A 56,294-nucleotide genomic window follows, 5' to 3' on the forward strand; every position below is an offset into this window, starting at 1 on the left:
CGGGGAACTCGGAGGGCATGTCGGGGTCGTCGGGGTCGGCCTCGCGGGCCGCGGCGGCGCGGGCGACGTACTCGACGACCTGGGCCTCGCGCAGCCGCTCGTTCGCCTCGCGGGCGGCGGCCGTGGCGGCGGCGGGCCAGACCCGGTCGATGGCGGCGTTCACCGCCGCGCCGACGAGCACGGCGAAGGCCGACACGCCGATCCAGAGGAGGACGGCGACGGCGGCGGCCAGGGAGCCGTAGATCGTCGCGCCCTCGATGGTGTTGGTGAGGTAGATGCGGAGCAGGAAGCTGCCCAGTACCCACATGGCCAGGGCGATCAGGGCGCCCGGCACGTCCTCGATCCAGGGGGAGCGGACGGGGACCGACACGTGGTAGAGGGTCGTCAGGAAGGCGACCGACAGGACGATGACCACCGGCCAGTACAGGACCTGGACCAGCGTCGCCGACCACGGCACGATCCGCACCACGGCGTCCGGCCCCGCCACCATCAGCGGCAGCGCCACCGAGCCGATCAGCAGGGCCACGATGAACAGCAGGAACGACATCATCCGCGTCTTGACGATGCCCCGGACGCCGTCGAGCCCGTACATGACGGTGATGGTGTCGATGAAGACGTTGACCGCGCGGGAGCCGGACCACAGCGCGAACAGGAAGCCTATGGAGATGACGTCGGGCCGGCCGCCCTTCATCACGTCGTGCAGGATCGGCTGGGCGATCTCCCGGACGCCCTTTTCGGAAAGCACGGTGCGGGAGGCGTCGAGGAGGTTGCTCTCCAGGCTCTTGATGGTGTCGGCGCCGGTCCAGGCGTCGACGTAGGCGAGCAGGCCGATGAGGCTGAGCAGCAGTGGGGGCACGGACAGCAGCGTGAAGAACGCCGCCTCGGCCGCGAGGCCAAGGATGCGGTACTCCATGCAGGAATGGGCGGTGTCCTTGAGCAACAGCCAGGCGGTCCTGCGCTTGGAGACGTTCCGGTAGAGGGCTCTGGCTCGATGGAGCCGACCGGCCGGCGTGTCGGGGGTTTCACTTGCTGGCTGCACGAACCAACCGTATCCGCCGCGGAGGACCGTCCTCACCTTCCGGGGCAGGTGATGGGCGTCCGGCGCGCCCGCGCGGAGCGCTGTGCCACTCTGGAGGCCGCGCATCGGCTCCGACCCGGGTAGGTTCGCAGTCATGGCAGGCAACCCCACCCACATCGTGACGAACCAGCCGCCCCCGCTGACCGGATACGACGTGTTCGGCGCCGACCGGGCCCTGGTGGAGGCGGTCGAGCGCCACACCGACCCCGCCGTGCTGGACGAGGTGCGCGCGGAGCTGTCCACGCTGGGCCTCGCCTCGGGTTCGGCGCAGCTGCAGGAGTGGGGGACGCAGGCGAACGACTTTCCGCCCCGGCTGCGCACGCACGACCGGTACGGCCACCGGATCGACGAGGTCGAGTTCCACCCGGCCTGGCACCGGCTGCTCGGCAAGGGCGTGTCGGCCGGGCTGACCGGAGCGTGGAACCGGCCGGCCGGGCATGTGCGCCGGGCGGCCGGGTTCCTGGTCTGGACGCAGGTGGAGGCGGGCAACTGCTGTCCGCTGTCGATGACCCACGCGGCCGTACCCGCGCTGCGCACCGACCCGGCGCTCGCCGCCGAGTGGGAGCCCCGGCTGACGTCCACCGTCTACGACCGGGCGCTGCGGCCCGCCGCACAGAAGCCCGGCGCCCTTTTTGGCATGGGCATGACCGAGAAGCAGGGCGGCAGCGACGTACGGGCGAACACCACCGAGGCCCGCCCGCTCGCCGAGGACGGCACCTACGCGCTGACCGGGCACAAGTGGTTCTGCTCGGCGCCCATGTCCGACGCCTTCCTGGTCCTGGCGCAGGCCCCGGACGGCCTGACCTGTTTCCTGGTGCCGCGCGTCCTCGCCGACGGCAGCCGCAACGTCTTCCTCATCCAGCGTCTGAAGGACAAACTGGGCAACCGGTCCAACGCCTCCGCCGAGGTCGAGTTCGACGGCACCTGGGCGCGCCGGGTCGGCGAGGAGGGGCGCGGGGTGCGCACCATCATCGGGATGGTCGCCGCGACCCGCCTGGACTGCGCGCTCGGCTCGGCGGGACTGATGCGGCAGGCGGTGACCCAGGCGATCCACCACTGCGCCCACCGGGAGGCCTTCGGCGGGAAGCTGATCGACAAGCCGCTGATGCGCAACGTCCTCGCCGACCTCGCGCTGGAGTCCGAGGCGGCGACCGCGCTCACGCTCCGGCTCGCGGCGGCCTACGACGACGACAGCGAGCAGGAGCGGGCCTTCCTGCGGCTGGCGGTGCCGGCCGCCAAGTACTGGATCACCAAGCGGTGCGCGCCGGTGGCGGTCGAGGCCTCCGAGTGCCTGGGCGGCAACGGGTACGTCGAGGAGTCGGGGCTGCCCCGGCTGGTGCGCGAGTCCCCGCTGAACTCCATCTGGGAGGGCGCCGGGAACGTCCAGGCCCTCGACGTGCTGCGGGCACTGCAGCGTGAGCCCGCCGCGCTGGACGCCTGTCTCACGGAGCTCGGCCGCGCCCACGGCGCCGACCACCGCCTCGACCGGGCCGTGAAGGACCTGTTCACCGAACTGGCCGACCTGGACAACATCGAGGGCCGGGCCCGCCGCCTGGTGGAACGCCTGGCCCTGGCCCTCCAGGGCTCCCTTCTGGTCCGCCACGCCCCACCCGAGGTGGCCGACGCCTTCTGCGCCTCCCGGCTGGGCACCGACCGAGGCGCATCCTTCGGCACCCTCCCGACGGGCCTGGACCTGAAGTCGGTGGTGAACCGAGCACGCCCTGTGCTCTGAAACGCAGGGGACGACGACTTCCTCAGGGGTGCGGGGCCCTGCTGAATCTGCGGCTCCGCCGCGGGGCGCGACAAGCCACGACGCCCCCTCAGCCGCCGACGCACCGCAAGTGGCAACCCCGGAAGTGCGTCGGCCGAACCCCCGGCGGGCCCGGCAGGGGTGATGCTGCGCCGACACGGCACCACCCCCGCCTCTTCGGCCCCGTTGAAGGCCGCGAACACCGCCCGCAGGGCGGCGCCGGGGGCAATTCTCGGCCACTCTCCGGCGGTTCACCAGGGTTGCAGAGGGTTGCAACTTGTTGGTGAGGGTGCGCGGAGTATGTGCCTCCGGCCTATCCATGACGGCAGTATGTGAGGCACAGTCGGACCGGAAACCCCCGCCCGGACTGCTTGACAAAGAATGTTCGACGCACCTTCCGGGAGGACCCCCGTGGTGAACCCGCCGATGAACGTGGCGCGCCTGGCCGCCGTGGACGCGGCGCAGGCGGCGCGGCTGCTGAGCCAGCTACGCGAGGCCACGCTCGCCGGACAGCGTGCGCGCATCGCGCCCCGGCCCGTGATCGGGCAGTCCTGGGGGCGGATGCTGCGCAGCGGCGTCGACCCCGACCACGACTTCCGGTCGGGGCTGCTCTCCTTCGACGAGGTGCGGCGAAGGCGCGAGGAGTCGCGGCTGCGGCACGTCCTGCCGGTGCTGCGCGAGGGTCTGCTTTCGGTCGCGGACGTTGCCGAGCACATCATGGTCATCGCGGACGCGGACGGGCGTGTGCTGTGGCGGGAGGGGTCCCCCTCGGTGCTCCGCAAGGCCGACCTCCTCGGCTTCGAACTGGGCGCGGACTGGCGGGAAGACGTCGTCGGCACCAACGGCGTCGGCACCCCCGCGGTCGTACGACGGCCCGTGCAGGTGTTCGCCGCCGAGCACTTCGTGCGTTCGCACGCCTCCTGGACGTGTACGGGCGCCCCGATCACCGACCCGAGGAACGGCAGCCTGCTCGGCGTGGTCGACATCAGCGGTCCGCTGGAGACCATGCATCCGGCGACCCTCGCCTGGGTGGACTCGGTGGCCAAGCTCGCCGAGGCGCGGCTGCGCGAGCTCCACCTGGACTCGCTGGAGCGGTTGCGCGCGGTGGCGGCGCCGGTGCTGGCCCGGCTGTCCGGGCGGGCGCTGGCCGTGGACCGGGACGGCTGGGCGGCGGCGGTGACGGGGATGCCGTACGTGCGGCGCGTCACGCTGCCCAAGTCCCTTGTGCCGGGCCGCCGGTGGCTGCCCGCGATCGGCTTCTGCGCCGTGGAACCGCTGGCCGACGGCTGGCTGCTGCGGGCCCTCGAGGAGCCGGCGCCGTCCGCGGCCACCGGGATCGTGCTCGACCTCGGGCGGGCGGGCCGCTGTTCGCTGACGGTGACCGGCTCGGCCGGTTCCTGGTCCTGTGAACTGAGTCCCCGGCATGCCGAGTTGCTGTATCTGCTGAGCGAGCACCGCTCCGGCCGGAGCGCGGCGGGCCTCGCCGAGGACGTGTTCGGCGATCCCTCGCGCACGGTCACCGTGCGGGCGGAGATGTCGCGGATCCGACGGTATCTGGGGGCTCTTCTACGGCATCGGCCGTATCGTTTCTGCGAGGACGCGGAGGTCACGCTCCTGCTGCCCGACGACCCCCGTGACCTGCTCCCCCAGTCGACGGCGCCGGCGGTGGCCCGCATGCGGAGCGCGCGCCCGTGAGGTGCTGCCCGCATATGCCACGTCGTATGCCCCTTCTTGATATGTCCCCCGAATTGGCCCGGCGCGCCTCCCACTGCCGTAGCATCCCTTGTGGGCCTCCCCATCTGCTCCTTGGTCAACGTACGGATCACCAGGCGCAGTTGGCCCACTCGGCCGGCGAGTGAGCCGAAGGGGCGACTGGAGCGCCCCGGAGGCGAGGGAGCCCGATAGAGGGGACGACATGAGACATCGCGGCAGACACCGCCGGCGCAGGCGCGGTGCGGCCCTGCGCGCGGTCCTGGCCGGAACAGGGCTGGCGCTCACCGCGGCGGCCACCCTGATCACCGCCTCACAGGCCACGGTCACCGAGAACCCGGGCGCGCTGGCGCCGCTCACCTCCCGGGCGCAGACCGCCCCGATGCGGCTCCAGGAGCGGCTGACCCCCGCCCGCACGCTGAACCGGCTCTCCGCCGAGATGGGCCGGCCGGTCGGCGTCAGCGCCGTGCTGAGCGGCGCCGGCCACCGGCTGCGCGAGGCCCACGACTGCTCCTCCGGCGACCGCGCGACCCTGCCCGTCGCCCCGGCCGCCACCCGCGCCTACTGCTGGGACCGGGCCGATGCGGCCGGTGCCTGGCGCCCCGCCGCGGTGACCACCTCCGGGGACGCCGACGACGACGGCATCTGGGGCGCCCACCGGGTGATCCTCACCGGCTGGACCCACCGCACCGACACCGGCCCGGCCGCCCAGCGCGGCCTCGCGAGGGTCGCCTTCGTCGACGCCGACGACCCCGCCCGCCTCACCTACCGCTCGGCGCTGCTGGTGGTGCCCGTCGACGGCGGCCGGAACTACCGGGGCCTGGTCTCCGGCATCTCCGGCATGGTCTGGTACCAGGACAAGCTGCTGGTCACCACCATGACCGGCAGCGCCGACGCCCTCTACGTCTACGACCTCGACCGCATCGAGCGCACCACCGTGGCCGCGCCCGCGATCGGCCGGGTACCCGGCGGCTGGTCCGCCGCCGGCTACCGGTACGTGCTGCCCGCGGTCGGCTCCTACCGTTTCACCGCCGGCCGCTGCGAGCGCTCCGGCCCGCCCTGCCCCGGCGCGCTCGCGCTGGACCGCGGCACGGTCCCCGACTCCCTGGTCGCCGGTGAGTGGAGCGCCCCCGGCGGCGAGAGGCACGCCCGGCTGTGGCGGTACGCCTTCAGTACGGACCCGGCGCGCGGCGGGCTGCTCGCCACCGATGCCGCCGGCCGGGCCCAGGCGGTGGAGGCGTACTGGACCAGGACGGCCGGGATCCGGGGCGTGCTGTCGTACCGGCCGACCGGGGCGGACCGCCCGTCCTGGTATGTGGGACACCTGCCCGGGTCCCGGGACGGACACAGCGGGCTGTGGCGGCAGGACACGAAGGGCGCCGAGGCTGCGCGCTGTGGCTCGGACACCCCGCACCGCTGCTGGGCCGAGTCCCCCGGCTCGCTGTCCTATTGGCCGGAGACGGGCGAGGTGTGGTCGCTCTCCGACCGGATGCTGTTCGCGGTGCCGCTGGCGGAGCTGGACCGCTCATTGCGGTGAGCGGTCCGGGGGTGGGCCCCAGGACGTGACGCCGGCGATCGACAGACCGGCCGGCGGGATGATTCCCTGGCCGGCATGAGCAGCGTCCCCGTCACCACGTGGTCCCTGGAGCAGACGTCCCCCGCCGACCTCCTGCCCGCCGCCGCGCCCGAGGGCGACTTCCGGATCGTCCGCGCCGAGGTCCCCTCCCCCGAGTTCAGCCGCTTCCTCTACGCCTCGGTCGGCGGCGACATCCGCTGGACCGACCGGCTGGGCTGGACGTACGCCGAGTGGCAGGAGCACCTGGAGCGGCCCGGTGTGGAGACCTGGGTGGCCTACGACCGGGGCACCCCGGCCGGGTACGTCGAGCTGGACCCGCAGGACGAGGGCGTCGTCGAGATCGTCTACTTCGGGCTGATCCCCGCCTTCCGCGGGCGCCGCATCGGCGGGCACCTGCTGTCGTACGGCACCCGGCGCGCCTGGGACCTGGCCGAGCGGTGGCCGGACCGGACGCCGACCAAGCGGGTGTGGCTGCACACGTGCAGCAAGGATGGCGAGTTCGCGATGGACAACTACCTGCGGCGCGGCTTCACGCTGTTCGACACCAAGGTCGAGGAGGAGCCGGAGATCGCCACTCCGGGACCGTGGCCCGGCGCGTACCGGGCCTGAACTGCCGCGACAAGCCATCTCGCAGAGTATGTGACCGACGACACCCTTGTCCCACTCTTCGGGACAAGGGTGTCCGCATGATGGACAAAGCTGGACTGTGTCCAGATCGCCATGCCACGCTTCCGCCATGCCTGGAACTGGAATTGCCTTGGTGAGTCGGCGGCACGTCGACCTCGGCCGCATGTCCAGCGCCATCTGTCCGGCGAGCTGATCGCCCCAGCGCCGCCGCACCTCCCCGAACCTGATCCCTGCTGCGCAAGGATGCGCACGCATGCCCGTATGCGCTTATCTGCGCAGGTCAGAGCCGATTCCTCCGGTCCCGAAGGACGTAAAAACCATGGCCGCCACCCCACAGAACCCCGCCGGCTCCGCGCCCCGCCGCAAGGTGAGCCGTCACCGTGGCGAGGGTCAGTGGGCCGTGGGGCATCTGACCCCGCTCAACGGCAACGAGCAGTTCAAGAAGGACGACGACGGTCTCAATGTGCGGACACGCATTGAGACGATCTACTCCAAGCGCGGTTTCGACTCGATCGACCCCAACGACCTGCGCGGCCGGATGCGCTGGTGGGGTCTGTACACCCAGCGCCGCCCCGGGATCGACGGCGGCAAGACCGCGATCCTGGAGCCGGAGGAGCTGGACGACAGCTACTTCATGCTCCGGGTGCGGATCGACGGCGGGCGGCTGACCACCCGCCAGCTGCGGGTCATCGGCGAGATCTCGCAGGAGTTCGCGCGCGGCACCGCCGACATCACCGACCGGCAGAACATCCAGCTGCACTGGATCCGGATCGAGGACGTGCCGGAGATCTGGAACCGCCTCGAAGCCGTCGGGCTGTCCACGACCGAGGCGTGCGGCGACACTCCGCGTGTGATCATCGGCTCGCCGGTCGCCGGCATCGCCGAGGACGAGATCATCGACGGCACGCCCGCGATCGAGGAGATCCAGCGCCGGATCATCGGCAACAAGGACTTCTCCAACCTGCCGCGCAAGTTCAAGTCCGCGATCTCCGGCTCGCCGCTGCTGGACGTGGCGCACGAGATCAACGACGTCGCGTTCGTCGGTGTCGAACACCCCGAGCACGGGCCCGGCTTCGACCTGTGGGTCGGCGGCGGCCTGTCCACCAACCCCAAGATCGGTGTGCGGCTCGGCGCCTGGGTGCCGCTGGACGAGGTCCCGGACGTCTTCGAGGGCGTCATCTCGATCTTCCGTGACTACGGCTACCGCCGCCTGCGCACCCGCGCCCGGCTGAAGTTCCTGGTCGCCGACTGGGGCGCGGAGAAGTTCCGGCAGGTGCTGGAGGACGAGTACCTGAAGCGGGGGCTCGTCGACGGTCCGGCGCCGGCGCAGCCGGTGGAGCGCTGGCGCGACCACGTCGGTGTGCACCGGCAGCAGGACGGCCGCTTCTACGTCGGGTTCGCCCCGCGCGTCGGCCGGGTCGACGGCACGCTCCTCACCAAGATCGCCGAACTGGCGGAGGCGCACGGCTCCGGCCGGGTGCGCACCACCGTCGAGCAGAAGATGCTGGTGCTCGACGTCGAGGAGGCGCAGGTCGAGTCCCTGTCGGCCGGTCTGGAGGCCCTCGACCTCACGGTCAGCCCCTCCCCGTTCCGGCGCGGCACCATGGCCTGCACCGGCATCGAGTTCTGCAAGCTCGCCATCGTCGAGACGAAGGCGCGCGGCATGTCCCTGATCGACGAACTGGAGCGCCGGATCCCGGACTTCGACGAGCCGATCACCATCAACATCAACGGCTGCCCGAACGCCTGCGCCCGTATCCAGGTCGCGGACATCGGCCTCAAGGGCCAGCTGGTCCTCGACGACCAGGGCCGGCAGGTCGAGGGCTTCCAGGTGCACCTGGGCGGTGCGCTCGGCCTGGAGGCGGGCTTCGGCCGCAAGGTCCGCGGTCTGAAGGTGACATCGGAGGAACTGCCCGACTACATCGAGCGGGTCCTCAAGCGCTACCAGGCCGAGCGCGAGGACGGCGAGCGGTTCGCGACCTGGGCTGCCCGGGCTTCTGAGGAGGCTCTGTCGTGAGCGAGCGGGCCGCGCCGTTCTACTGCCCCTACTGCGGCGACGAGGACCTGCGTCCCAGCGAGCAGGGCCACGGTGCCTGGGAATGCGGGTCGTGCAACCGCGCATTCCAGCTGAAGTTCCTGGGGCTGCTGTCCCGGGGGCTGCAGCGAGCCGACAAGGGAGGGGACGACCGGATATGACGACAGCTCAGCAAGAGCGCACGAACGACGAGTTGAAGGCGCTCGCCGAGCAGGCGGGGCGTGACCTGGAGGACGCCTCCGCGCTGGAGATCCTCCAGTGGGCGGCCGACACCTTCGGCGCGAAGTTCTGCGTCACCTCCTCGATGGAGGACGCAGTGGTCGCCCATCTCGCCTCCCGCGTGCGCAAGGGTGTGGACGTCGTCTTCCTCGACACCGGCTACCACTTCCCGGAGACCATCGGCACCCGGGACGCCGTGGAGGCCGTGATGGACGTCAACGTCATCACGCTCACCCCGCGGCAGACGGTCGCCGAGCAGGACGCCGAGTACGGCCCCAAGCTGCACGACCGCGACCCCGACCTGTGCTGCAAGCTGCGCAAGGTCCAGCCCCTGGAGGAAGGCCTCAAGGGCTACCAGGCGTGGGCGACCGGTCTGCGTCGCGACGAGTCCCCGACCCGGGCGAACACCCCGGTGGTCGGCTGGGACGAGAAGCGGCAGAAGGTCAAGATCTCCCCGATCGCCCGCTGGACCCAGGACGACGTGGACGCCTATGTCGTCGAACACGGCGTCCTGACCAACTCGTTGCTGATGGACGGCTACGCCTCCGTCGGCTGCGCCCCCTGCACCCGCCGGGTCCTTGAGGGCGAGGACGCGCGGGCCGGCCGCTGGGCCGGGCGCGCCAAGACCGAGTGCGGGCTGCACGGATGACGACTTCAACCGACAAGCAGGAGAACCACGTGACGACCGGAGCCACCGTCTGGCTCACGGGTCTGCCGAGCGCCGGCAAGACCACCATCGCGTACGAGCTGGCCGGCCGGCTGCGCGAGGAGGGCCACCTCGTCGAGGTGCTCGACGGCGACGAGATCCGCGAGTTCATCTCGGCGGGCCTCGGCTTCAGCCGCGAGGACCGGCACACCAACGTGCAGCGCATCGGCTTCGTCGCCGAACTGCTGGCCCGTAACGGCGTGAAGGCGCTCGTCCCGGTGATCGCGCCCTACGCGGACAGCCGCGACGCGGTCCGGGGGCGGCACGAGGGCAATGGGACGCCGTACCTGGAGATCCATGTGGCGACGCCGGTCGAGGTGTGCTCGGTGCGCGACGTGAAGGGGCTGTATGCCAAGCAGGCCGCGGGCGAGCTGACCGGGCTCACCGGGGTCGACGACCCGTACGAGGAGCCGAAGACGCCCGATCTGCGGATCGAGTCCCAGAACCAGACGGTTCAGGAGTCCGCGGCGTCCGTGCATGCACTGCTGAGCGAGAGGGGACTGGCATGACCACGGTCGCCGAGATCGAGGACGGCACGGACAGCCCGTACGCCCTCTCCCACCTGGACGCGCTGGAGTCCGAGGCGGTGCACATCTTCCGCGAGGTGGCGGGCGAGTTCGAGAACCCGGTGATCCTTTTCTCCGGGGGCAAGGACTCCATCCTCATGCTGCACCTCGCGCTGAAGGCCTTCGCCCCGGCCGCGATCCCGTTCTCGCTGCTCCATGTGGACACGGGACACAACTTCCCCGAGGTGCTGGAGTACCGGGACCGTGTGGTCGCCGCACATGGGCTGCGCCTCCATGTGGCCTCCGTACAGGACTACATCGACCGCGGTGTGCTCAAGGAGCGCCCCGACGGCACCCGTAACCCGCTGCAGACGCTTCCGCTGACGGAGAAGATCCAGAGCGCAAAGTTCGACGCGGTCTTCGGCGGCGGGCGCCGCGACGAGGAGAAGGCCCGCGCCAAGGAGCGCGTGTTCTCCCTGCGCGACGAGTTCTCCCAGTGGGACCCGCGCCGCCAGCGCCCCGAGCTGTGGAACCTGTACAACGGCCGGCACGCGCCCGGTGAGCACGTCCGCGTGTTCCCGCTGTCCAACTGGACCGAGCTGGACGTCTGGCAGTACATCGACCGCGAGGGCATCGAGCTGCCGGAGATCTACTTCGCGCACGAGCGCGAGGTGTTCCAGCGCAGCGGCATGTGGCTGACCGCGGGCGAGTGGGGCGGCCCGAAGGACGGCGAGAGGGTGGAGAAGCGGCTCGTCCGCTACCGGACCGTCGGTGACATGTCCTGCACGGGTGCTGTCGACTCCGACGCGACCACGCTGGACGCCGTGATCGCCGAGATCGCCGCCTCCCGGCTCACCGAGCGCGGCGCCACCCGCGCCGACGACAAGCTCTCCGAGGCCGCGATGGAAGACCGCAAGCGCGAGGGGTACTTCTAAGCATGAGCACGACCACCGCCGAGGCTCTCTCGGCCACCACCCTGCTGCGGTTCGCCACCGCCGGCTCCGTCGACGACGGCAAGTCCACGCTCGTCGGACGGCTGCTGCACGACTCCAAGTCGGTCCTCGCCGACCAGCTGGAGGCCGTGGAGCGCGCGTCGGCCGGCCGCGGCCAGGAGGGCCCGGACCTCGCGCTGCTCACCGACGGTCTGCGGGCCGAGCGCGAGCAGGGCATCACGATCGACGTGGCCTACCGCTACTTCGCCACCCCGCGGCGCCGGTTCATCCTGGCCGACACCCCGGGCCATGTGCAGTACACGCGGAACATGGTCACCGGCGCCTCCACCGCCGAGCTGACGGTGATCCTGGTCGACGCCCGCAACGGTGTCGTCGAGCAGACCCGCCGGCACGCGGCGATCGCCGCCCTGCTGCGCGTGCCGCACGTGGTGCTCGCCGTGAACAAGATGGACCTGGTCGACTACCGCGAGCCGGTGTTCGCGGCGATCGCCGAGGAGTTCACGGCGTACGCCACCGAGCTGGGCGTCCCGGAGGTCACCGCGATCCCGATCTCGGCGCTGGCCGGTGACAACGTGGTGGAGCCGTCCGCGAACATGGACTGGTACGGCGGCCCGACGGTCCTGGAGCACCTGGAGACCGTGCCGGTCACGCACGACCTGGCGCAGTGCCACAACCGGCTGCCCGTGCAGTACGTGATCCGGCCGCAGACCGCCGAGCACCCCGACTACCGCGGTTACGCGGGCCAGATCGCGGCCGGTACCTTCCGGGTCGGCCAGGAGGTCACGATCCTGCCCTCCGGGCGGACCACGAAGATCTCCGCCATCGACCTGCTGGGCAAGCCCGTCGACGTGGCCTGGACGACGCAGTCGGTGACCGTCCTGCTTCAGGACGACATCGACGTCTCGCGCGGCGACCTGATCGTGCCGACCAAGGACGCGCCGGCCACCACGCAGGACGTGGAGGCGACCGTCTGCCACGTCGCCGACCAGCCGCTCACCGTCGGGCACCGGGTGCTGCTCAAGCACGGCACCCGCACGGTGAAGGCGATCGTGAAGGACATCCCCTCCCGCCTCACGCTCGACGACCTGTCCCTGCACCCGCACCCGGGCCGGCTCGTCGCCAACGACATCGGCCGGGTCAAGATCCGCACCGCCGAGCCGCTGCCGGTCGACTCCTACGCCGACTCGCGCCGCACGGGCTCCTTCATCCTGATCGACCCCGCCGACGGCACCACGCTCACCGCGGGCATGGTCGGCGAGTCGTTCGCGTCGCCCGAACCGGTCAAGGACCCGGCCGACGACGACGGTTGGGACTTCTGATCATGAACTTGCCCGATTTCTACTCCATGTTCGCGAAGGAGGGCGGCCGTGTCGGCAGCGGCGCCCTCGGCAGCGGACAGGGCGGAGTCGCGCGATGTGTGCGCTGACGTACGCGCACCGCATGCGCGCCCTCACCCCCCACCGCTGTAAACGAAGACCTGCCGACCTCCCGGCCACGACCTGAGAGTCCGTGACCGCCGGGCCAACGAGAGGAAAGCCTCCCGTGCCTGCCAACCTCCCCCATTCTCGAATTCGCTCGAACGGGGGGACCCCCTTGAAGCTCTTCCGCCGCAGCATAGCCGCGATCACCGCTCTCCCCCTGCTCGCCCTGGCCGCGTGCAGCTACGGCTCCAAGGCCCACCACGACAACACCGCCAAGGTCGCCGCCGGGGCCAAGAAGATCGACGGACTCGACTCCGTCAAGATCGGGTACTTCGGGAACCTGACGCACGCGACCGCGCTGGTCGGCAACCAGAAGGGCTTCTTCCAGAAGGAGCTGGGCGCCACGCGGGCCAAGTACCAGGTCTTCAACGCCGGCCCGTCCGAGATCGAGGCGCTGAACTCGGGCTCCATCGACATCGGCTGGATCGGCCCGTCCCCGTCGATCAACGGCTACACCAAGTCGGACGGCAAGAGCCTGCGCATCATCGGCGGTTCGGCCTCCGGCGGCGTGAAGCTGGTCGTCAACCCGAAGAAGATCACGTCCCTGAAGGACGTCAAGGGCAAGCGGATCGCGACCCCGCAGCTCGGCAACACGCAGGACGTCGCGTTCCTCAACTGGGCGGCGGAACAGGGCTGGCACATCGACGCGCAGAGCGGCAAGGGTGACGTGTCGGTCGTGCGGACCGACAACAAGGTGACCCCGGACGCCTACAAGTCCGGTTCCATCGACGGCGCCTGGGTGCCGGAGCCGACCGCGTCCAAGCTGGTCGCCGCGGGCGGCAAGGTCCTGCTGGACGAGGCCTCGCTGTGGCCGGACAAGAAGTTCGTGATCACGAACATCATCGTGCGGCAGGGCTTCCTCAAGGAACACCCGAAGGCCGTCGAGGCGGTCCTGAAGGCCTCCGTCGAGACCAACAAGTGGATCAACGCCAACCCGGACGAGGCGAAGGCCGCGGCGAACAAGCAGCTGGGCCTCGACTCCGGCAAGGAGCTGCCCGCGAACGTCCTGGACCCGGCATGGAAGTCGATCCAGATCACCGACGACCCGCTGGCCGCGACTCTCGACACCGAGGCGCAGCACGCGGTGAAGGCCGGTCTGCTGGAGCACCCCAAGCTGGACGGCATCTATGACCTCAGCCTCCTGAACAAGGTCCTCAAGGCCGAGGGCGTGCCCGCCGTCAGCGACGCCGGTCTCGGCGTCAAGTAACCCCCGTAGCCGAAGAGTTCCCAGGAGGTGACGACCATGGCCACGACCTTCGCCACGGCCGATCAGGCCATCGGACAGGCGGCACGCATCGAGCGCGTCTCGAAGTCCTTCGCGGGACCGGGCGGGCAGCAGCTCGTCCTGGACGACATCAGCCTCGATGTCGCTCCGGGTGAGTTCGTCACCCTCCTGGGGGCCTCGGGCTGCGGCAAGTCGACCCTGCTGAACCTGGTGGCGGGGCTGGACAAGCCCTCCGCCGGCAGCATCACGACCAACGGGCGTCCGGCTCTTATGTTCCAGGAGCACGCCCTGTTCCCGTGGCTCACCGCGGGCAAGAACATCGAACTCGCCCTGAAGCTGCGGGGAGTTCCGAAGAACGAGCGGCGCGACAAGGCCGAGGAGCTGCTCGACCTCGTACGGCTCAAGGGCTCGTACAGGAAGCGGGTGCACGAGCTGTCCGGCGGTATGCGCCAGCGCGTCGCCATGGCCCGCGCGCTCGCCCAGGACAGCCAGCTGCTCCTGATGGACGAGCCGTTCGCCGCGCTGGACGCGATCACCCGTGACCTGCTGCACGACGAACTGACCCGGATCTGGGCCGAGACGGGCCTGTCGGTGCTGTTCGTCACGCACAACGTGCGCGAGGCGGTGCGGCTCGCGCAGCGGGTCGTGCTGCTGTCCTCCCGGCCGGGCCGGGTGGCCCGCGAGTGGGAGGTGGACATTCCGCAGCCGCGGCGCATCGAGGACGCGCCGGTGGCCGAGCTGTCCCTTGAGATCACCGAAGTACTGCGTGGGGAGATCCGCCGCCATGGCCAGCACTGACACGACGAAGGCCGTCCTTCAGGACGCCGCGAGCGTCGAGGCGGGCCTGGACGCTCTGGAGTCCGGTGCCGTCGCCCGGACCCCGCTGCGGCGGACGCTCGTCGACAAGGTTCTGCCGCCCGTCGTCGCCACCTTGGTGGTACTGGCCGGCTGGCAGGCGCTGATCACGTTCAAGATCGTCGACGATCCGACGAAGCTGCCCTCCCCCGCCGACGTGGCAGGCGAGTTCAAGAACGCCTGGCTGGAAGGCAAACTGTTCGACTACATCTGGACCAGCGTCTCGCGCGGCCTGCTGGGCTTCCTGTTCGCGCTGGCCATCGGCACCCCGCTGGGTCTGCTGGTGGCCCGGGTGAAGTTCGTTCGTGCGGCCATCGGTCCCGTGCTGTCGGGTCTGCAGTCGCTGCCGTCGGTGGCGTGGGTGCCGCCGGCGGTGATCTGGCTGGGCCTGAACAACTCGATGATGTACGCGGTGATCCTGCTCGGTGCCGTGCCCTCCATCGCCAACGGGCTGGTCTCCGGCATCGACCAGGTGCCGCCGCTGTTCCTGCGGGCGGGCCGCACGATGGGGGCCTCGGGTCTGAAGGGCGCCTGGTACATCGTGCTGCCGGCCGCGCTGCCCGGCTATCTGGCGGGCCTGAAGCAGGGCTGGGCCTTCTCCTGGCGTTCGCTGATGGCGGCGGAGATCATCGCGTCCTCGCCGGACCTGGGCGTGGGCCTCGGCGCACTGCTGGAGAACGGCCGCAACGCCAGCTCCATGTCGATGGTGTTCGAGGCGATCTTCCTGATCCTGTTCGTCGGCATCGCCATCGACCTGCTGATCTTCAGCCCACTGGAGCGCTGGGTCCTGCGCAGCCGCGGCCTGCTGGTGAAGAGCTGAGTCCCGTGCACGGCAAGCCGGTTCACCCCGTCCTGATGGTCATCGCCCACGGCAGCCGCGATCCGCGGCATGCGGCGACCGTCCACGCCCTCGTGGAGCGCGTACGGTCGCTGCGGCCGGGGCTGCGCGTGGAGACCGGCTTCCTGGACTTCAACGTGCCGTCCGTGCAAGGCGTGTTGGAGTCGCTGGCGGCGGAGGGCGTACGGGACGTCGTCGCCCTGCCGCTGCTGCTGACGCGGGCGTTCCATGCCAAGGCCGACATCCCCGCCGTACTGCGGGAGGCGCCGGCGCGGCTGCGGATCCGGCAGGCGGACGTGCTCGGCCCGTCCCCGCTGCTGCTGGCGGCGCTGGAACGGCGCCTGTACGAGGCGGGGTTGACGCCCGCCGACAAGTCCTCGACCGGGGTCGTGCTGGCCTCGGCGGGGTCCTCCGACCCGGAGGCGATCGCGGTGATCGCCGATATCGCGCGGGAGTGGTGGCACACCGGTTGGTGCGCCGTGCGGCCTGCGTTCGCCTCCGCTTCCCTTCCGCGCACCGAGGACGCGGTGCGCGAGCTGCGCGCCCTCGGCTGCGAGCGGGTCGCCGTCGCGCCGTATGTGCTGGCCCCGGGCTTCCTGCCGGACCGCATCGCGCGGGGCGCGGCCGAGGCGGACGTCCTCGCGGATGTGCTCGGCCCGGCTTTGGAGGTGGCCCAGGTGCTGCTGGAGCGCTACGACGAGGCGGCGGTGCCGGTCCGGCCGGCGCTCGGCACGCTGAGCGCGCTCGGCGCCTGACGGCAGCGCCCGGCGCCTGCCGGACCGCGTGCGCCCCGCCGGGTCACAGGTCCAGTATGTGCGTGAACTGCTGGACGTAGGCGAGGCTGCCGGTGCCGGCCGAGGCGCTGATGCTGATGGCCTCCAGCGCCAGGCGGATACGGCCGCGGTTGGGCGGCCCGCCGTCCTCGGCGGCCAGTTCCAGCTCGCCCTTGATCGTCTCGCCGTAGCCGGCGAGGCCCGGGTACTCGGCGCGCAGGGTCTGCAAGAGCCGGTCCCCGAGCTCTACGAGGCCTTCCGGATCGAGGCCGCCGTAGCCGCGGTTGCCATAGCCGCCAGGGCCATGGGCGGGCCCGTAGCTGTATGCGCTCATGTCCTGTTTCTCACTCTTGGTCCGAGGGTTGGCCGGGGCCGCAGACGATACCGATGTCGTGGGTACGGACGCGGATGACCAGTGCGGTGTTGTCGTAGGCGGTGGTGCGGGTGAACCGTGTGTCGTGGCCGTGCAGAAGAGGCCGAAAACAGCCACCCATCTGGGTGAACCATGCCCGTTGACCGCGCACTGCTCGCCCCCTCCAGCCGTCCGGTGGGCTTCACCCTAGAGACAACACCCCTGGTTTGTCCTGGGGTTCGAGAGAGGCCCACCGATCCGGGGGACAGCGGGGTTGTTCCGGCCGACCGCGGTCCCGGCGCTCCCCTGTGACGCCGGGGCCGCGGTCGGCTCATGGTTCTGCGCCGTTTCCGGCGCCCGTGTCACACGCAAGGGCAGGCCGGCGCGCCGGAGGGTCGTGAACCGGCCAACCTCCCGGTATCCGCGGGCGGTTCGGTCGAAGGGGTTTCAGCCGAAGCGGTTCAGTCGAAGCGCAGGGCTCCCGTACGGGTGCGCTTGAGTTCGAAGAAGTCGGGGTGGCGGGCCAGCACCCGGAAGCTGTCGAAGAGTTCGGCGGCCTCGGCACCGCGCGGGATGGCGCGCAGGACGGGTCCGAACCACACGGTGCCGTCGACGTGGATCGTGGGCGTGCCGACGTACCCGTCCGAGTCCGGCTCGAACCCGGCCTCGTGGCTGCGGCGGACAGCGTCGTCGTACGACGGGTCGTGGGCGGCGTCCGCCACATCGGCGTCGAGCCCGAGTTCGGCCAGGGCCTCGGCGATCACCACGTCGAAGTCCTTGATGCCCCGGTCGTGGATCCGGGTCCCGAACGCGGTGTACAGCTCGCGCAGCACCTTGTCGCCGTGCCGTTCGGCGGCGGCCACGGCGACCCGCACCGGGCCGATCGAGCGGTCCACCAAGTCCCGGTACCAGTCGGGGAGTTCGTTGCCGATGTTGTGCAGGAACAGGCTCATGGGCCGGAAGCGGAGGTCGAGCGGGCGCTCGCGCTCGACCTCCAGGATCCAGCGGGAGGTGATCCAGGCGAAGGGGCAGGCGGGGTCGAAGAAGAAGTCGACCCGGGTCGGGTGGCCGGTCTCGGAATGCGTCGGGGACTGCGTCGTCATGGGGACGACGGTAGTCCGGGGATGGCGCAAGATCCCGACCCAATCGGCATCTGTCTCACTGGCCCACTTGTGGTGCCCGTTGATGCCCGTCGAGGCCCGTTTGATACCCGTTGATGCCCATCGAGGCCCATTGATGCCCGTCGATGCCCGTTGAAGATCAACAGTTCCGGCGGACCGCCTCATCGGCCATCCGGACCAGCTCCGGAACCGGCAGGGAGCCCGCCGCCCGGCGCTCGCGCGCGAACTGGTTGGCGAGCTGCTGCAGCAGTTCGTTCAGTGGGGCCGGTACGCCGTGCCGCCGCCCGAGCAGGACGATCTCGCCGTTGAGGTAGTCCGCCTCGATGGTGCCGGTGCCCCGGGCGAGGGACTGCCAGGAGGAGCCGCCGCCGCGCGGGGCATCACCGAGCGGCACCAGGGTCACCTTGCCGCCGCGCGCCGCCTGCTGTTCCGCCGCGCTCGCGCGGGCGATCCCGGCGGCGTCGAGCACGGCCTCCCCCTCGGCGCGCACGCGGGCGAGCAGGGCGTGCGCCGCCTCGTCGGCGGCGGGACCGCACACCGCCTCGAAGGCCGTGCCGAGGTTCCAGAGCAGCTTGGCGTACTGCCAGCGGGCGATGTCCGGCACGACCGGCGCCTCGAAGTGGGAGGCCTCCAGGTCGGCGGCGATCCGGCGGGCGGTGTCGTCGGTACCGTGCGGGAGCCGGCCGAGGTGCAGGACCCCGGTGAGCGGGGTGCCGGCGGCGGAGACGACGCCGGGCTCCACGAATGTCGAGGGCAGCCAGACGCAGACGCCGTACACGTGCCGGAAGCGGCGCAGCGCCAGCCGTCCGCTCTCCACGCCGTTCTGCAGGCAGACCAGCGGCAGCCGCTCCCAGGCTCGCGCCCCGGGCGTCTCCGTGTCCGTCTCCGTGCCGCCGCCGTCCGCCACGGGCACATCGGCCCAGGCCTCCAGGGCGGCCACGGTGTCCTGGGTCTTCACGGCCAGCATGAGGACGTCGTCGGCGCGCAGCGTGCCGAGTCCGCCCGGTCCGTCCACCACGGGCAGCCGGTACGTCAGCTCGCCCTCCGGCACCCGCAGCCGCAGCCCGTGCTGGCCGAGCGCGGCCTGGTGCCGGCCGCGCGCGACGAGGACGACCTCGTGCCCGGCCTGGGCCAGCCGCCCGCCCACGGTGGCGCCGACCGCCCCCGCCCCGATGATGATGTAGCGCATAGGACAGAGCCTCGCACACGGATGCGCGACCCGGGCGGCCTGGACCTCACGGAGCTGCCCCGCGACCCGCGCCAACTCACCGAACCGATCCGCGGATTGATCCTGCACCGGAGCCCGTCACTGCGTCGGGGCGGTCAGTTCCACCAGCTTGAGCACGGTGTTCCAGTTCCGGCTGGTGGCGACCAGCCCCTTGGTGATCCGCGGCCGGGCCAGCGCCTCGCCGAGCTTGGAGCGGCCGAGGCCGTCGGGGGCGTAGAGGTACAGGCAGCGGTCGCCGAGGCGGAACTCCTCGGGAAGGTGGGCGGCTTGGTCGAGCTCCGCGAAGCGGTCCGGGGTGACCGGTGCGGAGAAGTAGGTGACGTGCAGCTGCTTGGCCTCCAGTTCGGCGGCCGGGAACGGGCAGTTCTCCGCCACGGCCTTCAAGTAGGCGTGGTCGCGCACGAGCACGCCGACCGTGAAGCCGAACCGGGCCTCGATCGCCTGGGCCAACTCGGCCGCCAGGGACTGCTCGTCGCCCCGGTCGACGGTGAAGACGGCCTGGCCGCTCTGCAGATGGCTGCGTACGGCGTCGAGACCGAGGCCCGCCATGAGCGTGCGCAGGTCGGCCATCGGAAGCTTCTTGCTGCCGCCGACGTTGATTCCGCGCAGCAGCGCCGCATAGGTCGTCATCCGCCCACCATAGAGCGGCCGTCGTGCCCCGTGGGGGCGGGCACGACGGCCGCGGGCCCGTGCGGTGCTCCGGGCTGCGCGAAACTCTGGCCGATCATCCGCCCCGGATCAACCTCTTCACGCACCTGTGACTTGTTCAACAAGTTTTCGTAATCACAAAGTGGATCTCTGTCGGCGGAACGGACACCCGAGGGCACCGACCCTGAGCGTCTTCCCCGAGCCCGCCCCCGACAACCGCAGATAGATGTAAGGGGCCACTGTCATACCCAGCGATGAGAGTTCGGGCCTGTACTTCACCGGGCAGCACGACGTGAAGTACTTATCCGGCCCATACAGTCGTACCGGAGTGAGTTAGAGGTGGCGGCAGGGGGCCGTCACCGCACACGAGGGGGCACACCCGACATGGGGAACGGAGAGGTGCGGGCGCGTGGTCTGGCGGCCCGCGCCGGCGGCTGGAGCGCCCGGCACCGCTGGGCCGCCGTCGGCATCTGGGTCTTGTTCGTCGTCCTGGCCATGGGGTTCGGCCAGGCGGCCGGCCGGGTCGACGTCGACGAGGCCGACCAGCTCAAGGGCGAGACGCACACCGCCGCGAAGATTCTCGACGACGCGGGGTTCAAGGAGCCGGCCGCGGAGACCGTGCTCGTCCAGTCCAAGGACGGGTCCACGTCGGCCACGAGCGGCGAGTTCCGGACCGCCGTCGGCGAGATCGTCAAGGCCGTCGACGCCACCGGCAAGGTCACCGCGGTGACGTCGCCGTACGACGCGCACACCATCTCCCGGGACGGGCGCAGCGCGCTGGTGCAGTTCGACATCCGCGGTGACGTCAAGACGGCCGCCGACCGGGTCGGGCCGGTGCTGGACGCGGTCTCCGGTGTGCAGAAGAAGCACAACTCGCTGCGGATCGAGGAGATCGGCGGCGCCAGCATGGCCAAGCAGTACAAGGACGCCTTCGGCAACGACTTCCAGAAGGCCGAGTACTCGGCGGTGCCGGTGGCTCTCGGCATCCTGCTGATCGCGTTCGGCGCGCTGGTGGCCGCGCTGCTGCCGGTGGCCCTCGCGATCACCGCGATCATGGCGACGATGGGTCTGATGGGCATCGTCAGCCATCTGCAGCCGATGAGCGACACCGCCAACTCCGTGATGCTGCTGGTCGGTATGGCCGTCGGCGTCGACTACTGCCTGTTCTATCTGCGCCGCGAGCGCGAGGAGCGGGCCGCCGGTCGGGACGCGGGGACCGCGCTGCGGATCGCCGCCGCCACCAGCGGCCGGGCGGTCGTCGTCTCCGGTGTCACGGTGTGTGTGGCGATGGCGGGCATGCTGTTCACCGGGCTCGCCACGTTCGAGGCGATGGGCCTGGCCTCGCTGATGGTGGTCGCCGTGGCCATGGTCGGGTCGGTGACGGTGCTGCCCGCGCTGCTCTCGCTGCTCGGCGAGCGCGTCGAGAAGGGGCGTCTGCCGTTCCTGAACCGCCGGCGCCGGTCCGGCACGAACAGCGAGAGCCGGTTCTGGACGGCCGTGCTGCGCGGGGTGCTGGCCAAGCCGCTGGTCTCCGTGCTCGTGGCGGGCGGTGCGCTGCTGGCGATCGCCGCGCCCGCGCTGGGCATGAAGACCCAGCAGCTCACGCTGGACCAGGAGTTCGGCAACTCGCTGTCGATCGTGAAGACGTACAACCGGGTCAACGACGCCTTCCCGGGCGGCAGCGAACCGGCCCAGGTCGTCGTGCGGGCCAAGGACATCAACGCGCCCGAGGTACGGACGGCGCTCGCCGACTTCAAGCGGCAGGCGATCGCGTCGGGCGCCTCGCGCGGCCCGGTCACCATCAGGCTGCACGACGCGCAGAACGTGGCCGTGGTGGACGTGCCGCTGGTCGGCGGCTCCGACATGGACCGGGCGGTCAAGAGCCTCGAGAAGCTGCGTGACGAGGTCCGGCCCGCGACCCTCGGCAAGGTCGACGGCGTCGAGGCGCCGGTCACCGGACAGGTCGCCGGCAACCACGACTTCAACGACCAGCTGCTCGGCTCCGTCGTGCCGGTCTTCGCGTTCGTGGTCGTCTTCGCCTTCCTGCTGATGCTGCTGTCGTTCCGCTCGCTGACCGTCGCGATCACGTCGATCCTGCTCAACCTGCTGTCGGTGGCCGCCGCCTACGGCATCCTCGTCGCCGTCTTCCAGCACGGCTGGGGCGCCTCGCTGGTGGGCGCGCAGGGCGTCGGCGCGGTCGTGACCTGGCTGCCGCTGTTCCTCTTCGTGATCCTGTTCGGTCTGTCCATGGACTACCACGTGTTCGTGGTCTCCCGGATCCGCGAGGCCCGGGTACGCGGACGCAGCACCCGGGACGCGATCCAGCACGGCGTGGTCACCACGGCGGGGGTCGTCACCAGCGCCGCCGTCATCATGGTCGCCGTGTTCGCGATCTTCGGCACGCTGTCCATGCAGTCCATGAAGCAGATGGGCGTGGGCCTGGCCGCCGCGGTCCTGATCGACGCGACCATCATCCGCGGTGTGCTGCTGCCGGCCGTGATGGCGCTGCTCGGCGAGCGCAACTGGTACCTGCCGAAGTGGATGCACCGCCTGCCGGACCTCACCCACGACGAGTCGCCCGAGGCGATCGCTGCCCCGGCGCACGGGGAGGGTGAGCGGCTGACGGTCTGATTCCGTCGTCGCCGTCCCAGGGCCTGCTGACACCGCGTGGTGTCAGCAGGCCCTTCCTTCTGCCTGGTCCGACCTGGGCGAATGCGAGACTGACCGGAGACCGTGGATCGGACACGGTCGGCACAGGCACGGCACGGGACGAGGGCACGGAGGCGGACGATGGACGAGGCGCGGGCGCGGGACGTACTGGCCGCGGCGGGGGTGCTGCCGGGCCGGGCCGGGGACGCCAAGCTCCTTGCCCTCGGTGAGAACGCGGTGTTCGCCGCCGGCGGACTGGCGGTGAAGGTGGGCCGCGACGCGGAGCTGCTGGAGCGGGCCCGGCGCGAGCTGGACATCGCCGGCTGGCTGGCCGAGGCGGGCGTACCGGCGGTGCGGGCGGCCGAGCCGAAGCCGTGGCTCGTGCAGGGGCATCCGGTGACCGTGTGGCACCGGCTGCCCGATCCGGTGCGGCCGGCCGAGCCGCGGGATCTGGCCGAGCTGCTGCGTATCGTGCATGCCCTGCCTTCCCCTCCCTTCGAGCTGCCGCCCCGCGAGCTGCTGGGCGGTGTGGAGCGCTGGCTGCGCCTCGCGGGCGAGGCGATCGACCCCGAGGACGCGGCGTATCTGCGGGCACGCCGGGACGGCTTCGCGGCTGCCGCCGCCGCGCTGACGCCCCGCCTGACGCCGGGGCCGATCCACGGCGACGCGCTGCCGCGCAATGTGCACGTGGGGCCGGACGGGCCGGTCCTGGTCGACCTGGAGACCTTCTCCGCCGACCTGCGCGAGCACGATCTGGTGGTCATGGCGCTCTCCCGCGACCGGTATGGACTGGCCGCCGAGGCGTACGACTCCTTCACCGAGGCCTACGGCTGGGACGTGCGGGAGTGGGAGGGCTGTTCGGTGCTGCGCGGGGCCCGCGAGACGGCCAGCTGTGCGTGGGTTGCGCAGCATGCGGCGAGCAGTCCGAAGGCGCTGGCCGAGTTCCGACGTCGAGTGGCGTCGCTGCGGGACGGGGACCAGACGGTGCGGTGGTATCCGTTCTGAGGCTGCTGCGCAGGCAGGCCAGTGAGCCTAGGCAGGCCGGCTGTCCGCCAACTCCCGCAGTGGCCATACCCCGTCCACCACAGCCTCCGGATCGCCCTTGCGGCGCAGGAAGTCCTGGAAGTCTGCCGCCCATTGCGCGTACCACTCGATCTGGCGGTGGTGCAGTTCCGCCGGGCCGAGGGCTGCGATCTTCGGGTGGCGATCGGCTATCGCGTGGGCCAGGCGGGCCGCGGCGAGAGCGTCGGCCGAGGCGTTGTGGGCGGAGTCGAGGGTGATGCCGTACTCGGCGCAGACCGCCTCCAGGTTCCGCTTGCCGCGGCGGTAGCGGTCGACCCGGCGGTCGATCGTGTACGGGTCGATGACCGGGGCCGGGGCCTGGCCGCCGAGCCGGTCGGAGAGGGACGGCAGGGCGTGGCGGCGCAGTTCGGCGGAGAGCAGGGTGAGGTCGAAGGCCGCGTTGTAGGCGACGACCGGAACGCCCGTCTTCCAGTACCCGGTGAGGACGTCCGCGATGGTGGCGGCGACCTCGTCGGCCGGTCTTCCCTCGGCCGTCGCGCGTTCGTTGCTGATGCCGTGCACGGCCACCGCGTCGGCCGGGATCTCCACGCCCGGATCCGCCAGCCATTCCCGGCGTCCGACGGGCTCCCCGGCCCTGACCTCGATCACCGCGCCGGTGACGATGCGCGCCTCGCGCGGATCGGTGCCCGTCGTCTCCAGGTCGAAGCCGATCAGCAGCTCCCGGTGCCAGCCCATGGGCGGCCCCCCTTCTTGGTGGTGCTTTCCCCCAGTGGGCTCCACCCTCGCACGCGGCACTGACAATCAGAGCACCGCGTTCCGCTTAATGGGTGGGACGGTTCAGGACACCGGGCGCGAATCCGCCCAAGCCAGCTCGAATTCCTCGCGGTATGTCGGGAAGAGCCCGGCTTCGCCCACGTCGTCCGACTTGACCAGTCGGCTGCCGTTGCGCAGCACCAGCACCGGCGACTCCATCCCGCGCGCCCCGCGCAGATAGGACTGCACCACCCCGACGCCGTCGGCACCGTCGCCGTCCACCAGATAGGCGGTGAAGCGGGGCGTCTCGTCGTAGACCTGGATCTCGAAGGCGCCCGGATCGCGCAGCCGGGACCGCACCCGGCGCATGTGCAGGATGTTCATCTCCACCGAGCGGCCCAGTTCGCCCCGTTTCATCCCGAGTTCGCGTTCGCGGCGCTTCACCGCACTGGAGGCGGGGTTCAGGAAGAGCAGCCGCACCCGGCAGCCGGCCTCGGCGAGGCGGACCAGGCGCCGGCCGGAGAAGTTCTGCACCAGCAGGTTGAGGCCGATGCCGATGGCGTCCAGACGGCGGGCGCCGCCGAAGATGTCCTCGGCCGGGAAGCGGCGCAGCAGCCGTACCCGGTCGGAGTGCACGGCGACGACATCGGCGTACCGGTCGCCGACGAGGTCCTCGACGGCGTCGACGGGCAGCCGCCGCGCGGAGGGGACGTCGCCGCCCGCGCCGAGCATCTCCAGCAGCCGGGCCGAGGCACGCTCGGCCTGGTTCAGGACGGCCTCGGACAGGGCCCGGTTGCGGGAGACGACGTTGCGGGTCACCTCCAGCTCGTCCAGGGCGAGTTCGAGGTCCCGGCGTTCGTCGAAGTACGGCTCGAAGCACGGCCAGTGCTGCACCACCAGCTCGCGCAGCTGGGGCAGGGTGAGGAAGCTGAGCACGTTGTCGTCGGCCGGGTCGAGCAAGTAGCCCTTGCGGCGGCTGACTTCGCGGACGGCGACCGCGCGCTGCACCCACTCCTGGCCGGCCGGGCCGGCCGCTGCGATCACCCACTCGTCCCCGTGGACGGGTTCGTAGACGGGGCGCAGCACAGCGGCCACGACCGCGCGCAGCCGCTGTTCGACGAGGTTCAGCCAGATGTAGGCCCGGCCCGCCCGCTGGGCGCGGGTGCGCACCTCGAGCCAGGCGTCGGCGCCCCAGTCCAGTTCCGGCCCGATGGATCCGGCGTCCATCGGCCGGGCCAGGGACACCGCGCCGGGCGGGACTTCTGTGGAGTTCCCCTCATGACCCTCGTCACCAGGGGGCAGCTCCAGCCCTCCCGAGCCCACCCGCGCACCGCCTTCCGCCCCCCTGGGCCTTCCCCGTCCCAACGATCAAGGAAGGGTACTCCGGGAGCGGTCGGCGATGCAGCCGGATGGGCAGGTCGGTTTCCCGGCCCGTTTTCTCAACTACGCGGCAGCCAGTGGCCGTTCTGCCACGCGAGCGCGTCCGGAGTGAGCGGATTCATAGCCGTGACGTCCCTCGGGACGATGGCGAAGCCCTGCCAGTGGACGGGCATGGGCTGCTGGTCCTCGTCCCGGGGGATGTGGTGGAAGCCCACGTTCATCCAGACCACCGGGTGTGTCAGGGTCTGGCCGTTGACCCACTTGTCGACGGTGAGCGGGTGACCCTGGGCGCAGTTCGGGTTGTTGCTGGCGAACTTCTCGCACTTGTCGTACTCGGTGAAGTACAGGTCGTGCCGGGTGAAGCCGCGGCCCGGGTACTTGGTGGTGGGGCCGGGGACGATCTCGTACGAACGGGCGTGGCCGTCCTTGTTCTTGCCGGTCGCGCTGACCACCCGCCACCAGCGGTAGGTCTTGTAGTCGCCCGCGAGTTCCTTGGTGACCCGGGTGTGGGTGGTCTTGGTGGACGGGGCCTGCTGACGTCCCGTCGGCGGGGTGACCGCGGAGTCGTACTGCTCGATCCCGTTCCTGGAGGAGCCGTCGAGGCCGAAGTCCAGCCGCCAGAAGACGTTGTGGCTGTGGGCGGTCGCGTAGGCGTGGGCGCCCTTGCCGATGGGCCAGCCGCGTCCGTCGCCCGCGTCGTAGTCGTACGGGGAGAGGCTGCCGGTGGCGCCGACGTTCATGTTGACGGCGCCGTCGTCCTGGAAGCGCCACTCGGTGATGTACTCGTACCAGCCGACCTTGTTGACCGTGTAGACGAGCAGGTCCTTGCCCTGTGCCTGGTAGACCTTGTTCGTGTCCTCGTCGAGCTTGCGGTAGGCGTGGCCGCGCGAACGCGTGGTCGTGCACAGGCCCTTGACGTTCGGCCCCTGTTGGCCATTGGGCACCCGGACGGTCTTGATGGTGCCGCCGGGGCATTCGGCCGGAAGGAGGTTCATCAGGCCGTCCGCGAAGCCCTGGCCGGTGAGGTCGTCGTACTCGACGCTGCCGTCGTCGTAGGGGACGTCGATCTGGGCGAGGCGGGCGCTGTTGAGGACCTTGATCGGCTTGGGCTCGCCCTTGGGCTGGTAGGAGAGGTTGTCCAGGACGAGGCCGGCCTTGCTGTCGTAGCGCCAGCACATCCGCCAGGTGGTGCCGGTGGAGAGCTTCTGCTCGATCCGGTAGGCGGCACTGCAGGCGGGTGCGGGCGCGGTGGTGGCGGCGGTGGCGGTCCTGGGCTGGGCGGTGGCCGGGCCCGCGCCGGTGGTGACCCCGGCGGCCAGAGCGGCCACGCCGAGGCCGACGGCCGCGCGGCTGCGGGCGCGGCTCAGTCTGGTTGCGCGCATGGCGAAGTGACTCCCTTACGGAGAAAGCAAGTTGGTAAGGTGCGGAAGGCTGCCGCTCAGGGCCGCTCGAGCTGCCCGACCTTGCGGGCGCTCAGGTCCACGACGAGCCAGCGGGTGTCGATCCACGGGCCGTTCTTGACCTTCACGAACAGCCGCGCGCAGCGGTGCTCGCCGCACTTGTCGAGCACGGCGGGCTGCCCGCCCGGTGTGGCCCGGTAGACCGCGCCGCCCAGCACCAGCTGGTTCGGGGAGGTCAGCTCGTGGCCGGTGGCGTCCTTGTAGTCAGCCTTGAGACCCGCGGCCAGCGGGTCGGCGATCAGCAGCCGGGCCGCCTCGGTGTTCTCGGCGGGGCTCAGCGGCGGCTGGACGCCATGGCTGACCTGGGTCGACTCGACCTTTCCGGAGTCCAGGTCGACCGTCTTGGTGACGAGCGAGTCGTCGCGGTAGTCGTAGAAGGTCACGTCCGCGCGGCGCGGCGCGTTCGGGTCGTCCAGTTCGTCGGCCTCGGGGTCGGCGAGGTCGGCGGTGAGCCGCTGCGGACCACGGCCCCCGGTGACGTTCTGGCCCGTGTGCGGCAGCTGCCCGCCCAGGGCGATCTTCTCGACCCGCTGCAACTCGTCGTCGGTCAGCGGGTCCAGGCCCTTGCCCTTCTTGCCCTCGGCGGGCGCCTGCTCCACGACGCCCGGCCGGACCGCGCCCGGCCCCTGGCCCGCCTGTCGCGCGGCCTGTGTGCCCTTCCCGCCCCCTCCTGTGTCGTCCGCTCCTGCCGTGCCCGGCAGGGTGATCGCGACCATGGCGGCGGTCCCCGCCACCGCCAGGGCCGTACCGGCCACCACTTTGCCCAGATGGCGGCGCACTATCTCGCGCACATCTTCCCCCTACTCCCCCAACATCCCCGGGAGTACGTGTTGCCCCACTGGTTCGGCACACGGCAGGTACGAAAGTCGTCCGTGTGCACTGGTCGGCCGCTAAGAGGGACGTAAGCCGCGGGAGGTTGCCTCGCTTTCGGGAAGATGCGGACCTTTCGGGGACACGCGGAACCTCCGGGGACGCGCAGAACTTTCGGGGAGACTCGGAGCCAACGCGGCCCCGGCGGGGCGGCACACCTGGAAGAGTCGTGTCCATGCAGGTCTGGCCTGGCGAGGCGTATCCGCTCGGCGCCACCTACGACGGCGCCGGAACCAACTTCGCGGCCTTCACGGAGGCCGCGGACCGAGTAGAGCTGTGTCTGCTGCACGACGACGGCTCCGAGACGGCGGTGGAGCTGCGCGAGAGCGACGCCTTCGTGCGGCACGCGTACCTGCCGGGCGTGATGCCCGGTCAGCGGTACGGATTCCGGGCGCACGGCCCGTACGACCCCGGACGCGGTCAGCGCTGCAACTCCGCGAAGCTGCTGCTCGACCCGTACGCGAAGGCGATCAGCGGCTCCGTGCGGTGGGGCGAGGAGGTGTACGGCTACCACTTCGACGCCCCGGAGCGGCGCAACGACCTCGACTCGGCGCCGCACACCATGACCTCGGTGGTGATCAACCCGTACTTCGACTGGGGTGACGACCGGCCGCCACGCACCGAGTACCACCACACGGTGATCTACGAAGCCCACGTCAAGGGCCTGACCATGCGTCACCCGGGGCTGCCGGAGGAGCTGCGCGGCACGTACGCGGCGCTCGCGCACCCGGCGATCATCGAACACCTGACCAAGCTGGGCGTGACCGCGCTGGAGCTGATGCCCGTCCACCAGTTCGTGAACGACCACCGGCTGGTCGACATGGGCCTGAACAACTACTGGGGCTACAACACCATCGGTTTCTTCGCCCCGCACAACGCGTACGCCTCCTGGGGCGACCGCGGCCAGCAGGTCCTGGAGTTCAAGTCGGCGGTCCGGGCGCTGCACGGGGCCGGCATCGAAGTCATCCTGGACGTCGTCTACAACCACACCGCCGAGGGCAACCATCTGGGCCCGACGCTGTCCTTCAAGGGCCTCGACAACCCGTGCTACTACCGGCTCGCGGGCGACCCCCGCTACTACATGGACACCACGGGCACCGGTAACTCGCTGCTCATGCGGTCCCCGCACGTCCTCCAGCTGATCATGGACTCGCTGCGGTACTGGGTGACCGAGATGCACGTCGACGGGTTCCGCTTCGACCTCGCTGCCACGCTGGCCCGGCAGTTCCACGAGGTGGACCGGCTGTCGTCGTTCTTCGACCTGGTGCAGCAGGACCCGGTGGTCTCCCAGGTGAAGCTGATCGCCGAGCCGTGGGACGTCGGCGAGGGCGGCTACCAGGTGGGCAACTTCCCGCCGCTGTGGACCGAGTGGAACGGCAAGTACCGCGACACGGTGCGGGACCTGTGGCGGGGCGAGCCGCGCACCCTCGCGGAGTTCGCGTCCCGCCTGACGGGCTCGTCCGACCTCTACCAGGACGACGGGCGCCGCCCGCTGGCCTCCATCAACTTCGTGACCTGCCACGACGGCTTCACGCTGCGCGACCTCGTGTCGTACAACGACAAGCACAACCGGGCCAACGGTGAGGACAACCGGGACGGCGAGAGCCACAACCGGTCCTGGAACTGCGGCGCGGAGGGCGAGACCGACGACCCGGAGGTGCTCGGGCTGCGCGCCCGGCAGATGCGGAACTTCGTCGCCACGCTGATGCTGTCGCAGGGCGTGCCGATGATCAGTCACGGCGACGAGTACGCGCGCACCCAGGGCGGCAACAACAACGCCTACTGCCAGGACAACGAGGTCTCGTGGCTGGACTGGCCCGAGGATCCCCGTGAACGGCCGGAGGAACCCGGCGAACTGCTGGAGTTCATGCGCGCGATGGTCTGGCTGCGCCGGGACCACCCGGTCTTCCGCCGGCGCCGCTTCTTCCACGGCCGGCCTGTGGAGGGCACCCACGACGAGCTGTCCGACATCGCCTGGTTCACGCCCGAGGGCGGCGAGATGACCCAGCGGGACTGGGACTCGGCGCGGGCGTCCGCGCTGACGGTGTTCCTGAACGGCAACGCGATCTCCGAACCGGGCCCGCGCGGGGAGCGCATCACCGACGACTCCTTCCTGCTGATGTTCAACGCCTCCCCGGGCCCGCTGGACTTCCTGGTGCCGGTCGACCACGGCCGCCAGTGGCAGGTGGTCGTCGACACGGCCCGCCCGGAGGGGGTACCGCCGGGCGCGGGAGCGAAGGTCGCGGCCGGTGACCGGATCACGCTGCCGGACCGCAGCCTGACGGTGTTGCAGCGGCCCACCTAGCGGGAGCCACCCGCGCCGGGGCGTGGGTCCGGGCAGGGAGCGATGACACGAAAGGGGGCGTACTGGGTACGAGGGGGCGTACTGGGTACGTAGGTCTGCATGACTTCTGCGCGACCCGGACCGGGGGTGCCCACGGCCACCTACCGGCTGCAGCTCCAGCCCGCGTTCCCGTTCGCCGCCGCGGCGGCGGCCGTACCGTATCTGGCGTCGCTCGGCGTCTCGCACCTGCACCTGTCCCCCGTGCTGGAGGCCGTCCCCGGCTCCGCCCACGGCTACGACGTCGTCGACCACGCGCGCGTGCGCGAGGAGCTGGGCGGCGAGGAGGGGCTGCGCGCGCTGGCGCGCACCGCGCGGGAGCACGGCCTGGGCCTGGTGGTGGACATCGTGCCGAACCACATGGCGATGGCCCCCCGGCACAACCACGCCCTGTGGGAGGTGCTGCGGGAGGGCCCCGGGTCGCCGTACGCGCGCTGGTTCGACATCGACTGGGAGGCGCAGGGCGGGCGGGTGCTGCTGCCCGTCCTCGGCGCTCCCCTCGGCTCGGAACTGGACCACCTCGTGGTCGACGGAGACGTCCTGCGCTACCACGACCACGCGTTTCCGCTCCGCGCGGGCACCGAGGGCCTGCCGCTGCCCCGGCTGCTGGACGCGCAGTGGTACCGCCCGGTGTGGTGGCGGCTGGCCCGGACCGAGCTGAACTACCGGCGTTTCTTCAGCATCTCGGAGCTGATCGGGGTGCGGGCCGAGGACCCGGAGGTGTTCACCGCCACCCACGCCAAGATCCTCCAGCTGCTGGCGGAGGGCGTGGTGGACGGGCTGCGCGTCGACCATCCCGACGGGCTCGCCGACCCCGACGGCTATCTGGCGCGGCTGCACGCGGCGACCGGCGGGCGCTGGACGGTCGTGGAGAAGATCCTCGCCGACGGCGAGCGCCTGCCGGCCTCCTGGCCCGTCGCGGGCACCACCGGCTACGACGCCCTGCGCCACGTCGACGGGCTGTTCACGGACCCGGACGGCGCCGGTGAACTCCTCGCCGAGTACCGGAGGTTCGCGGCCCCGCAGACGGACCGGGGCGGCGACTGGGAGGCCACGGTGCGGCGCGCGGCCTACAAGGTGCTCACGCACGAGCTGGCCGCCGAGACGGACCGGCTCACCCGGGTGGCGGCCCGGCTGTGCGCGGCCTCGCCGGACCTCGCGCTGCGCGACCGCGCGCCCTGGGCGCTGCGCACGGCGCTGGAAGAGCTGCTGGTGCGGCTGCGGGTGTACCGGCCGTACGCCTCCGGCGACGCCTCGGCCGTCGTCACCGAGGAGGCGGCCGAGGAGGCCCGGTTCGCCTTCGTGGTGCCCGAGGAGGGCGGGGCCGTGGACGTCGTACGCCGGCTGCTGACCGAGGCGCCCGGCGCGGGGCCGGACGAGGACCGGGCGGCCCGGGAGGAGTTCCGCGCGCGGTTCGCGCAGACGGCATCGGCGCTGCGCGCCAAGTCGGTGGAGGACACCGCGTTCTACCGCTATGTGCCGCTGCTGTCGGCGACCGAGGTGGGCGGCGATCCGGGCCGCCCGGGCGTGTCCCCGGAGGACTTCCACGCGTACTGCGCGCGCGTGCAGCGCGACTGGCCGCTGACCGGGACGGTCGTCTCCACGCACGACACCAAGCGCAGCGCCGACGTGCGGGCGGCGCTGGCCGTGCTCACCGAGTGCCCCGGCCGCTGGGCGGAGCTCCTCGCGGAGGTGACGCTGCCCGAGGAGGGCGTGCCGGACGGGCAGGTGGCGTGGGCGGCCTGGCAGACGGTGTTCGGGCTGGGCCCCGCGGCGGAGGAACGGGTGCGGGGGGCGCTGCTGAAGCATGTGCGCGAGGCGGGCCTGTACACGAGCTGGACGGAGCAGGAGCCGCCCTACGAGGAGGCGGTGGCGGCCTTCGTGGCGGCGGGACCGTGCGGGCCGCCCGGCGAGCGTGTGGCGGCCTTCCGGGAGGCGCTGGAGCCGCACATCCGGGCCAACGTGCTGGGCACCGCGCTGGTCCAGCTCACGATGCCGGGGGTGCCGGACCTGTACCAGGGCACCGAGGGCGAGTACCGGGCGCTGGTCGACCCGGACAACCGGCGGCCCGTGGCGTTCCCGCCCGCCGCGCCCGGCGAGAAGGACGCACTGACGGCCGCGGCGCTGCGACTGCGCGCCCGCCGGCCCGGCGCCTTCGGCGCTAAGGCGACGTACGCGCCGCTGCCCGCCGAAGGCCCGGCGGCACGGCACTGCACGGCCTTCGTGCGCTCCGGTGAGGCGGTCACGGCGGTGACCCGGCTGTCGCTGCGGCTCGCCGAGGCGGGCGGCTGGCGGGAGACCCGGCTGCCGCTGCCACCGGGGCGGTGGGCGGACACCCTGACCCCGGGACGGGAGTTCACGGGGCACGCGCGCGTGGCGGAGTTGTTCGAGCGGCTGCCGGTGGCGCTGCTGGAGCGGGTCGCGGATGCCTGAGGAGCGTGTGCCGGCACAGGTCGCCGCTGCCACCGACCGCTATCGGTCACGGTTCGAGCACAGCTCGACGTGCTTCCGTCTCGCATCCTGAGAGCGCATCAGCCCTGGCAGACGCGGCATCACGCGATGGCCCGCCTTGCACCGGTCAAGGACCTTACGGGTGAATCACCGGACCTTCAGGGACCGGAACTCATCGACGAAACAATGTCAGTTGAGTGCGTTCACCTGCATGTCGGGCATAGTTGATCTTCTGTTCGATTCTTCATCCTCAGGAGTACTTCCATGGCCCTCGCGCCACATCGGCGTCCCCGGGTTTCCGTCATCATCCCGGTGTACAACGCGGTTGACCACCTGGCCGAGTGCCTGGAGTCGATCACCGGGCAGAGCATCGGCCTGGACTCGGTCGAGGTGGTGGTGGTCGATGACGGCTCCACCGACGGAAGCGGAGCGCTCCTCGATGAGTGGGCGGCTCGCTACCCGCAGGCCATACGCGTCGTGCACCAGGAGAACTCCGGCGCCCCCGGAGGGCCTCGCAACCGCGCCATCGACCTGGCCGCCGGGGAGTTCCTGTTCTTCGCCGATCCCGACGATTACCTGGGCACCGAAGCCCTGGAGCGTATGGTCGCCGCCGCTGACCGCAACGACTCCGACGTCGTACTCGGCAGAATCGCAGGGGTGGGCCGCACAGCCCCCATCGTTGCGTTCAAGAAGAACATCGAGGGCGGCGACCTCTTCACCGCGAACGGTGTGTGGACCCTCACCGCCCACAAGTTGTTCCGCCGCTCTGTGGTCATGGAACATGATCTGCGCTTCGCCGAAGGCGTCCGCCTTGCCGAGGAGCAGATGTTCGTCATGGGCGCCTACTTCGCCGCCCGGTCCGTGTCTGTGGTCGCCGACTACGACTGCTACTACCTGGTCCGCCGGGACGACTTCCCGCACCTCGCCCAACAGCTCCCGGAACCGGCCTCGTTCTTCGGGAACGTCGGCAACGTGCTGGACCTGGTCGCGGCCCATGTTCCACCCGGCGAGAGCCGCAACCAGTTGCTGAAGCGCTGGCTCACCCTGGAGATTCTCGGACGCTTTGCGGGCCGTTTCGCCACACTGCCCGAGGACACCCGCGAGTTGTACGTGAAACTCGCCGGCGAGCTGATTCACAAGCACATGTCCGACGAGCTCATCGCCGCGCTGCCGCCGCTGTCGCGCCTGCGCTGCAGGCTGCTGGCCGCTCACGCCACCGACGAGCTCACGGCACTCACCACCTTGGTGCCGAAGCCGAAGCCCAAGACGCAGCCGAAACCCGAGCCGCAGCAGGGCCGGCCTGCAGAACCGGCCAAGGTGGCCACGCTGTCCAAGACACTCAGCCGATACACTCCCGGCCGCATAGCCCGGGGGATCAAAAAGCGTCTGACTCACTGAGAGGTCGGAGTGCACATGGCTCGCGACGGGCTGGGGGTTGGCAGCGCCGGGCGCTGCCCTGCTCGTCGGCGTTGGCACTCAGAACCGTCAGCTCAAGCGCTCACATGACGCGCCGAGGGACGGCCAGGTGACGCGCAGGAGGTCCACGAAGGCCTCGGCGGCTCCGGTGGGCGCCGCGCGCGCGTAGACGCTCAGGGGGCGCTTCCAGGGCGGGTCGGGGGTGAGCACCACGCAGTCCTCGCCGACCGCGCCGCGCACGATGTGGGCGGGCGCGGCGCACACCCCGACCCCGGCGGCTGCCATCCGCACGGCGGTGGAGGTGTGCTCGGTCCACACGGCCGTGCGCGGCCTGAACCCGGCCTCCCCGCAGGCCCAGTCGAGGAAGCGTTCACCGTGGACGACGGGTTCCATGGCGCAGCGGATCCAGGCGCGGTCGGCGAGTTCCGGGAGCGTCACGGTCGTACGGCCCGCGAGCCGGTCGTCGAACGGCACCACGAGGACGACCTCCTCCTCGCCGATCGGGACGACGGTGCCGGGCGGGTCGGCGGGCTCGGGTCCGACCGCGAGGTCGGCGGTGCCGCGCTCCACGGCGTCCTCCAGGGCCTCGGTGGTGGCGTACTCGTGCAGGCGCAGCAGGACCTGGGGGTGGGTCGCCTGCCACCGGGCGAAGACGTCGGGCATGGCGCCGACGGCGATGGAGTGCAGGGCCGCGACGTGCAGTTCGCCGCCCTCGGCGCCGGCGGAGGCGCGGGCCGCGCGGCGGGCCTGGGCGGCGCTGCGGACGGCGAGTTCGGCGTGCGGCAGGAAGGCACGGCCCATGGGAGTGAGGCGCACGCCGCGCGGGAGGCGCTCCAGCAGGGCGCCGCCGACCGACTTCTCCAGGGCCTTGATCTGGTGCGAGAGCGCGGGCTGTGTGACGTGCAGGGAGTCCGCCGCGCGCGTGAAGGACGCCTCGTGGACGACCGTCACGAAGTACTCCATCTGCCGCAGGCTCACTTCTCCGCCCTCCGCCGCCTCCCATAAAGATCCTGCATGGATTCCACAAGAACATTGCCTTGGACTCATGGCAAGGGGCGGGCGCAGGGTGGGGACATGACCATGAACACACCGGACGTCATCGTGATCGGCGGCGGCACGGGCGGGTACAGCACCGCCCTGCGCGCCGCGTCCCTCGGGCTCGCCGTCGTACTCGTGGAACGCGACAAGGTCGGCGGGACCTGTCTGCACCGGGGCTGCATCCCGAGCAAGGCGATGCTGCACGCCGCCGAACTGGTGGACGGCATCGTGGAGGCGCGCGAGCGCTGGGGCGTGAAGGCCACGGTGGACTCGGTCGACTGGACGGCCCTGGTGGCCACCCGGGACCACATCGTGGGGCGCAACCACAAGGGGGTGGAGGCGCATCTCGCGCATGCGGGCGTGCGGGTGCTGCGGGGCAGCGCACGGCTGACGGGGCCGCGCACGGTGCGGGTGGAGGGCGTGGGCCCCGACCACCCCACCCCGGGCGCCCGCGGCGGGTCCGCGCCCGGCGTGCACGACCTCGCCGCGCGCCGTGGCATCGTCCTCGCGACCGGCTCGCGCCCGCGCACGCTCCCGGGGCTCGCGTCGGACGGGCGTCGCGTGGTGACCAGCGACGACGCGCTGTTCGCGCCCGGGCTCCCCGCGTCCGTGCTGGTGCTCGGCGGGGGCGCGATCGGCGTCGAGTATGCCTCCTTCCACCGCTCCATGGGCGCCGAGGTCACCCTGGTGGAGGCCGCCGACCGGATCGTGCCGCTGGAGGACGCCGATGTGAGCCGGCACCTGACGCGCGGCCTGAAGAAGCGCGGGGTCGACGTGCAGGCGGGCGCGCGGCTGCTGGACACGGAGGTGCTGGAGAACGGCGTACGCGCGCGCGTGCGCACCGCGCGGGGCGAGACCCGGACGGTGGAGGCGGAGCGGCTGCTGGTGGCTGTCGGCCGCGCGCCGGTGACCGAGGGCCTGGACCTGACCGCGGCCGACCTGACGACGGACGAGCGGGGCTTCGTCGCACCGGCGGACTGGAACCGGCTGGAGACGGCCGTGCCCGGCATCCATGTCGTCGGCGATCTGCTGCCGCCGCCGTCCCTGGGCCTCGCCCACGCCTCGTTCGCCGAGGGCCTGCTGGTGGCGGAGACGCTCGCCGGGGTGACCTCGGCGCCGGTCGACTACGCGGCCGTGCCCCGGGTGACGTACTCCTCGCCGCAGACCGCGGCGGTGGGTCTGAGCGAGACGGAGGCACGCGCGCGGGGGCACGAGGTCGACGTCAACACGATGCCGCTGACCGCCGTCGCCAAGGGGATGGTGCACGGGCAGGGCGGCATGGTGAAGGTCGTCACCGAGGCCGGCGGCGGGCAGGTGCTCGGCGTGCACCTGGTCGGCCCGAACGTGTCGGAGATGATCGCGGAGAGCCAGCTGATCGTCGGCTGGGACGCCCAGCCGTCCGACGTGGCCCGGCATGTACACGCGCACCCGACGCTGTCGGAGGCGGTGGGCGAGGTGTTCCTGACGCTCGCGGGACGCGGGCTGCACCAGCAGTGAACGCCTGGCACGTACCGGGGCGCCCGGCCGCCCTGTCATGACGCCCGGGCGCCCCTCGGAGCCTCCCCCGCAGCGTGCTTGACAGTTCTCCCAGGCCGTGCGGCACTTGGAGGGCGAAGCCGGGCGGACTAGTCGGGGGTGAGTCTCCTGCCGGAGCTGCGCTACCCCAGCGTTCCCGAACTGGTCGCCTCCGCACGGGCGTTGGCTGCTCAGGAGCCCGCGCTGTGCGCGCTCAGACAGGTGGGCGCCTCCCGGGCCGGCCGCCCCCTGCACCTGCTGTCCGTGGGGCACGCGAGGCGGGCCGTGCTGGTGGTGGCGGGCGCCCACGCCAATGAGCCGGCCGGCGGCTCCACACTCCGGGCACTGGCCGAACGGGTGCTGGCCGAACGGGAGTTGCGGGCGGACACCTCCTGGCACTTCCTGCTCTGCGCCGACCCGGACGGCGCGAGCCTGCATGTGACCCCGGCGCCCCGCAGCCTGCTCGACTACCACCTCGGCTTCTACCGGCCGACGGGCGCGGAGCAGCCGGAGTGGTCGCCCTCGGTCCTGCCGCCGGACCGGCTGCCGCCCGAGACACGGGCACTGACGGGGGTCATCGACGAACTGCGCCCGTACCTCCAGGTGACCCTGCACGGCACCGATCTCGGCGGCAGCTGGGTGCAGTTGACGAGGGACGTGCCCGGCCTCGCCGAGCCGTTCGCCAAGTCCGCGGCGGAGCTGCACATTCCGGTGGAGACGGGCGCGTCGGACGCCGCGGGCTGGCCCGCCTCCGGCCCCGGGGTGCATGTGATGCCCGGCCCCGAGTCGGGCGTCGCCTACCCGAGCATGCCGGACGACGCCCGGCACAGCACCTGGTACCACGCGCACCGGTACGGCGGTCTGACGGCCGTCGTGGAAGTGCCGATGTGGGCCAGCGACCTGGTGGACGACCCGGCGCCGCATCCGGCCCCGGCGGCGGCGATACGGCGCCTGGCGCAGCGCCTGCTGCGGGACTCGCTGGAGGTGGAGCGGGTGCTCGCCGAGGCGCTGCCCCGGCTGGACGGCGCGGACGGGCCGCTGCTGCGGGCCACGCGGTGGGCCCTGGACCTGATCCCGGGCCTGGCGCAGGACTGGATCCAGACGCCGCCGGCCGGCACGACGATGGCCTACGTCGGCAGCGTGGACGCGTTCGGACGGCGGTTGCCGCTGCGCGCGGCGGCGATGCTGCTGCGGGTGCTGCGGGCGGCGGACGACCGTGCGGCGCCCGGGCTCGAACAGCTCGTCGCCACCTGGTGCGATGCCTTCGCGGGGCGCTTCCGGGCCCGCTGGGTGCCCTTGCAGCACCAGGTGGAGCACCAGTCACGGACGGCCCTGGTCGCGGCGCAGCACGCGCGGGACCGGGCGGCGTGAGCCACCCGGGCCCACACGCGCCCGGCCGCCAGTGGTCCGGGTCAGTCGTCCAGGGCGAAGACCGATCCCGTCCGCGCGTTCATGACGCACCTGCTGGAGAACGTCTCCCGGTAGGCGACCCGCCGTCCGTTCCACTGCCCGCGCGCCTCGGCGGTCACAGGGGCGTAGATCATCGGGCAGAAGACGCCCTTGGCGGGGATGCGGGCGATGTCGCCGCCCGCCGCCGCGAGTGCGGCGCAGGCCTTGGCCGCCTGCACGTGACGACCCTGCGGCGGGTCGCACAGCAGCAGGACGCCGCGCGTGTCACCGGACTGTGCGTCGCCGCGGGTGACGGTGAAGTAGAGCCAGTTGCCGGGGACGTGGTCGCGGGCCGCCGCCCGGGCCGGTCCCGCGGCGAGGAAAGAGGCGGCGGCCAGCAGGGCGCCGGCCGCCGCTGTCGCTCGGGTGATGTACGTCATGCCCGTTGCATCGGCACGGCGGCACGCGTTCCCCAGTCCGGCTCACCCGAACGGGACCCGCCCCGCGGGCCGGCTCAGCTCGCCGAGAGCCGGAACGCCATCCGTCCGAAGCCCACCTGGTCGCCCTCGCGGACGACGACGGCGCCGATCACCCGGCGGCCGTTGACGGTGGTGCCGTTGGTCGAGCCGAGGTCCCTGAGCACCCAGACGCCGCCCTGGAGGCTGAGTTCGGCGTGCACGCGGGAGACCGTCTCGTGGTTCAGACGCAGCCCGTTCGCCGGGTCGCGGCCTATGCGCAGCCGCTGGGCGCCCGCCGGGTGGGGCAGCAGCAGCTTGGGCAGCCGTTCGGCCTGCCAGGCCCGGCGCAGCCGCACGGTGAAGCCGGAGACGGCCTCGACGGTGCCGAAGACGGCGCGCGAGAGACGGTTCTTCTCGGGGGGCAGGTCGGAGATGAGGGCGGCGAGTTCGTCCGCGCGGCGGGCGGCGAGCGCCAGCTCCATGCGGCGTACGAACGTGTCGTGCGACAGCCGGCCCATGGCGACGCCGTCACGCAGCACCTGCAGCGCCTTGTCGCGCTCCGCGTCGGACAGCCTCGCGGGGTACGTGGAGAACTCGAAAGACGACGTCACGCAGGTGATTGTCGGTCAGTGAACCCCGGGTGTCCAGAAAGCGGAAAAGTGCGCCCACGCGCGCGTACGTCCACGACACCTGCCGGGAAAGGGCGGAATTCCGAAGCGCGCCGACCGTGTTCGCGGCACGATGGACGGGCTTGACATCACGTGTGGGCAGACGAAGGGGAACCGTCCGTGCAGTTCGAGGTGTGGGCACCGAAGGCAGACCGAGTGACGCTCCAGTGCGACGGCGCCACGCGCGCGTTGGAGCGCGATCCGGAGCGCAGTGGCTGGTGGACGGGGGAGGCGGAGGCGCGGGACGGCGCCCGGTACGGGTTTGCGCTGGACGACGGCCCGGTGCTGCCCGACCCGCGCTCGCGCCGCCAGCCGGACGGCCCCGACGGCCTGAGCGCCGTGGTGGACCACGGCCGCTACACGTGGCGTACGGCGTGGCCGGGGAGCGCGCTGCCGGGCGCGGTGCTCTACGAGCTGCACGTGGGCACGTACACCCGCGAGGGCACCCTGGACGCGGCTGCCGCCCGCCTCGAACACCTCGCGGAACTGGGCGTCACACACGTGGAGTTGATGCCTCTGAGCCCGTTCCCGGGACGGTACGGCTGGGGGTACGACGGGGTGTCGCCGTGGGCGGTGCACGAGCCGTACGGCGGCCCCGAGGCACTGAAGCGGTTCGTCGACCGGGCCCATGAACTCGGCCTGGGCGTCGTCCTGGACGTCGTGCACAACCATCTGGGCCCGTCGGGCAACCATCTGCCCGCGTTCGGGCCGTACTTCACGGACACGCACCACACACCCTGGGGCGCGGCGGTGAACCTGGACGCGCCCGGCTCGGACGAGGTGCGCGCGTACTACGTGGGCAGCGCGCTGGCGTGGCTGCGGGACTACCGGCTGGACGGGCTGCGGCTGGACGCGGTGCACGCGCTGCACGACACGCGCGCGTGCCACTTCCTGGAGGAGCTGTCGGCGGCCGTGGACGGCCTCGCCGGGGAGCTGGGACGGCCGCTGTTCCTGATCGCCGAGTCCGATCTGAACGACCCGCGGTACATCACCCCGCGCGCGGAGCACGGGCTCGGCGTGCACGCACAGTGGAACGACGACTTCCACCACTCCCTGCACACCGCGCTCACCGGCGAGTCCCAGGGCTACTACGCCGACTTCGCGCGCGCCCCGCTCGCCGCGCTCGCCAAGACCCTCACCGGCGGCTACTTCCACGACGGGACGTACTCCAGCTTCCGGGGCCGCCGCCACGGCCGCCCGCTGGACCGCGCGCGGGTCTCCGCGCACCGGCTGCTCGGCTACGCGCAGACCCACGACCAGGTCGGCAACCGGGCCCAGGGAGACCGGCTTTCGGCGCTCCTCTCCCCCGGTCTGCTGGCCTGCGCGGCCACGCTCACGCTGACCGCGCCGTTCACGCCGATGCTGTTCATGGGCGAGGAGTGGGCGGCGGGCACGCCGTGGCAGTACTTCACCGACCACACGGACCCACAGCTGGCCGACGCCGTACGGCGGGGCAGGCGGCGGGAGTTCGCGGCACACGGCTGGGCCGAGGAGGACGTACCCGACCCGCAGGACCCGGCGACCCGGGACCGCTCCTGCCTGGACTGGTCGGAACCGGAGACCGAACCCCACGCGCGCGTGCTGGCCTGGTACCGGCAACTGCTCGCGCTGCGCCGGACGCAGCCGGACCTCACCGATCCCGACCTGGCCGACACGAAGGTGGCGTACGACGAGGAGGGGCGCTGGCTGGCCCTGCGGCGCGGGGACGTCCGGGTGGCGGTGAACCTGGGCAAGGAGCCCGCGGCGATCCCGCTGGGCACCGACCGGGTGGAGGTGCTCGCCGCCTGGGACCCGGTGGCGGCGCCGGGCCCGGACGGGCTGCTCCAGGTGCCCGGGGAGTCGTGCGTGGTGCTGGTCCAGCCGTAAGGCCCTCAAGGCCCTGAGCCGGCCCTGCGGTGCCTGCTCGGCGTCCTAGAACTCGGTCACCCGCTCCAGCAGGATCGGCTCCCAGGCCCGCCGCAGCTGGGTCCGCAGCAGCGCCAGGGAGCCGCCCGCGCGGCCGTCGAGGTGGTCGGTGAGGCGGATGACGGTGTCGCAGCGGGCGAGCCACAGGCCGCGCAGACAGGGGCGGGCTCCGTAGCCGGCCAGGGTGGCGGCGCGGACGGCCGCCGGGGAGCCCACGGCGACGGCGAGCCCGGCGATGTCCTCGGCGGGGTCGCCGAGGACCGCCGCGGTCCAGTCCAGGACGCCGCGCACCCGCCCGTCGGCGCTGACCACCACGTGCTCGCCGGTCAGGCCGTGGTGGGTGAGGACGGCGGTGCCGGGCTGGGCGGCCAGCTGGGCCGCGCCGGGCGGGGTGAGCTGGTGCAGCCGGGCCGCGTCGAACTCGTCGCCGGCATCGAGCCGTTCGGCGGCGTGCACGGCCATCCTGCGCAGCGCCTCCAGGGAGCGCGGGGCCGTGCGCGGCACGCCGAGCGTCTCGGCCTGACGTACGGGCACCGCGCGCAAGCCTGTGAGCAGGCCTGCGAGGTCGGCCTCGCCGACGGCGGAGACGTCGTGCTCGTCGGCCGTGCCGCCGGGCACCAGGGTGTCGAGGGTGTAGGCGAGCCCGGGTGCCCAGTCGCCGTGCGCGACGCTGGTCGGGACGGCGACGGGCACGTGCGGGCGCACCAGGTCGCGCAGGCGCAGTTCGCGGCGGCGCAGCGCGGCGGCCTCGCGGTCGGGGGCGAGGCGCAGCACATGGCGGGAGCCGACCCACCAGGTGTGCTCACGGCCCGCCGTGACGGGCCGCACGTCTGGCTCCTGTGTGCCGCTCTCCTTGAGCAGCGGGCGAACCAGTCTGCGGACGGTGTCCGCGGTGGGAGTCGGTGCCTGGGTCATGGGTCGCGCGTTCGCCGTTCCGGAATGTCGTCGAGGTGGTTCTTGAGCCTTTGCGGGCCCTCCGGCCTCTTTGTGGCTTCTCAGTCCACTATGACCATCTCACGGGTGGTGTTGTTGAACCGGCGTCCGCCGTCCTCGGTCACGGTGACGATGTCCTCGATGCGCACCCCGAAGCGGCCGGGCAGATAGATGCCGGGCTCCACGGAGAAGCACATGCCGGGCACGAGGGGCTGCTCCTCGCCCTCGATCATGTACGGCGGCTCGTGCGTGGTGACGCCGATGCCGTGCCCGGTGCGGTGGATGAAGTACTCGCCGTACCCGGCGTCGGTGATCACCGCGCGGGCGGCGCGGTCGACCTCCTGGCAGGCGACGCCCGGCCGTACGGCGTTGAAGCCCGCCTCCTGGGCGGCGCGCACGATGTCGTGGACGGTGCGCTCCTCCTCGGCCGGCTCGCCGACGTGCACCGTGCGGGTGGTGTCGGAGCCGTAGCCGTCCTTGAGGCCGCCGAAGTCGAGGACGACCATGTCGCCGTGCTGGATGACGCGGTCGCCGACCTCGTGGTGCGGGTTGGCGCCGTTGGGGCCCGAGCCGACGATGGTGAAGTCGACCTGGGAGTGCCCGAAGCGGCGCAGCAGGTCCGCGAGGTCGTGGCCGATGTCGGACTCGCGGCGTCCGGCGAAGGGGACTTTCCGGATCTCCTCGAACGCCTGGTCGGCAGCGGCTCCGGCGGCTGCCAGGAGTTCCAGTTCGGCGGCGTCCTTGACGGCGCGCAGCATGGGCAGGGCGTCGGTGAGGGCGGCATAGGAGGTGCCGGGCAGGGCCCGCTGGAGGCCGAGCAGGTGCATGGCCCAGGTGTTGTCGCTGATGCCGAACCGGCCGTCGCGGTCGAGGAGGGCGGCGGTGACGGCGTAGGGGTCCTTGCCGTCGGTCCAGTCGCGCAGGGTGAGCGCGGAGGCGCCGGCCGCGTGCCCGGCGTCCGGGGCCTCCAGGGTGGGCACGACGAGGACGGGGTCGTGCCCGGGGGTGAGGACCAGCACGGTGAGCCGTTCGGTGACCGCGGTGGGCGTGTATCCGGTCAGCCACACCATGTCCGGTCCCGGCGCCACGAGCAGGCCCGCGAGGCCCGCGTCGGCAGCGGAGCGCGCGGCACGCTCCATGCGGGCGCGGTAGTCGTCGGCGGTGAAGGGCGCGTGACCGGTCATCCGGGCCTCCGAGCGCGGGTCGGGAACGACATGGGGCCATCATGGCGCGTGCGGCGGAGGGTGACCAACGGGATATCGCCGGGGTTCAGGTCACCACGGCCAGAACCGCCGTCAACTGCTGGTAGCCCCCACTGTGGTGGCGGACGGTGAGGGTCACGCGCGTGCCGGGGCGGGCGCGGGCGACGGCGCGGGCGAGGTCGGCGGCCGAGTCGATGCGCGTGCTGCCGAGCTGTAGCAGGACGTCCCCGCGGACCAGGCCGGCCGTGTAGCCGGGGCCGGGCACGTGGACGCCCACCACCAGGGCGCCGGCCTTCTGCGCGTCGACGGCCTCCAGGCCCAGCGTGGCCGCGGACACCGCCCGCGCGGGGCCGGGAGTGGCCCTGGTGGGCAGCGCGGGCGGCGGGTTGTGGCGTTGCAGGTCGGCGAGCTTGCCGAGCCCGATGACCGTGGCGCCGACGGTACCGACGCCGACGCCGGAGAGCACCAGAACGGTGCCGATGAACAGGCCGAACAGCAGCGTCCTGAGCCGCCGGCCGCGCCTGCGCGCCCCGTGCGGGCGCCGGACGGGGACGGGGACGCCGCCCTCCCTGCGGTCCTGGCCGGGCATGGGCTTGGGACGCAACACAGTGTGTTCCATGGTTCGCTCGCCTCCGACTGGTGCTCTACCCGGGGCGCCCGGCCGTGACGAGACACGAACGAGTGAGACTGGCCGGAGGGCGGCGGAGGGTAGCCATGAGGACGGGGGCTCAGCCGCCGGTCAGCCGGCGCACCACTTCCGCCGCGGCTCCGGCGGGCGTGCCGCCGTACACGAGTTCCGTGCGGTGCACCAGGCGCGGTGCGGTGAGCGGGACGGCGGCCGTGCCCGGGACGCCGGTGGCCGTGGTGTGCGGCAGCAGGGTGAGGCCGTGCCCGGCCGCGGCGAGGGCGGTGAGGGTGCGCACGTCGGTGCCCTCGTAGCGCAGTCCGGGGCGGAAGGCGCCGCCGCCACCCGCCACGCGCAGGTGGGCGAGCGGGAGGGCCACGTCGGGGGCGTCCAGCCAGCGGGCGTCGGCGAGGTCGCCGAGGCGCAGGCCCGGCCGGGCGGCGAGGGGGTGTCCGGCGGGCAGCAGCACGCTGACGGGTGCCTCGGCGACGCCGTGCGTGGTCAGCGGTGCCACGTCGGGCAGCCGCAGCGGATCGCTGGGCGCGGCCAGCCCGTCGACGAGTCCGAGGTCGGCGGTGCCGGTGGCGACGGCGGCCGGGATCTCGTCGCGGGCGAGGACGCGCAGGGTCACCCCGGCCCGCGGGAGGGCGGCGAGGACGTGCGCGGCGAGCGCGGTCGGCGTGGTGGCGAGGGTGAGACCGTGGGGCGGTGCGGCGGCCATGCGGACGACGTCGGCGCGGGCCGCGTCCAGGCGCAGCAGCAGCGGCCCCGCGTGCTCCAGGAGCCGCTCTCCGGCTGCCGTGGGCGCGACCGGCCGCCGGGTCAGCAGCGGTGCGCCCAGGTCCTGTTCGAGCGCGGCGATGTGCTGGGACACCGCGGACTGGGTGTAGCCCAGCTCGCGCGCGGCCTCCGAGAAGGAGGCGAGGCGGGCGACGGTGACGTACGTGCGCAGCAGGTGCGGGTCCATGCGGACGAGGATCCCATGTGCATCAGCAACGCTTATCAACAGTCCAGGAATCATCGTTGGACGTGAACGCGGGGGCCCGCGGAGGATGAGGGCCATGACGAACACCGCCACCATCGCCCTGGTCGGGGACCGCTCCCCGAACGTCGTGTCGCACACCCGGATCCCGCTGCTGCTGGACGCCCTCGCCGAACGCGACCGCCTCGTGCTGGACGCCTACTGGATCCCGACCGAGGACGCGGAGGCGGAGGGCGCGGTACGCGGCTTCGACGCCGTGTGGGTGCTGCCGGGCAGTCCGTACCACAGCGAGGCAGGAGTGCTCACGGCCGTCCGGACCGCGCGGGAGGAGGGCATCCCGTTCCTGGGCACGTGCGGCGGCTTCCAGCACGCGCTGCTGGAGTACGCCCGGAACGTGTGTGGGCTGACCCGGGCGGCGCACGCCGAGAACGACCCGGGCGCCGAGGAGCCGCTCATCGAGGCGCTCGCCTGTTCCCTGGTGGGCCACGAGGCCGCGGTGGTCCTGGAACCGGGTTCGCTCGCGGAGTCCGTCATCGGCTCGGCGCGCACGGTCGAACGGTACTTCTGCGCGTACGGCCCCTCACGCCACCTCGACACACTGAGTGCACACGGGCTGCGGTTCTCCGGGCACGACGAGGACGGGCAGGTCCGGGTCGCCGAACTGCCGGGCCATCCCTTCTTCCTGGCCACGCTGTTCCAGCCGGAGCTGGCCGGCGACGGCTCGCGCCCGCACCCTGTCGTACGGGCACTGGCGCGAGCGGCGGCCGGGCATGCGGCGGCGCGGGCGGTTCAGGCCGTGTGACCTGCATGCTGTGGCCGGAGTGCCCTGGGCGTCGCCGCTGATGATGGTGTTCCCGGTCCAGCCGTCGTTGCCGCCGCCCGTCCTGGCGCCGTGCAGGTGGGTCACCAGCTACTCCTCACCGGGACGGAGTACGGGCGGACCGGGCAACTGGCGACTCCGGTCAGCCGAGTGCCGGCACCGGAACGGCGGGGGCGCGGTCGGGCAGGAAGCCGTGCGAGCGGCGGCCGAGCCACTCGGCCCTGTAGCGGTCGACGTTGCGGTGCCAGTTCAGGATGCCCGCCAGCCAGTTCTGCAGGTCGGCGACATAGCCGGCCAGAGCGGCGCGCGCCTTGGCCGGCAGCGCGAAGTCGTCGTAGAGGACCGGCAGTTCGTTGGCGATGACGTGCTCGAACTGCTCCATGCGCTGGGTCATCAGATCGTGGACGACGGCGAGCGCGGCCGGGTAGTCCACGCCGAAGAAGTTCTGCACGACGAGGATGGCGTTGTGGATCTCGCCCTCGTACTCGATCTCCTTCTGGTACGAGAAGACGTCGTTGAGCAGGCAGGCGTAGTCCATCGCGGCGTTCTCCAGGGAGCGCACCGGCCCGCTGCGGTACACCTCGGGCGGGATCGCCGGGCCCTGGCCCGTCCGGGCGAGGCTCAGGGTGAGGTCGGAACCGAAGGTCGAGCGCCGCATCTCCAGGTAGTCCACGGGGTCGGGGACACGGTTCTGCAGCTGGTTGGAGAGTTCCCACACCCAGCTCTCGGTCATGGTGTCCACGGCCGCCTTCAGGGTGCGCCGCTGGTCGGCGCTCATCCCGGCGGTCGTGCGCGCCCACAGGTCGATCAGCCCGCGTTCCATGGCGTTGACGGGCACGAGGGGCGGCTCGCCCTCGACGGGCATGCACCGCGACAGCCGCTCGGTGGTCAGCCGGGCGGCGGCGAGGTCGCGCCGGTGTCCGTACACCAGCGGGTAGTAGTCATCACCGTAGGTCCCCCAGGCGAGCCACTGCGCGCTGAGGCCGAGGGCCTCGCAGGTGGCGTCCGGGTCCAGACCGGCGGAGCAGAGCGCGAGGTCGGCGGCGGCGAGCTTGTCCTCGTCCCAGACGCCCTCCTGGAGGATGCCGATCCGGTGCGACCACGCCAGGAGGTTCGCGCGGGCGTCGTCGAGGTGGGGGCTCAGCTCCAGCCTGAAGGGCATGTGGAAGTCGGGCAGCCGGGAGGGGCCGACCTTCTGGTACGGCACGTGGGAGTGGGCGCGCAGTCGTTGCTGCGCGGCTGTGGCGAGCAGCGCGCCGATGTCGGCGGCGGACAGTCCGGGGCCGCTCGGGATCTGCCAGGGCGAGCTCGCACGGGCGCCCTGGTTCATGTAGCGGCTGGAGCGCAGGTGCCATTCGTGGCCGCCGGACTGCCAGTCCTGAAGTCCCTTGGTGTAGGCGGCGACCGCCGCGGCCTCGGCCGGGCCGAGGCCCCGCTCCAGGGCGACGGCGGGCACTTCGGTGAGCGCGGTGTGCTCGAACTGGTGCAGCCGGGAGGTGAGGACGTCGTTGACGGTGTCGGCGGCCTCCTGGGTGGTGCAGCCGAAGAACTTCTCCAGCACGAGCACGCCGTTGCTGTTCTCGCCCTCGTCCTCGACCTCGCGCTGGTAGGAGAACAGGTCGTTGCGCAGGTGGACCGCATCGGAGAACGTCTCCATGAGCACCCGGAGCGGCCGGGTGCCGGCGACGGCTGCGGGCACCTCGGCGGTGGCGTACTCCACGAGCCCCGCCGACCAGGGGGCGCCGCCCACCTTGCGGCGCATCTCGATGTACTCGACCGGGTTGGCGATCCGGCCCTCGTTGATGTTGGACAGCTCCCACAGGGACTCGTTGAGCAGGTGCTCGGTGGCGACGGCGAACCGGCGGCGCCAGTCCACTGACATCGCCGGCACCGTGCGCTGCCACAGGTCCTTCAGTCCCGCCTCGACGGGGTTCTCCGGTTCCGGTACGGGAGTTGCGAGATCCAGGGGCATGAACAGCGGGAGGCGGTCGAGGTGGGCCTTGCCGGCGGCGCGGTCCTGGGTGCGCTTGAACATGTCGAGGAAGTGGTCGTCGAAGAAGAACACCCACACGTACCAGTCGGTGATCAGCGAGAGGGCGGGTCCGTCGCAGTCGGGGTGGGTGTAGGAGCACAGGAGCCCGTAGTCGTGCGCTTCGAGGTCGGCCTGGTCCCAGATCCCGGAGCCCTCCAGCATGCCCATCTCGCGCGCCCACGCCGTCGAGTGGGCGCGGGCCTCGTCCAGATGCGGGTTGAGCCGCGCGGGATACGGCATGTAGAAGTGCGGGAGTTCGAACGGCTGCGTCATGGGCGGGGCCCTACCCGTGCCCTCGGACCCCCATCCCCGACGCGGGACATGATCACACCATCGCGTGAACCGGGAGCGAAACCGGGAACTCCCTTCTGAATGTGTGGCGTTGACGCACACAGCAGCGCTCGTACCCTCCTCCGCGCTCGTACCCTCCTCCGGGCTCTTGCCGAGCCCCCGCGCGCGGGCCAACGTATGCGCATGACCTCCTTCGTGCTGCCCCATGAGGTGCACGGCGACGGCGCCCACAAGGTGTTCGCCGTGCACGGCTGGTTCGCCGACCGGACCGCCTACGCCGCTGTACTGCCGGACCTCGACCGCACCGCCTTCACCTACGCGCTGGTCGACCTGCGCGGCTACGGCGAGGCCCGGGACACGGCGGGCTCCTTCACGACGGCAGAGGCGGCCGTGGACCTGGTGGAGCTGGCCGACCGGCTGGGCTGGGAGCGGTTCTCGGTGATCGGGCACTCCATGGGTGGCGCGGTGGCGCAGCGGCTGCTCCGCCTCGCCCCGCACCGGCTGCGCCGGATCGTGGGCGTCTCCCCCGTGCCCGCCTCGGGGATGCCGCTGGCCGGCGAGCAGGCCGCGCTGTTCACGGACGCGGCGCACCGGCCGGAGAACCGGCGCGCGATCATCGACTTCACCACCGGGAACCGCCGGCCCGCCGCCTGGCTCGACCGGATGGTCGCGCGCTCGCTGGAGCGCAGCGACGCGAAGGCGTTCCGGGCCTGGCTCGACTCCTGGGCGGGTGACGACTTCCGCTCCGACGTCGAGGGCAGCGAGGTCCCGGCGCTGGCCGTGGCCGGTGAACTGGATCCGGCGCTGTCGCCGGCGGTCATGCGGCAGACCTGGCTGTCCTGGTACCCGCGCGCGCAGCTCAGCGCGCTGCCCGGCGCCGGGCACTACGCCATGGACGAGACCCCGCTGGAGCTGATTTGCACCGTGGAGGACTTCCTGCGCACGGACGAGCCGGGCGAGGCGGCCCAGGCGGCCGAAGCGGCCGAGGGCGAACAGGCGTGAGCGTGCGCGAGGTCCCGCCGGTGCCGGACGTCTTCGACCCGCGCCGGTACGCGGCCGGGGTGCCGTACGCCGACTACCGCGTGCTGCGCGACCACCATCCGGTGGCCTGGCAGGAGGAGCCAGAGGTGCTCGGCTGGCCGGCCGGGCCCGGGTTCTGGGCGGTGACCCGGCACGCCGACGTCGTACGCGTGCTCAAGGACTCGGCGACGTACTCCTCGCACCTGGGCGCGACCCAGATCCGGGACCCCGATCCGGACGATCTGCCGTTCATCGGCCGCATGATGCTCAATCAGGATCAGCCGCACCACGGGCGGTTGCGGCGGCTGGTGAGCCGGGCGTTCACGCCCGGCCGCATCGACCGGTTCGCGGACGTCGCGCGCGAGCGGGCGCGCACGCTGCTGGCAGGGGCACTCGCTCAGGCACGCGCGGGCGACGGCACGGCCGATCTGGTGGCCGCCGTGACCGATGAGTACGCCCTGCTCAACCTGACCGACTTGCTGGGCGTTCCGGACAGCGACCGGCGGCTGCTGCTGGACTGGACGCACCGGGTCATCGGCTACCAGGACCCGGACGAGGCCGGTACCCCGGTGCTGGACGAGGCGGGTGAGCCGGTCAACCCGCGTTCGCCGGCGATGTTGGCCGATATGTTCGCCTACGCCCGACAGTTGAGTGTATACAAACGACAATATCCCGCCGACGACATCATGACGACCCTCGCCCAGGACCCCGAACTCGCCGAGGGCGAGCTGGAGATGTTCTTCTTCCTGCTCACGATCGCCGGCAACGACACCGTGCGCAGCGCGGCACCCGGCGGGCTGCTGACACTGGCGGAGCACCCGGAGGCGTACGAGCTGCTGCACGCCGGCAAGGTCGGCATACCGTCCGCGGTCGACGAGCTGCTGCGCTGGCATCCGCCGGTGCTGACCTTCCGCCGGACGGCCGAGCGTGACACCGAGCTGACGGGGCAGCGGATCCGGGCGGGCGACAAAGTGGTGGTGTTCCACGCCTCCGCCAACCGGGACGAGCGCGTCTTCACCGGCCCCGGCCGGCTCGACCTCGCCCGCACACCCAACCCGCACGTCTCCTTCGGGGACGGCCCGCATGTCTGCCTGGGCGCGCACTTCGCCCGGCTGCAACTGCGGCTGCTCTACGAGGAGGCGCTGCGCGTGCTGCCCGCACCACGGCTCGCCGGGCCGCCCGGACGGCTCGTGTCGAACTTCATCAACGGCCTCAAGTCACTGCCCCTGCACCTCGCTTGACGGGCTCACCTGGATCAGCGCGTGCGTGCCCGACGTACGCCAGCCCTGCCCTTCCGCCGCGGCCAGGGCGGCCTCGGTGTCCGCGGACAGGCCGGTGACGACGTCGGACTTCAGGGTGCGCAGGGCGGCGACCGGGCCGGGGAAGCAGGCGGTCGCCCACTGGAAGGAGGTGGTGGGCGGCCACATCCGGTCGCCCACCAGGCGGCGGTAGTTGAGGTCGCCCTTGACGACGGTCAAGGCGGCCGAGCCGAACTCGGCGCGCAGATCGTCGGGCAACTCGGCGTACGGCAGCGGGGCGCAGGAGAAGGGGTGGGCGCGCAGGGTGAGGCGGCCGTCGGCCGTCGCCGCCCAGAGAAGGCGCCCGTACTCGGCGGCGGCGCCGGGCGCGGCCCGGATCCGGTGCAGGGCGTCGATCACGTCGGCGGTCGTGGCGTCGGAGACGTAGTACGGGTACGGCTTGATGTGCAGCACCGCGCGCGCGATCCGCCCCTCGGCGAGGAGGTGGGCGATCAGGAGCAGGTCGGGGATGAGTTCCCGGCCCGCGTTGTCCGCGACGAGGCAGAGCGTGCCGGTGCCGGCGGGCGGCAGCAGGGACCACAGGGTCTCGCTGTCGTCGGCGACCAGTCCGGGGACCGGCTCCCCCGCCTCGGCGCCGACGGCGGAGAGCCGGAAGCCGAGGTCCGCGCGGTTGCCCCACAGCGAGCCGTGCAGCAGGGCGCGGGCGCGCTCGCGCTCCGGCCGGTCCCGCAGTTCGTCGAGCGCGGCGAGTTCCTCGTCGGTCTCCGGGGCGTCGAGTTCGGCCCGTTTGAACGGGCGGAACGGGTCGATGCCCTGCCAGGCGCCCGGCCCGAAGTACCCCACGGCGTCCAGCAGCCGGCGGTAGAAGTAGCTCTCGGACCACAGCCAGGGCACGTCGAACCAGGACCGTCCGACGTAGCCGTCCAGGCCCCAGTCGCGCCAGTGGTCCCGGTCGGGCTCGTCGTCGGCAAGGGGCTCGATCACGCCGTCGGTGCAGCTTTCGAGCAGCGCGTCGAGCGCGCCGTACTGTGTGGGGCCGTACGGGAAGGCGTCCCTCACCTGCCGGATGATCGCGGGGTGCCGCTCGGCCAGCACGCTGTACGGGAAGGAGCCGGGCTCGTTGCCGAAGATCTCGGGCGCGAGGAGGGCGTCGGGCATGCCGTCACCGTATCGCGCGAGTCAGGCGGCTCTGGTCTCCCGCTCCAGCTGCGTGGCGAGCGTCAGATAGCGGGGGCGGCGGGGCACCGGAACCACACCGCGGATCATCAGATGCCACATCTCGGCAACCCTGCGGGGCAGCCGGCCGACCGGCTCGACGGTGCGGCCGGCCACGCGGGTGCCTATGAAGAAGCAGACGAGGGAATGGGCGACGGCGCCCGTGTCGATGTCGGAGTGCACGTCGGCCTCCTTCACGGCGGCCCTCAGTTTCCGTGTGGCGAATTCCAGCCACTCGAGGAAGGGATGCGTCACGTCCGGCTTCACGGCGATGTCCGCGGCGGCCAGGCGGAGTCCGGCGCGCGGCACCGGGTCGTCCACGGCGAGCCGGGCGATCCCGAAGGTGGTGCGCATCAGGGACTCCAGCGCGGAGCAGCCACGGCACTCGGCCTCGGCCACCACCCGCTGCGCGGCTTCGGCGTGCAGCTGCAGGATGGCGCGCGCCAGGTCCTCCTTGGCCGCGAAGTGGAAGTACAGGGCGCCCTTGGTGATCTTCGCGTGGCCGACGATGTCGCTCAGGCTGGTGGATTCGTAGCCGTGCCGGTCGAACAGATCGGCGGCGGCCGTGATGATCGTTGCCCGGGTCTGCTCAGCGCGCAACTGCCTCGCCATGATCGGACCCCTCCTCGCGACATCAACCGACGGGACATGCGGTTTGTTTTAACCCCTCGCATACGATAACTCACCGAACGGCAGGAGGGGTTCCCGGTGCCGGAATCCATGACAACGATGCACCGTGGCGTACGCGACACCCGCTCACGAGCAAAGATCCACAAGTGGACGGCGTCAGAACCCGCTGCCGCCTCAGGACTTGACCGGTTCCGGAAGCCCTCGGGCGGCAGCGCTCCGCATCCGTGAGGGCCTCTGCGCGGGGCCGAGGATCCACTTCCCGACGGGCCGCAGGCGATCACGAAACCAACTTACCAGTCGGTTTCTCGCGATCCTGGCCACAGAACACTGCAAAACGCACAATAACGCTCCAGAACAGCAGGACGCCGGACACGAACTGGTCGTGTCCGGCGCGGTGTTCTGTCAGCTCAGGAGCTGGACGCTGCTGTTACGGCACTCAGTTGACGTAGACCTGAGCGCCGCCGGTGGTGACGGGGGCGTACTTGGCGCTGAAGTAGGCGCTGGCGAAGCACAGCGACGAACCCGAGGTCTTGTTGAACTGCTGGTTGGAGAAGGTGATGCTGCCGTCGGCGTTGCCGGCGGTGCCGTTCAGGCCCGACCCCTGGTAGACGCAGGTGACGGTGCCCAGCAGAGTGCGCAGCGAGACCGTGGCCTGGATGCTGGAGCCGGCGGGCGGCGTGACCTTGAGGGTGCCGTCGGAGGCGACCGTCGCGCCGTAGGGCAGGTGGTCGATCGTGATGCCGTTGACGCCGGTCACGCCGGTCACGTTACTCGTGCACGAGGCGGGGTCGAAGGTGTGCGCGGTGACCGACTCGGTGGCGGTGCCGGGCGCCGTCGGGTTGCTCGTGACGGTCGCGGTGAACTGGGACTTGGTGCACTTGATGCCGCTGGTGCCGGTCGGGCTGGAGTAGAACGTCGCCGAGGTGCCGGTGGCCAGCGGTGCGGTGACACTGGCGCCGACCGCGACGGCGGTGCCGCCGACGCTGCCGGTGGTGAGGACCGCGCTCGCCGCCGAGGCGGGGGTGGCCACGGTGAGCGCGAGCGCGCCGGCGGTTGCGGCGAGGACGAGTAAGGAACGCGTACGCATGCGGGTGCCTCTCTCTTCTGAGGTGGGGTGAAGTGAGTGGGGGGTGGCGGGCTTGCGTGCGATGCCGTCGTCGCCGGCCCGTGACGCCTTCTCCGTGCGCGACGGGATGGGCGGCGACGGCAGACCGGACACCTGCCGCAGGTCTCCGGAGGAGGGCCGGCGGCAGGGCCGGACGAAAGGGGCGGCCGGACGGGGGCCGCCGGGGAAACGCGACCGTGGCGACCGTGCCGAAGCCGAGCCGATGCGGAGCGGTAGCTGGAAACGCGGAGCGGTTGCTGCAAGAGGGCCGGGAAAGCGGCCGGTGCCGCTCGGCGGATCCGGCGCCACGGATCCGGTGAAACAGGGAGAGTTGTAGACCTGATCAACCATCAGCGTCAAGGACTGTAAGGCGAGTTGATGCAAGAAGATGCCGCTCGCGCATATCCCGCACCCTTTTTCCACAACTCCCTTGACCCCTCAAAGTAACCGGCGGTAACTTCCTGAAGGCTACTGTCGCGTAACCTGAATCCCTTTGCATCCACCGGGAGTTGTGAGGGGGCGTGCGCGACAGCCGCAGTCCGCGCCAGGACATTCGCGCCACTGAAGCCCAACCCGCATTGACCTATGCCCATGGGAGCAGACATGGCCTCGTCCTCGGACGTCCCGTCCACCGGCAACACCCCCGACACCCCGGACAGCGATGCAGCGTCCGAAGCCCTGAGAGCCTCCGAGTCCGGGGCCGCCACCGCCGGCGGCGTAAGACGCGGACGGGTCCGGGCGCGCCGGGCCGCGGTGATGGCGGTGCCCGCCACGCTGGTCGCCGCGGGCCTCGCGGTCCTGACCGCGCAGGGCGCGCTCGGCGTGCAGTTCGCGATCTCCGGCATGCCGTTCACCGTCACCGCGACCGACCTCCAAGGCACCGGTTTCGAGCAGTTCGGCGGGCTCGACAACATGGCGGACGGCAGCCCCAACGCCGGGGACACCGGCGGACAGGTGCTGATCGTCACCTCCGCGATCAAGAACGCCACTCTCACCAAGCTGTGCCAGAGCGTCGACCTCGGCGGCACCAACCTGCTGATCACCGCGGGCAGCGGCGACAGGAAGGTGACCGCGAGCGACCTCACCACCGACTCGACCGAGCTGTCGGGCGACGCGGCGTTCAACAACATCGAGATCGGCAACGACGCCAGCACGCTCGACAAGGCGAACGCGAAGGGCCCGATCGGTGTCTTCAGCCAGCAGGCCGACACCGTGCACATCGCCAACCTGCGGCAGACCAACTACGCGACTACCGCTGGTGTGTTCAAGCTGCCCGGGCTCAAGCTCCGTTTCAGCGGCTCGGGTTGCTGAGCCGATGCCGGACCGTCCACGTCAGGGACTGAGGCCCGCCTTCCGCGGGTGGCGGGCCCGCCGGCCGTTCTGGGGCGGGCTGCTGCTGGCCCTGGGCGGCGGCGAGATCCTGTTCACCGAGAAGGCCTCGATGAAGGTCGTGATGCACATCGGCATGCAGGGCCTGGCCGGGTATCTGCTGCCGGGCCTCATGCTGCTGCTGGGCCTGCTGATCCTCTTCAACCCCGCCCAGCGGCTCTTCTACTCCATCACCGGCGTCCTGCTGTCCCTGGGCACCTGGATCACCTCGAACCTGGGCGGCTTCCTCCTCGGCCTCCTCTTCGGCGTCATCGGCAGCTGCCTCGCCTTCGGCTGGCTCCCCGACCAGGAACCCCGGGTGAGCCGCCGCAAACGCCGCAGGCCGGCGCGCGCGGCGGCCACGCAGTTGGCGGCAGAGGCCGCTCAGGCCCCGGTGGCCGGCGGATCCTGAGGTGTGCTGTCAGCCGTCCTGCCTCGGTGTCAGCCGAGCCCGGCGGTCCGCAGCCAGGCCTTGGCGACGTCCAGCGGGTCCTTGTGCTGGGTCTGCACCTGGGTGTCGAGGTCCAACAGGGTCGTCGTGTCGAGCTTGGCCGAGACGGCGTTGAGCGCGTCGATCCCCTTCTTGGGCAGGTCGCCCTTGTGGACGAGCGGCAGGACGTTCTCGAAGCCGAAGAGGTTCTGCGGGTCCTGGAGGACGACGAACTGCTCCTTGGCGATGGTCGGGTCCGTGGTGAAGATGTCCGCGACCTGGACGGCGTTCTTCTTCAGCGCCTCCTGGGTGAGCGGGCCGCCCGCGTCGAGCGCCTTGAAGGACTTGAAGTCGAGGCCGTACACCGACGTGAGGCCCTTCAGACCCTGCTGCCGGGCCTGGAACTCCGGCGAGGCACCGATGACCAGGTCCTTGGCGACGCCCTTGAGGTCGGCGATCGAGGAGGCCTTGGTCAGGTGGTACTTCAGCGCGGTGTCCGCGTTGACCGTGACCGAGTCCTTGTTCTGCGCGGGCGCGGGCTCCAGCACGGTCAGCTTGGCGTCCAGCTTGCCCTTGATGGCGGAGGTGGTCTCCTCGACGGTCTTGGGGGCGGCCTTGCGGTCGAGGTAGGCCAGCAGGGCGCCGTTGTACTCGGGCAGGACCGAGACGGAGCCGTTCTGGAGCAGTTTGTAGGTGGTCTCGCGACTGCCGATGTTGGGCTTGTAAGTGACCTTGATTCCCTGGGCCTTGAGGGCCTCGCCGTAGATGTCCGCGAGCAGGATGCTCTCGGTGAAGTTGTTGGATCCGACGACGACGCCGCCGTCGCTCTTCTGGGAACAGCCCGTCAGCAGGGCCGTCACCGCCACGAGGGCGACAGCCGCCGCGCCCCGGCTCCTCCGAATGGACCTTCTGCTGTGGGTCGTTGAAGTCACCCACTGATCCAAACCGGGCAGATCTCGGTCAGTCAAGGGTTCCAGGTCACCAATTGGCCTCGATTCAAGGTCAGTTGAGCTTGGGATGGAACGGTTCCGGATCCGCGCCCGTCCGTCATCCGCTCCTGCGCACCCCCGGTGAGACCGCGGCCCGGGACACCGCCCAGAAGACCGCGAGGGTCGCCAGCGCCAGCCCCGCGACCAGGGTGGCACCGCCGATCACCTGCTCGTAGTCCCGCTGGTAGAGGCCGTCGATGATGAACCGGCCGAGGCCGCCGAGGCTGACGTAGGCGGCGATGGTGGCGGTGGAGACGATCTGGACGGCCGCCGTGCGCAGGCCGCCGAGGATCAGCGGGAGCGCGACCGGCACCTCCACCTGGAACAGGATCCGCGGCTCGCTCATGCCCATGCCCCGGGCCGCGTCCACCGGGGACGGGTCGAGGGAGCGGAGCG

Annotated in this window: 51 protein-coding genes (2 of these 51 cut by a window edge); 28 read left to right on the forward strand and 23 right to left on the reverse strand. The window is 71.7% G+C overall.

Going from position 1 to position 56,294, the window contains the following annotated elements:
* A protein-coding gene (locus ACWD3E_RS17525) for a YihY/virulence factor BrkB family protein (protein ID WP_451388421.1) crosses the window boundary here: on the reverse strand, nt 1–1,039 show its 5' portion. It extends 116 nt beyond the left edge of the window; only the first 1,039 of its 1,155 coding nucleotides appear in the window; its start codon is at nt 1,037–1,039; its stop codon lies beyond the left edge, outside the window.
* 133 nt (nt 1,040–1,172) lie between these two features.
* On the opposite strand from ACWD3E_RS17525, the gene ACWD3E_RS17530 reads away from it, so the two are divergent.
* The 15 genes from ACWD3E_RS17530 (at nt 1,173) to ACWD3E_RS17600 (ending at nt 16,314) form a co-directional block, all read left to right on the forward strand.
* Entirely contained in the window at nt 1,173–2,810 is a 1,638-nt protein-coding gene (locus ACWD3E_RS17530; RefSeq protein WP_451388422.1) for an acyl-CoA dehydrogenase family protein, read from the forward strand.
* 444 nt (nt 2,811–3,254) lie between these two features.
* Nucleotides 3,255–4,523 carry a GAF domain-containing protein gene (locus ACWD3E_RS17535; protein WP_451388589.1) on the forward strand — a complete coding sequence of 423 codons (1,269 nt, stop codon included), beginning with the start codon at nt 3,255–3,257 and terminating at the stop codon, nt 4,521–4,523.
* Nucleotides 4,524–4,743: 220 nt separating this feature from the next.
* Nucleotides 4,744–6,075, forward strand: a complete 1,332-nt coding sequence (locus ACWD3E_RS17540) for a hypothetical protein (RefSeq protein WP_451388423.1) — start codon at nt 4,744–4,746, stop codon at nt 6,073–6,075.
* Nucleotides 6,076–6,150: 75 nt separating this feature from the next.
* A complete protein-coding gene (locus tag ACWD3E_RS17545) occupies nt 6,151–6,723 on the forward strand; it encodes a GNAT family N-acetyltransferase (protein WP_451388424.1) in 573 nt (190 codons plus the stop codon).
* 127 nt (nt 6,724–6,850) lie between these two features.
* Entirely contained in the window at nt 6,851–6,934 is an 84-nt protein-coding gene (locus tag ACWD3E_RS17550) for a putative leader peptide (RefSeq protein ID WP_310739661.1), read from the forward strand.
* Between the two features lie 126 nt (nt 6,935–7,060).
* A complete protein-coding gene (locus ACWD3E_RS17555) occupies nt 7,061–8,758 on the forward strand; it encodes a nitrite/sulfite reductase (protein ID WP_451388425.1) in 1,698 nt (565 codons plus the stop codon).
* On the forward strand, nt 8,755–8,937 hold the full coding sequence (locus ACWD3E_RS17560) for a hypothetical protein (RefSeq protein WP_451388426.1): 183 nt from the start codon (nt 8,755–8,757) through the stop codon (nt 8,935–8,937). Before ACWD3E_RS17555 ends, ACWD3E_RS17560 begins: the two co-directional genes overlap by 4 nt.
* Nucleotides 8,934–9,644 (forward strand): phosphoadenylyl-sulfate reductase, encoded by a 711-nt coding sequence (locus ACWD3E_RS17565; RefSeq protein ID WP_451388427.1) that lies wholly within the window; start codon nt 8,934–8,936, stop codon nt 9,642–9,644. Before ACWD3E_RS17560 ends, ACWD3E_RS17565 begins: the two co-directional genes overlap by 4 nt.
* Nucleotides 9,641–10,210: an adenylyl-sulfate kinase gene (cysC, locus tag ACWD3E_RS17570; RefSeq protein WP_451388428.1), complete on the forward strand. Its 570-nt coding sequence runs from the start codon at nt 9,641–9,643 to the stop codon at nt 10,208–10,210. The genes ACWD3E_RS17565 and cysC overlap by 4 nt, the downstream gene beginning before the upstream one ends.
* Nucleotides 10,207–11,142 carry a sulfate adenylyltransferase subunit CysD gene (cysD, locus tag ACWD3E_RS17575; protein WP_451388429.1) on the forward strand — a complete coding sequence of 312 codons (936 nt, stop codon included), beginning with the start codon at nt 10,207–10,209 and terminating at the stop codon, nt 11,140–11,142. Before cysC ends, cysD begins: the two co-directional genes overlap by 4 nt.
* A 2-nt stretch (nt 11,143–11,144) precedes the next feature.
* Nucleotides 11,145–12,479, forward strand: coding sequence for a sulfate adenylyltransferase subunit 1 (locus ACWD3E_RS17580; RefSeq protein ID WP_451388430.1), 1,335 nt, complete (start codon nt 11,145–11,147; stop codon nt 12,477–12,479).
* A 274-nt stretch (nt 12,480–12,753) separates the two neighbouring features.
* A complete protein-coding gene (locus tag ACWD3E_RS17585; protein ID WP_451388431.1) occupies nt 12,754–13,848 on the forward strand; it encodes an aliphatic sulfonate ABC transporter substrate-binding protein in 1,095 nt (364 codons plus the stop codon).
* A 36-nt stretch (nt 13,849–13,884) separates the two neighbouring features.
* A complete protein-coding gene (locus ACWD3E_RS17590) occupies nt 13,885–14,664 on the forward strand; it encodes an ABC transporter ATP-binding protein (RefSeq protein WP_451348968.1) in 780 nt (259 codons plus the stop codon).
* A complete protein-coding gene (locus ACWD3E_RS17595) occupies nt 14,651–15,541 on the forward strand; it encodes an ABC transporter permease (protein WP_451388432.1) in 891 nt (296 codons plus the stop codon). Before ACWD3E_RS17590 ends, ACWD3E_RS17595 begins: the two co-directional genes overlap by 14 nt.
* A gap of 35 nt (nt 15,542–15,576) precedes the next feature.
* The gene (locus ACWD3E_RS17600) at nt 15,577–16,314 is read left to right on the forward strand and encodes a sirohydrochlorin chelatase (protein ID WP_451388590.1); all 738 of its coding nucleotides are present in this window, start codon (nt 15,577–15,579) and stop codon (nt 16,312–16,314) included.
* Nucleotides 16,315–16,357: 43 nt separating this feature from the next.
* Here the strand turns inward: ACWD3E_RS17600 and ACWD3E_RS17605 are convergent, their stop codons facing one another.
* The 5 genes from ACWD3E_RS17605 to ACWD3E_RS17625 all read right to left on the reverse strand — a co-directional run bounded on the left by ACWD3E_RS17605 (nt 16,358) and on the right by ACWD3E_RS17625 (nt 19,663).
* Nucleotides 16,358–16,666, reverse strand: a complete 309-nt coding sequence (locus ACWD3E_RS17605; RefSeq protein WP_451388433.1) for a hypothetical protein — start codon at nt 16,664–16,666, stop codon at nt 16,358–16,360.
* 10 nt (nt 16,667–16,676) lie between these two features.
* Nucleotides 16,677–16,826, reverse strand: coding sequence for a hypothetical protein (locus ACWD3E_RS17610; protein ID WP_451388434.1), 150 nt, complete (start codon nt 16,824–16,826; stop codon nt 16,677–16,679).
* Between the two features lie 319 nt (nt 16,827–17,145).
* On the reverse strand, nt 17,146–17,787 hold the full coding sequence (locus tag ACWD3E_RS17615; protein ID WP_451388435.1) for a mycothiol-dependent nitroreductase Rv2466c family protein: 642 nt from the start codon (nt 17,785–17,787) through the stop codon (nt 17,146–17,148).
* 157 nt (nt 17,788–17,944) lie between these two features.
* Nucleotides 17,945–18,994, reverse strand: a complete 1,050-nt coding sequence (locus ACWD3E_RS17620) for a ketopantoate reductase family protein (RefSeq protein WP_451388436.1) — start codon at nt 18,992–18,994, stop codon at nt 17,945–17,947.
* 117 nt (nt 18,995–19,111) lie between these two features.
* Complete coding sequence (locus ACWD3E_RS17625; RefSeq protein ID WP_451388437.1) at nt 19,112–19,663, reverse strand: DUF1697 domain-containing protein; 552 nt, start codon at nt 19,661–19,663, stop codon at nt 19,112–19,114.
* A 402-nt stretch (nt 19,664–20,065) separates the two neighbouring features.
* Between ACWD3E_RS17625 and ACWD3E_RS17630 the strand changes: the two genes are divergently transcribed.
* Nucleotides 20,066–22,312: an MMPL family transporter gene (locus ACWD3E_RS17630; RefSeq protein ID WP_451388438.1), complete on the forward strand. Its 2,247-nt coding sequence runs from the start codon at nt 20,066–20,068 to the stop codon at nt 22,310–22,312.
* 159 nt (nt 22,313–22,471) lie between these two features.
* A complete protein-coding gene (locus tag ACWD3E_RS17635) occupies nt 22,472–23,335 on the forward strand; it encodes a phosphotransferase enzyme family protein (RefSeq protein WP_451388439.1) in 864 nt (287 codons plus the stop codon).
* 27 nt (nt 23,336–23,362) lie between these two features.
* Here ACWD3E_RS17635 and ACWD3E_RS17640 read toward each other — a convergent pair whose 3' ends face one another.
* The 4 genes from ACWD3E_RS17640 to ACWD3E_RS17655 all read right to left on the reverse strand — a co-directional run bounded on the left by ACWD3E_RS17640 (nt 23,363) and on the right by ACWD3E_RS17655 (nt 27,737).
* On the reverse strand, nt 23,363–24,088 hold the full coding sequence (locus tag ACWD3E_RS17640) for an exonuclease domain-containing protein (protein ID WP_451388440.1): 726 nt from the start codon (nt 24,086–24,088) through the stop codon (nt 23,363–23,365).
* Between the two features lie 102 nt (nt 24,089–24,190).
* On the reverse strand, nt 24,191–25,429 hold the full coding sequence (locus ACWD3E_RS17645) for an SAV2148 family HEPN domain-containing protein (RefSeq protein WP_451388441.1): 1,239 nt from the start codon (nt 25,427–25,429) through the stop codon (nt 24,191–24,193).
* A gap of 116 nt (nt 25,430–25,545) precedes the next feature.
* Nucleotides 25,546–26,868 carry a copper amine oxidase gene (locus ACWD3E_RS17650; protein WP_451388442.1) on the reverse strand — a complete coding sequence of 441 codons (1,323 nt, stop codon included), beginning with the start codon at nt 26,866–26,868 and terminating at the stop codon, nt 25,546–25,548.
* Nucleotides 26,869–26,924: 56 nt separating this feature from the next.
* Nucleotides 26,925–27,737 carry a Tat pathway signal sequence domain protein gene (locus tag ACWD3E_RS17655; RefSeq protein WP_451388443.1) on the reverse strand — a complete coding sequence of 271 codons (813 nt, stop codon included), beginning with the start codon at nt 27,735–27,737 and terminating at the stop codon, nt 26,925–26,927.
* A gap of 254 nt (nt 27,738–27,991) precedes the next feature.
* Here ACWD3E_RS17655 and glgX point away from each other — a divergent pair, with 254 nt between their 5' ends.
* The 3 genes from glgX (at nt 27,992) to ACWD3E_RS17670 (ending at nt 34,006) form a co-directional block, all read left to right on the forward strand.
* Complete coding sequence (gene glgX, locus ACWD3E_RS17660) at nt 27,992–30,121, forward strand: glycogen debranching protein GlgX (protein ID WP_451388444.1); 2,130 nt, start codon at nt 27,992–27,994, stop codon at nt 30,119–30,121.
* Between the two features lie 99 nt (nt 30,122–30,220).
* Nucleotides 30,221–32,590, forward strand: a complete 2,370-nt coding sequence (gene treY, locus ACWD3E_RS17665; protein ID WP_451388445.1) for a malto-oligosyltrehalose synthase — start codon at nt 30,221–30,223, stop codon at nt 32,588–32,590.
* Nucleotides 32,591–32,872: 282 nt separating this feature from the next.
* Complete coding sequence (locus ACWD3E_RS17670; protein WP_451388446.1) at nt 32,873–34,006, forward strand: glycosyltransferase family 2 protein; 1,134 nt, start codon at nt 32,873–32,875, stop codon at nt 34,004–34,006.
* Between the two features lie 87 nt (nt 34,007–34,093).
* Here the strand turns inward: ACWD3E_RS17670 and ACWD3E_RS17675 are convergent, their stop codons facing one another.
* On the reverse strand, nt 34,094–35,002 hold the full coding sequence (locus ACWD3E_RS17675) for a LysR family transcriptional regulator (RefSeq protein ID WP_451388447.1): 909 nt from the start codon (nt 35,000–35,002) through the stop codon (nt 34,094–34,096).
* A gap of 102 nt (nt 35,003–35,104) precedes the next feature.
* Between ACWD3E_RS17675 and lpdA the strand changes: the two genes are divergently transcribed.
* Both lpdA and ACWD3E_RS17685 read left to right on the forward strand, forming a co-directional pair.
* Nucleotides 35,105–36,559, forward strand: coding sequence for a dihydrolipoyl dehydrogenase (gene lpdA, locus ACWD3E_RS17680; RefSeq protein ID WP_451388591.1), 1,455 nt, complete (start codon nt 35,105–35,107; stop codon nt 36,557–36,559).
* 138 nt (nt 36,560–36,697) lie between these two features.
* Nucleotides 36,698–37,948: a M14 family zinc carboxypeptidase gene (locus ACWD3E_RS17685; RefSeq protein WP_451388448.1), complete on the forward strand. Its 1,251-nt coding sequence runs from the start codon at nt 36,698–36,700 to the stop codon at nt 37,946–37,948.
* 41 nt (nt 37,949–37,989) lie between these two features.
* Here the strand turns inward: ACWD3E_RS17685 and ACWD3E_RS17690 are convergent, their stop codons facing one another.
* Entirely contained in the window at nt 37,990–38,406 is a 417-nt protein-coding gene (locus ACWD3E_RS17690) for an SSI family serine proteinase inhibitor (protein ID WP_451388449.1), read from the reverse strand.
* 74 nt (nt 38,407–38,480) lie between these two features.
* Complete coding sequence (locus ACWD3E_RS17695) at nt 38,481–39,035, reverse strand: FHA domain-containing protein (RefSeq protein WP_451388450.1); 555 nt, start codon at nt 39,033–39,035, stop codon at nt 38,481–38,483.
* A gap of 177 nt (nt 39,036–39,212) precedes the next feature.
* Here ACWD3E_RS17695 and treZ point away from each other — a divergent pair, with 177 nt between their 5' ends.
* Nucleotides 39,213–40,958, forward strand: a complete 1,746-nt coding sequence (gene treZ, locus ACWD3E_RS17700) for a malto-oligosyltrehalose trehalohydrolase (protein ID WP_451388451.1) — start codon at nt 39,213–39,215, stop codon at nt 40,956–40,958.
* 45 nt (nt 40,959–41,003) lie between these two features.
* Here the strand turns inward: treZ and ACWD3E_RS17705 are convergent, their stop codons facing one another.
* From ACWD3E_RS17705 to ACWD3E_RS17720, 4 genes are all read right to left on the reverse strand, one after another.
* Nucleotides 41,004–41,912, reverse strand: coding sequence for a phosphotransferase family protein (locus ACWD3E_RS17705; RefSeq protein WP_451388452.1), 909 nt, complete (start codon nt 41,910–41,912; stop codon nt 41,004–41,006).
* An 80-nt stretch (nt 41,913–41,992) separates the two neighbouring features.
* The gene (locus ACWD3E_RS17710; RefSeq protein WP_451388453.1) at nt 41,993–43,114 is read right to left on the reverse strand and encodes an aminopeptidase P family protein; all 1,122 of its coding nucleotides are present in this window, start codon (nt 43,112–43,114) and stop codon (nt 41,993–41,995) included.
* 85 nt (nt 43,115–43,199) lie between these two features.
* Nucleotides 43,200–43,751, reverse strand: coding sequence for a PDZ domain-containing protein (locus tag ACWD3E_RS17715; RefSeq protein ID WP_451388454.1), 552 nt, complete (start codon nt 43,749–43,751; stop codon nt 43,200–43,202).
* Nucleotides 43,752–43,860: 109 nt separating this feature from the next.
* Nucleotides 43,861–44,724: a LysR family transcriptional regulator gene (locus ACWD3E_RS17720; RefSeq protein ID WP_451388455.1), complete on the reverse strand. Its 864-nt coding sequence runs from the start codon at nt 44,722–44,724 to the stop codon at nt 43,861–43,863.
* A 94-nt stretch (nt 44,725–44,818) separates the two neighbouring features.
* Between ACWD3E_RS17720 and ACWD3E_RS17725 the strand changes: the two genes are divergently transcribed.
* Nucleotides 44,819–45,541, forward strand: a complete 723-nt coding sequence (locus ACWD3E_RS17725) for a CTP synthase C-terminal region-related (seleno)protein (protein ID WP_451388456.1) — start codon at nt 44,819–44,821, stop codon at nt 45,539–45,541.
* Between the two features lie 160 nt (nt 45,542–45,701).
* Here the strand turns inward: ACWD3E_RS17725 and cyc2 are convergent, their stop codons facing one another.
* A complete protein-coding gene (cyc2, locus tag ACWD3E_RS17730) occupies nt 45,702–47,864 on the reverse strand; it encodes a germacradienol/geosmin synthase Cyc2 (RefSeq protein WP_451388457.1) in 2,163 nt (720 codons plus the stop codon).
* A 201-nt stretch (nt 47,865–48,065) separates the two neighbouring features.
* Here cyc2 and ACWD3E_RS17735 point away from each other — a divergent pair, with 201 nt between their 5' ends.
* A complete protein-coding gene (locus ACWD3E_RS17735) occupies nt 48,066–48,884 on the forward strand; it encodes an alpha/beta fold hydrolase (protein WP_451388458.1) in 819 nt (272 codons plus the stop codon).
* The gene (locus ACWD3E_RS17740) at nt 48,881–50,143 is read left to right on the forward strand and encodes a cytochrome P450 (protein ID WP_451388459.1); all 1,263 of its coding nucleotides are present in this window, start codon (nt 48,881–48,883) and stop codon (nt 50,141–50,143) included. Before ACWD3E_RS17735 ends, ACWD3E_RS17740 begins: the two co-directional genes overlap by 4 nt.
* On the opposite strand, the gene ACWD3E_RS17745 is transcribed toward ACWD3E_RS17740, so the two are convergent.
* From ACWD3E_RS17745 to ACWD3E_RS17755, 3 genes are all read right to left on the reverse strand, one after another.
* Nucleotides 50,120–51,319, reverse strand: coding sequence for a damage-control phosphatase ARMT1 family protein (locus ACWD3E_RS17745; protein WP_451388460.1), 1,200 nt, complete (start codon nt 51,317–51,319; stop codon nt 50,120–50,122). The two genes, ACWD3E_RS17740 and ACWD3E_RS17745, sit on opposite strands and share 24 nt — an antisense overlap.
* 21 nt (nt 51,320–51,340) lie before the next feature.
* A complete protein-coding gene (locus tag ACWD3E_RS17750) occupies nt 51,341–51,988 on the reverse strand; it encodes a ScbR family autoregulator-binding transcription factor (RefSeq protein ID WP_451388461.1) in 648 nt (215 codons plus the stop codon).
* 454 nt (nt 51,989–52,442) lie between these two features.
* Entirely contained in the window at nt 52,443–53,093 is a 651-nt protein-coding gene (locus ACWD3E_RS17755) for a Tat pathway signal sequence domain protein (RefSeq protein WP_451388462.1), read from the reverse strand.
* 621 nt (nt 53,094–53,714) lie between these two features.
* On the opposite strand from ACWD3E_RS17755, the gene ACWD3E_RS17760 reads away from it, so the two are divergent.
* Nucleotides 53,715–54,422 carry a DUF6230 family protein gene (locus tag ACWD3E_RS17760; RefSeq protein WP_451388592.1) on the forward strand — a complete coding sequence of 236 codons (708 nt, stop codon included), beginning with the start codon at nt 53,715–53,717 and terminating at the stop codon, nt 54,420–54,422.
* A gap of 4 nt (nt 54,423–54,426) precedes the next feature.
* Nucleotides 54,427–54,891: a DUF6114 domain-containing protein gene (locus ACWD3E_RS17765; RefSeq protein WP_451388463.1), complete on the forward strand. Its 465-nt coding sequence runs from the start codon at nt 54,427–54,429 to the stop codon at nt 54,889–54,891.
* Nucleotides 54,892–54,920: 29 nt separating this feature from the next.
* Here the strand turns inward: ACWD3E_RS17765 and ACWD3E_RS17770 are convergent, their stop codons facing one another.
* Together ACWD3E_RS17770 and ACWD3E_RS17775 are read right to left on the reverse strand one after the other, a co-directional pair.
* Nucleotides 54,921–55,841, reverse strand: a complete 921-nt coding sequence (locus ACWD3E_RS17770) for an ABC transporter substrate-binding protein (protein WP_451388464.1) — start codon at nt 55,839–55,841, stop codon at nt 54,921–54,923.
* A gap of 115 nt (nt 55,842–55,956) precedes the next feature.
* Nucleotides 55,957–56,294: the 3' portion of an ABC transporter permease gene (locus tag ACWD3E_RS17775; RefSeq protein WP_451388465.1), read on the reverse strand. Its footprint extends 331 nt past the window's final position; 338 of the gene's 669 nt are visible here — the last part of the coding sequence; its start codon lies beyond the right edge, outside the window — the gene reads right to left on this strand; its stop codon occupies nt 55,957–55,959.

The sequence above is a fragment of the Streptomyces sp. NPDC002676 genome (genome assembly GCF_053592455.1).

Excerpts from the sequence above, each read along its gene's own strand:
- ACWD3E_RS17530 (WP_451388422.1), top strand. The coding sequence starts at position 1,173 with ATGGCAGGCAACCCCACCCACATCGTGACGAACCAGCCGCCCCCGCTG.
- ACWD3E_RS17535 (WP_451388589.1), top strand. The coding sequence starts at position 3,255 with ATGAACGTGGCGCGCCTGGCCGCCGTGGACGCGGCGCAGGCGGCGCGG.
- ACWD3E_RS17540 (WP_451388423.1), top strand. The coding sequence starts at position 4,744 with ATGAGACATCGCGGCAGACACCGCCGGCGCAGGCGCGGTGCGGCCCTG.
- ACWD3E_RS17545 (WP_451388424.1), top strand. The coding sequence starts at position 6,151 with ATGAGCAGCGTCCCCGTCACCACGTGGTCCCTGGAGCAGACGTCCCCC.
- ACWD3E_RS17550 (WP_310739661.1), top strand. The coding sequence starts at position 6,851 with ATGCCTGGAACTGGAATTGCCTTGGTGAGTCGGCGGCACGTCGACCTC.
- ACWD3E_RS17555 (WP_451388425.1), top strand. The coding sequence starts at position 7,061 with ATGGCCGCCACCCCACAGAACCCCGCCGGCTCCGCGCCCCGCCGCAAG.
- ACWD3E_RS17565 (WP_451388427.1), top strand. The coding sequence starts at position 8,934 with ATGACGACAGCTCAGCAAGAGCGCACGAACGACGAGTTGAAGGCGCTC.
- cysC (WP_451388428.1), top strand. The coding sequence starts at position 9,641 with ATGACGACTTCAACCGACAAGCAGGAGAACCACGTGACGACCGGAGCC.
- cysD (WP_451388429.1), top strand. The coding sequence starts at position 10,207 with ATGACCACGGTCGCCGAGATCGAGGACGGCACGGACAGCCCGTACGCC.
- ACWD3E_RS17580 (WP_451388430.1), top strand. The coding sequence starts at position 11,145 with ATGAGCACGACCACCGCCGAGGCTCTCTCGGCCACCACCCTGCTGCGG.
- ACWD3E_RS17590 (WP_451348968.1), top strand. The coding sequence starts at position 13,885 with ATGGCCACGACCTTCGCCACGGCCGATCAGGCCATCGGACAGGCGGCA.
- ACWD3E_RS17595 (WP_451388432.1), top strand. The coding sequence starts at position 14,651 with ATGGCCAGCACTGACACGACGAAGGCCGTCCTTCAGGACGCCGCGAGC.
- ACWD3E_RS17600 (WP_451388590.1), top strand. The coding sequence starts at position 15,577 with ATGGTCATCGCCCACGGCAGCCGCGATCCGCGGCATGCGGCGACCGTC.
- ACWD3E_RS17605 (WP_451388433.1), bottom strand. The coding sequence starts at position 16,666 with ATGAGCGCATACAGCTACGGGCCCGCCCATGGCCCTGGCGGCTATGGC.
- ACWD3E_RS17610 (WP_451388434.1), bottom strand. The coding sequence starts at position 16,826 with ATGGGTGGCTGTTTTCGGCCTCTTCTGCACGGCCACGACACACGGTTC.
- ACWD3E_RS17615 (WP_451388435.1), bottom strand. The coding sequence starts at position 17,787 with ATGACGACGCAGTCCCCGACGCATTCCGAGACCGGCCACCCGACCCGG.
- ACWD3E_RS17620 (WP_451388436.1), bottom strand. The coding sequence starts at position 18,994 with ATGCGCTACATCATCATCGGGGCGGGGGCGGTCGGCGCCACCGTGGGC.
- ACWD3E_RS17625 (WP_451388437.1), bottom strand. The coding sequence starts at position 19,663 with ATGACGACCTATGCGGCGCTGCTGCGCGGAATCAACGTCGGCGGCAGC.
- ACWD3E_RS17630 (WP_451388438.1), top strand. The coding sequence starts at position 20,066 with ATGGGGAACGGAGAGGTGCGGGCGCGTGGTCTGGCGGCCCGCGCCGGC.
- ACWD3E_RS17635 (WP_451388439.1), top strand. The coding sequence starts at position 22,472 with ATGGACGAGGCGCGGGCGCGGGACGTACTGGCCGCGGCGGGGGTGCTG.
- ACWD3E_RS17640 (WP_451388440.1), bottom strand. The coding sequence starts at position 24,088 with ATGGGCTGGCACCGGGAGCTGCTGATCGGCTTCGACCTGGAGACGACG.
- ACWD3E_RS17650 (WP_451388442.1), bottom strand. The coding sequence starts at position 26,868 with ATGCGCGCAACCAGACTGAGCCGCGCCCGCAGCCGCGCGGCCGTCGGC.
- glgX (WP_451388444.1), top strand. The coding sequence starts at position 27,992 with ATGCAGGTCTGGCCTGGCGAGGCGTATCCGCTCGGCGCCACCTACGAC.
- treY (WP_451388445.1), top strand. The coding sequence starts at position 30,221 with ATGACTTCTGCGCGACCCGGACCGGGGGTGCCCACGGCCACCTACCGG.
- ACWD3E_RS17670 (WP_451388446.1), top strand. The coding sequence starts at position 32,873 with ATGGCCCTCGCGCCACATCGGCGTCCCCGGGTTTCCGTCATCATCCCG.
- lpdA (WP_451388591.1), top strand. The coding sequence starts at position 35,105 with ATGAACACACCGGACGTCATCGTGATCGGCGGCGGCACGGGCGGGTAC.
- ACWD3E_RS17690 (WP_451388449.1), bottom strand. The coding sequence starts at position 38,406 with ATGACGTACATCACCCGAGCGACAGCGGCGGCCGGCGCCCTGCTGGCC.
- ACWD3E_RS17705 (WP_451388452.1), bottom strand. The coding sequence starts at position 41,912 with ATGACCCAGGCACCGACTCCCACCGCGGACACCGTCCGCAGACTGGTT.
- ACWD3E_RS17710 (WP_451388453.1), bottom strand. The coding sequence starts at position 43,114 with ATGACCGGTCACGCGCCCTTCACCGCCGACGACTACCGCGCCCGCATG.
- ACWD3E_RS17715 (WP_451388454.1), bottom strand. The coding sequence starts at position 43,751 with ATGGAACACACTGTGTTGCGTCCCAAGCCCATGCCCGGCCAGGACCGC.
- ACWD3E_RS17720 (WP_451388455.1), bottom strand. The coding sequence starts at position 44,724 with ATGGACCCGCACCTGCTGCGCACGTACGTCACCGTCGCCCGCCTCGCC.
- ACWD3E_RS17725 (WP_451388456.1), top strand. The coding sequence starts at position 44,819 with ATGACGAACACCGCCACCATCGCCCTGGTCGGGGACCGCTCCCCGAAC.
- cyc2 (WP_451388457.1), bottom strand. The coding sequence starts at position 47,864 with ATGACGCAGCCGTTCGAACTCCCGCACTTCTACATGCCGTATCCCGCG.
- ACWD3E_RS17735 (WP_451388458.1), top strand. The coding sequence starts at position 48,066 with ATGACCTCCTTCGTGCTGCCCCATGAGGTGCACGGCGACGGCGCCCAC.
- ACWD3E_RS17745 (WP_451388460.1), bottom strand. The coding sequence starts at position 51,319 with ATGCCCGACGCCCTCCTCGCGCCCGAGATCTTCGGCAACGAGCCCGGC.
- ACWD3E_RS17750 (WP_451388461.1), bottom strand. The coding sequence starts at position 51,988 with ATGGCGAGGCAGTTGCGCGCTGAGCAGACCCGGGCAACGATCATCACG.
- ACWD3E_RS17755 (WP_451388462.1), bottom strand. The coding sequence starts at position 53,093 with ATGCGTACGCGTTCCTTACTCGTCCTCGCCGCAACCGCCGGCGCGCTC.
- ACWD3E_RS17760 (WP_451388592.1), top strand. The coding sequence starts at position 53,715 with ATGGCCTCGTCCTCGGACGTCCCGTCCACCGGCAACACCCCCGACACC.
- ACWD3E_RS17765 (WP_451388463.1), top strand. The coding sequence starts at position 54,427 with ATGCCGGACCGTCCACGTCAGGGACTGAGGCCCGCCTTCCGCGGGTGG.